Consider the following 51041-nt stretch of genomic DNA (forward strand, 5'->3'; position numbering starts at 1 on the left):
GCCCTACAGGCGACAACGTAATGTTATCTAAATATGGTGCGGAAGGAGAGACTTGAACTCTCACACCTTGCGGCGCCAGAACCTAAATCTGGTGCGTCTACCAATTCCGCCACTTCCGCATAAATTGTATGTAGATTGTATCAAGATGGTGCGGAAGGAGAGACTTGAACTCTCACACCTTGCGGCGCCAGAACCTAAATCTGGTGCGTCTACCAATTCCGCCACTTCCGCATCTTGAATCTACTAACCATTAGTCAATTGGTAAAAACTAACGGTTTAATTATGGTGGCTACGACGGGATTCGAACCTGTGACCCCATCATTATGAGTGATGTGCTCTAACCAGCTGAGCTACGTAGCCATCTTTTGGAGCGAGACAATATAAACCTTCACGCTCTTAGTGACAACCCTTTTATAAAGAAATGACACTATAAATAAATGGCAGGTCTACCTGGATTCGAACCAGGGAATGGCGGCATCAAAAGCCGCTGCCTTACCGCTTGGCGATAGACCTGCAGGCGATAACCCGAAAGTTACCTTAAACATGGTGCGGAAGGAGAGACTTGAACTCTCACACCTTGCGGCGCCAGAACCTAAATCTGGTGCGTCTACCAATTCCGCCACTTCCGCATCTATTCCTAACTACTCTCTTGAGAGTGTTTAGGAATGGTGGCTACGACGGGATTCGAACCTGTGACCCCATCATTATGAGTGATGTGCTCTAACCAGCTGAGCTACGTAGCCAAAACCATGTTTTATTGCTCTCAACTCTTTGTTGTCTTGTCGTTGGGAACGGCGCGCATTATGCGAAGTTGAGTGAGATCCGTCAACAGTTTTTTTTAATAAATCCCGGAAAAAACATCGTTCGCTTTCTTTTTAAGCAAAGAGGCGCGTTTATGATCTAAAACTGGAAATAAATTGGCTTGTGCTACCGAACTTAATTTCCTGTTTGTTATGCAAGGTATAAAAAAAGCCAGCACACAGGCTGGCTTTTTATGGAAATGAAGTGTCTAAAATTCATTCACTTAATTAGACATTGAAGCGGAAGTGTACCACGTCACCATCTTTTACGATGTACTCTTTACCTTCCAGACGCCATTTACCTGCTTCTTTGGCGCCACTTTCACCCTTGTATTGGATGAAGTCATCGTAACCCACGACTTCTGCACGGATGAAACCTTTTTCAAAATCAGTGTGGATCTTACCTGCAGCGTTTGGTGCGGTAGCACCGACAGGGATCGTCCAGGCACGCACTTCTTTAACGCCAGCGGTGAAGTAAGTGTGCAGGTTGAGCAGCTCGTAACCGGCACGGATCACACGGTTCAGGCCCGGTTCTTCAATCCCCAGGTCTGCCAGGAATTCTTCGCGCTCGTCATCTTCCAGTTCAGCCATTTCTGATTCGATAGCCGCACATACCGGCACCACGACGTTGTTTTCTTTCGCTGCGTACTCACGTACCGCGTCCAGATAAGCGTTGTCTTCAAAGCCATCTTCGTTGACGTTAGCGATGTACATGGTTGGTTTCAGCGTCAGGAAGTTGAGGTAACCGATGGCTGCCAGCTCTTCTTTAGACAGTTCAACACTGCGCGCCATGCCACCTTCGGTTAATACCGGCAGTAGTTTCTCCAGTACGACCAGCTCAAACTTGGCGTCTTTGTCGCCGCCCTTGGCTTTCTTGGCGTTACGCTGGATCGCGCGCTCACAAGAGTCCAGGTCAGCCATGGCCAGCTCAAGGTTGATCACTTCAATATCTTCGATCGGCGAAACTTTACCAGCAACGTGCACGATGTTGTCGTTTTCAAAACAACGTACCACGTGGCCGATCGCGTCGGTTTCGCGGATGTTAGCCAGGAACTTGTTGCCCAGGCCTTCACCACGAGAAGCACCTGCAACCAGACCTGCAATGTCAACGAATTCCATGGTGGTAGGTAGAACTCTCTGTGGGTTAACAATCTCCGCCAGTGCGTCCAGGCGTAGATCTGGCACAGGAACCACACCAGTGTTTGGTTCAATAGTACAGAACGGGAAGTTGGCTGCTTCGATACCCGCTTTAGTTAGTGCGTTGAACAGAGTTGATTTACCAACGTTAGGTAGACCAACGATGCCACATTTAAAACCCATGATAGTAACCTTATTCAGCTTTGAACGTGTGTAGACGATTTTGTGCTTTGGATAAACCATCCTTAATCAGGATGTCCAGACAACGGACCGATTCATCGGCGGCGGCGTCCAGGAGTTCCTGCTCCTTTGCCGGAGCTTTACCGAGTACAAAACCGGCTACTTTATCTTTGTGTCCCGGATGGCCGATGCCGATACGAAGACGATAAAAATCTTTGTTATTGCCCAATTTGCTAATCGTGTCACGCAGACCATTATGGCCACCGTGCCCACCACCTTTCTTAAACTTAGCGACACCTGGCGGTAAGTCTAGCTCGTCGTGAGCGACCATGATCTCTTCCGGTTTGATTTGATAAAACTTGGCTAACGCCGCGATAGATTTACCGGAAAGGTTCATAAAAGTAGTCGGGATTAGCAAACGGAGATCCTGCCCGTTAACCATAATGCGCCCGGTCAGGCCGAAGAACTTTTGTTCATTCTTTAACGTAACATTGTGAACGCGTGCTAGTTCTTCTACCACCCAAGCACCCGCATTGTGGCGAGTTTTGGCGTATTCCGGCCCAGGATTGGCAAGACCAACAAGAAGTTTGATTGGTTGACTCAAGGTAAGGATCTCTCTGGAATCTCAAAAAAGCGCAGTATGATAGCACAGAAAACTCGCACTGGGCGAGGTTGTCTCACTTTGCGCAGTGACTTTTGAAATAAAAAAACACCCCGGGCAGGGGTGTTTTTCTCTATTAATGGCGCAAAGGTTCTTATTGATTGAACATTGCTGAGATAGATTCTTCGTTGCTGATGCGACGAATGGCTTCTGCCAGCATACGAGACAGGCTGAGTGTAGTTACTTTGCCGGTAGCTGCCATCTCTTTTGAGAGGGAGATAGAGTCAGTAACAATCACTTGGTCAAGAACCGAGCTCTTAATGTTTTGTGCTGCGTTGCCAGAGAAGACAGCATGTGTTGCGTAAGCGAATACACGCTTAGCGCCACGCTCTTTCAGCGCTTCAGCCGCTTTACATAGTGTACCGCCGGTATCGATCATGTCGTCGACAATCACACAGTCACGGCCTTCTACGTCACCAATCAGGTTCATGACTTCAGAAACGTTGGCGCGCGGACGGCGCTTGTCTACGATGGCGATATCAATGTCACCCAGCGCTTTTGCCGTTGCACGAGCACGGACAACACCACCCAGATCAGGTGATACTACGACAGGGTTGTCCAGGCCACGAGCTTGCATGTCTTCAAGCAGTACCGGCGTACCGAAGATGTTGTCTACCGGCACATCGAAGAAACCTTGGATTTGCTCTGCGTGCAGGTCAATAGTCAGAACGCGGTCAACACCAACGTTAGAAAGGAAATCAGCGACAACTTTTGCCGTGATTGGCACACGGGCAGAACGTACACGACGGTCTTGGCGAGCATAACCGAAGTATGGGATAACAGCGGTGATACGGCCTGCTGAAGCACGGCGCATTGCATCAATCATAACAACCAGTTCCATCAGGTTGTCGTTAGTCGGTGCACAAGTAGATTGAATGATGAATACATCGCTACCACGAACATTTTCATTGATTTGTACTGCAACTTCGCCGTCGGAAAAGCGAGAAACAGATGCATCACCAAGAGAAATGTATAAACGATCAGCAATACGTTGGGCTAGTTCAGGTGTAGCGTTACCAGCAAATAGCTTCATATCAGGCACGGTGGAAACCTCAGGGTTGCGTCCAGTTTTAAATAGGTCGGTGTGGGGCTGATTGGTATTCAGCCAATGTCTCTTTCAGTGGCGAAATATTGCGCCCTTGAGCGACAAATGCCGAGACATTATCAGAGAGTTGTGCAAGGATAGATTCCGCTGCGGATTTGCTCGAAAATTCGGCAAAAATGCAAGATCCTGTCCCCGTCAATCTTGACGGCGCGTATTGTAGCAGCCAAGAAAGTTGCTTATCAACCTCTGGGTAGAGCATTCGAACAATTTTTTCGCAATCGTTTACGCTTGGCGTGTGCAAAAGCGTGGTCAAATCGCGTTTAGGTGTATTTCTGGTCAGATCCGGATGGCCAAAAATGTCAGCCGTGGCGATAGACACGTCCGGGCGCACCACTAAGTACCATTTCTCTGCGGGTTCTGCCGGGGTGAGCTTTTCTCCGACGCCTTCGGCAAAAGCGGCGAATCCGCGTACAAATACCGGCACATCGGCACCGAGTGCTAAGCCAATCTCGGCCAGTTCATCATCGCTCAGGTTCAGCGACCAAAGATAGTTCAGAGCAACTAAGGTGGTTGCCGCATTGGAAGAACCGCCGCCGATACCGCCCCCCATTGGCAGTACTTTGCGCAGGTTGATATCTGCGCCAAAGGAACAGTTGGCGTACTGCTGCAAGGCCGTCGCTGCTTTCCAAATCAGGTTATCACGCAATGGCACTCCGGCAATGTCTGGGGTAATTGTGATGTTACCGCTGCGATTGGCCCGGATGGTGAGTTCATCGCCATGATCAAGAAACTGGAATAAGGTTTGTAACTCATGGTAGCCGTTTGCCGTGCGGCCATTAATATAAAGAAAGAGGTTTAACTTCGCAGGTGATGGCCAGCGGGTTGACGTTTCAATCATTGTGTGAGGTTCCATTTGGTGATCACCAGGTTGATTTTGATCTCAGAGCTCGTCAGCTGCAGCTTGTTGGGTAAGGGCAGGTGTTGTTGTTGCCAGTCGATGTCACTGTAGCGTTGATAGGCAATTTTCCAGTCGTGATTGCCGATTTGTTTGTCCAGCTGCAGCAGTGTGTTGCTCGCAGAAAGCTGGAAGCCGTCGGCATCAGTGGGTAAACCCAGCAGCCAGTCTGGCATGTGATCGACTGGCATCATCAAGCCGCTGAGGCGGTAGATTAGCTGGTTGGTATCGGTCGCCGATAACACTTGATCATCGTAGGTTTCGACCGTCGACCCTTGTGGGGTAATGGTCAGTTTGAGTGCGGTCTGACCTAAAAAGGTGGTCAGGCGCAGCTGACTGAACGTCGGTGAGTGTTTCCAGAAAAAGTTCAGGTTCTGCCGCTGCTCAGGGCTGATATAGCCTAATTTTCCGGAAGCTTGAAAGGAGTCGATGGCTTCGAGTTTGTGCTGGTGTGCCTGCCACTCGACGCTGGTCATGCTCTCAGGCATGGAGCTACAGCCGACTAACACCATACTCGACAGTAAAAAGACAAAAAGGGATCGTAACGTCATGGTTGATGGTTTATTAATCACGTTTATCAGTAAACGCTCACAACTATAGCATTGAACCGGCCGGGTTAGGAAAACAAATCCGGCTTACCCTTTCAATAACCGCGTGGTTACAGTAAAATTCTGAACCTATTTTGTAACCGATCTCAGAGATACCACGTTAGATGTCCTTGCTAGCTATTGGAATCAATCACAATACAGCGTCTGTTGACTTGCGAGAGAAAGTGGCGTTCGGGCCGGATAAGCTCGATTTGGCACTGGCGCAATTGAGAGCACACGAAGCGGTCAACGGTAGTGTGATCATTTCGACCTGCAACCGTACCGAGCTGTACTGTAATGTTAAGCAAGGTTCGCGCAATGAACTGATCGATTGGTTATCTCAGTTTCACCAGGTTGGTAAAGATGAGTTGATGCCAAGCCTCTATGTTTATGAAGAGCAGGCGGCAATCAAGCATCTGATGCGTGTATCTTGTGGTTTGGACTCGCTGGTTCTGGGAGAGCCACAAATCTTAGGCCAGGTAAAGCAAGCCTATTCTGACTCACGAGACCATCATACTGTTGATGCCTCAATGGACAAGTTGTTCCAGAAGACGTTTTCCGTGGCTAAACGGGTACGCACCGAAACCGATATCGGTGGTAACGCGGTGTCTGTTGCTTATGCCGCGTGTACGCTGGCCAAACATATTTTCGAATCATTATCTGACTCGGTTGTTCTGCTGGTTGGTGCCGGCGAAACCATCGAACTGGTGGCCAAGCACCTGGCTTCAAATGGTTGCAATAAAATGATTGTCGCCAACCGGACTAAAGAGCGGGCGCTAGGCGTCGCGGAACAGTTTGGTGCCGAAGTGCTCAGCCTGAACGAAATTCCGCTGCAACTGCATCGTGCTGATATTGTGATCAGTTCCACTGCAAGCCCTTTGCCGATCATCGGTAAGGGGATGGTTGAAACGGCATTAAAGCAGCGCCGTCATCAGCCTATCCTGCTGGTTGATATTGCGGTTCCGCGAGATGTTGAAGCGCAAGTGGGGGATCTGAGTGATGCTTATTTATACACGGTTGATGATTTGCAATCTATCATTGACAGCAATATCGAACAGCGCAAGATAGAGGCCATCCAGGCTGAAGCGATTGTCAGTGAAGAAAGTGCTTCATTTATGATCTGGATGCGGTCTTTGCAGGCGGTGGACAGCATCCGTGATTACCGTAACTCGGCGAATGATATTCGCGAAGAATTACTCAGCAAAAGTCTTCAGTCTCTTGCCTCGGGCACTGAACCGGAAAAGGTGCTGCGCGAACTGAGCAATAAACTGACCAACAAACTGATTCACGCCCCCACTCGTGCGTTGCAAAGCGCTGCCGAGCAGGGCGAACCGGCAAAATTAACGGTCATCCGCCAAACACTTGGCCTGGATGATTTGTAACTCACGATTTTTTTATTAAGAAAACGACACTATGAAAGCCTCTATTCTGACTAAGCTAGAAACGCTAGTAGAACGCTACGAAGAAGTGCAACATCTTCTTGGTGATCCTGATGTAATTGGCGATCAGGACAAATTCCGTGCCCTGTCAAAAGAGTACTCTCAGCTAGAAGAAGTCACCAAGTGCTTCCAGGCTTACCAACAAGCACAAGAAGATCTTGTTGCCGCTGAAGAGATGGCAAAAGAAGACGATGCCGAGATGCGTGAAATGGCGCAGGAAGAGATCAAAGACGCCAAAGAAACTATTGAGCGCCTGACCGATGAGCTGCAGATCCTGCTATTGCCAAAAGATCCTAATGACGACCGTAACTGTTTCCTAGAGATCCGCGCAGGTGCTGGCGGTGATGAAGCGGGTATTTTTGCCGGCGATCTGTTCCGTATGTACAGCAAATACGCGGAGAAGAAAGGTTGGCGTATTGAAGTGATGTCGGCTAACGAATCCGAACATGGCGGTTATAAAGAAATGATCGCTAAAGTGAACGGCGATGGTGCGTACGGTGTCCTGAAGTTTGAATCGGGTGGCCACCGAGTGCAGCGTGTACCGGCGACGGAATCTCAGGGCCGTGTACATACTTCAGCCTGTACAGTAGCGGTAATGGCGGAAATCCCAGAAGCGGAAATCCCGGAAATCAAAGCGGCAGACCTGAAAATCGATACTTTCCGTGCATCAGGCGCGGGTGGTCAGCACGTTAACACCACGGATTCTGCAATCCGTATTACTCACTTACCGACCGGTACTGTGGTGGAGTGTCAGGACGAGCGTTCACAGCATAAGAACAAAGCCAAAGCGATGTCAGTACTGGCGGCGCGCATCATTCAGGCCGAAGAAGCCAAACGTGCAGCAGAAGTGTCTGATACGCGTCGTAACCTGTTAGGTTCTGGTGACCGCAGTGACCGTATTCGTACCTATAACTACCCACAAGGCCGTGTATCGGATCACCGTATTAACCTGACGGTTTACCGCCTGAATGAAGTGATGGAAGGTGATCTGCAGAGCCTGGTTGACCCAGTGCTCCAGGAACACCAGGCCGATCAGCTTGCGGCTCTGGCTGAGAATAACTAATTCAATGCGCCCGGTTCAATCGATTGAGCAAGTTCTCAAACGTGCGGCGATGACACTTGAGCAAGGCGGCAAAGAGTCGCCTTCTCTTGATGCCGCTGTGCTGCTTTGTTACGTGCTCGGTAAACCTCGTACCTACCTGTTAACCTGGCCAGAAAAAGAGTTGCTGCCCGAACAGCAGGCGCAATTTGACGCTTTGCTCCAGCGACGCCTGGCGGGTGAGCCGGTAGCTTATATTATTGGCGAGCGAGAATTTTGGTCTTTGCCGCTAAAAGTGGCGCCTTCGACGTTGATCCCAAGGCCGGACACTGAGCGTCTGGTCGAAGTTGCATTGGAAAAAACTTATCAGCAAAGCGGGCCGATACTTGATCTTGGTACCGGAACCGGGGCTATTGCGCTGGCACTGGCGTCTGAACTGCCAACCCGGCAGGTGATGGGGATTGACCTCAAACAAGAGGCGAAAGAGCTGGCGGAATACAACGCAGCACAGTTAAATATTAAAAATGTGACCTTTGCCCAGGGAAGCTGGTTTGAACCGGTTGTTCCGGGAACAAAGTTTGCTTTGATTGTTTCCAATCCACCGTATATCGATGAACGAGATCCACATTTGTCGCAAGGAGATGTCCGGTTTGAGCCCAAATCGGCGCTGGTTGCAGCAGACAAAGGCCTGGCAGACATCCGGCACATTGCTCAATCAGCTCGCCAGTATCTGGAAGACGGTGGCTGGTTAGCATTTGAACATGGCTATGATCAAGGTGATGCCGTTCGCGCTATTCTCACCCAGCTTGGTTACCAGCAGGTGGCAACGGAACAGGATTACGGCGGCAATGATCGCGTCACTTACGGTCGTTTTGAACCGCAACAGTAAAAAATAACAAGAGATAAGATATGTACGCAGCTCTGAAACATATTCACCTATTGACTATTGCCGTCAGCGCGGCGCTGCTTTCGATTCGTTTTGCGCTGCTGATGATGAACTCCCCCAAACGTAACCTGCGTTTTCTGAAAGTGGTGCCACATGTCGTGGATACGGCGTTGTTGTTGTCCGGAATTGGTTTGATTGTGGTTACCGGACAGATCCCGTTTACCGAGTCCGCCCCCTGGCTAACCAACAAAATCACCTGCGTGTTGGCTTATATCGCTTTGGGTTTCTTCGCCCTGAAACTGGCTAAAAATAAACTGCTGCAGTTCTTTGCTTTCTTTGGTGCATTGGGGTGGCTGGTTATGGCCGCAAACATCGCTTTCACTAAGAATCCATCCTTACTCGGGTAATTGAGCATGTTTGAGTTTTTTGATGAAGATTTTGACCACATGGAGCTGGTGGAAGGTGCACTGGAGCTGAATAAAGCGATCAATCCGGAAACCAACGTACATTGGGCCAAGCAGGAACTGCAACGCCTGTATCATGAAGCTGAGGCGGTTTTGGTACATGAAGTCGATGAAGAGCAACGTTTTGAGGTGTTCATTCGTTTGTTTTTCCATCAATGGGGATTCCAGGGTGATGAACAGGCTTACTTTTCCGCCGAGAACAGTTTCGTTGATAAAGTGTTGGAACGACGTAAGGGGATCCCGGTCAGTTTAGGGGCGATTCTGCTCTATCTTGGCCGAAAACTCGGCTTTCCCCTGATTGGCGTGACTTTTCCGACCCAGTTCTTAATTAAGGTCGATTGGCCGCACAAAACTTCTGAGTACTTAAACCCCTTCAACGGTGAGTTTGTCGGCGAAAAAATCTTGCAAGCCTGGTTGATTGGCCAGGAAGGGCCGCTGGCAACCTTGCAGGCTGAACACCTCAGCGAGGCAGATAATCCGACGGTGATCGGGCGTTGGCTGGCGCTGATCAAAAGTGCCATGTTACGTGAAGAGCGTTATACCCTGGCGTTACGCTGCACCACGCTGGCCCTGACTTTTGTGCCTGATGACCCGTATGAGATCCGTGACCGCGGTTTTATTTTTCAGCAGTTGGACTGCCATCAGGTTGCGGTTTCGGATTTTCAGTATTTTATTGACCAGTGTCCCGACGATCCGGCATCAGAGCTACTAAAATCACAAGTTAATGCGATGAGCGAAAAACACGTTACGCTTCATTAATTAGAACAATGCGCTGTAAAGCGTATTGAAGGCAGATAAAAGAGAATCAAAATGGAACAGAAAATCGTTAATGTCGGCGACATTCAGGTTGCTAACGACAAGCCATTCACCCTATTTGCAGGTATGAACGTTCTTGAGTCTCGTGATCTGGCAATGCAGATCTGTGAGCACTACGTAAAAGTGACTGATAAACTGGGTATTCCATACGTATTTAAGGCGTCGTTCGACAAAGCAAACCGCAGTTCTGTTCATTCCTACCGTGGCCCTGGCCTGGAAGAAGGGATGAAAATCTTCCAAGAGCTGAAAGATACGTTCGGCGTAAAGATCATCACTGACGTTCACACCGAGGCGCAGGCTCAACCAGTGGCAGATGTGGTTGATGTTATTCAGCTACCGGCATTTTTGGCACGTCAGACGGATCTGGTTGAAGCGATGGCGAAAACCGGCGCTGTGATTAACGTGAAAAAACCTCAGTTCATGAGCCCGGGACAAGTGGGCAACATCGTTGAGAAATTCGCTGAATGTGGTAACGAAAACATCATTTTGTGCGAGCGCGGTTCCTGCCATGGTTACGATAACCTGGTGGTAGATATGCTCGGCTTTGGAGTGATGAAGAAAGCATCGAAAGGCAGCCCGATCATCTTTGATGTGACGCACTCTCTGCAGATGCGTGACCCATCAGGTGCCGCTTCCGGTGGACGACGTGAACAGACGGTTGAACTGGCTAAAGCGGGTCTGGCAACCGGTATTGCCGGCCTGTTTATTGAAGCGCACCCGAACCCGGATAAAGCCATGTGTGATGGCCCGTCTGCACTGCCGCTGGACAAGCTAGAGCCGTTCCTGGCGCAAATGAAAGCATTGGATGATCTGATCAAGAGCTTCCAGGACATCGATATCAAATAGCCTGCCGCGAGTCGCGCTTATCCTGATATGCCTAATGGTCAACGTTTTCGTTGGCCATTTTTTATGCCTGTTGTGGTGTGATTTGTTTGCTGATGCTGTAGGTCAGTTGCGTGTGGATAAGTCAGGGCCCAGGTAAAAATAATTGATATGTCACAGGTTTTTGATTTTTGATTGGTGATCAATCTAACATAAATATGAAACCAATCTATAGGGTTGTAATTATTCATTTAAACTATGTCATGTTTTGCGCCAAAGTGGATGAAAAGCAGCATGCTGTTTACTTCCCCCGCGCAAGCAGTGGACCCTAAACAAGAAAAAGGTAAGACAATGAAGCAACGCCTGATTATCAAAACTGCGTTGAGTGCTGCGATTCTGGCCACGTTAGCTGGCTGTGCAACACAACCCGCACATCAATGGAATGAAGACACCACTTATAAACTGACCGTGTTGCATACCAACGATCACCATGGCCGTTTCTGGCAGAATAAATATGGTGAGTATGGCATGGCGGCGCGTAAGACCTTGATTGATGAACTGCGCGCAGAGATCAGGGCTGAAGGTGGTAGCGTGCTTTTATTGTCAGGCGGTGACATCAACACCGGCGTGCCTGAATCTGATCTGCAACAAGCTGAACCTGACTTCAAGGGGATGAGCAAAATCGGTTACGATGCGATGGCGTTAGGTAACCATGAATTTGATAATCCGCTCGATGTGCTGTTCCAGCAGCAAGAGTGGGCCAACTTCCCAATGCTGTCGGCGAATATCTATGATAAAAACAGCGGTGAGCGCCTGTTTCAGCCATACGCGATGTTCAACAAACAGGGCATCAAGATTGCGGTGATTGGCCTGACCACCGAAGATACCGCCAAGTTGGGTAACCCGGAGTATATTGGCCAGGTGGATTTCCGTGATCCAAAAGAGGAAGCGAAGAAACTGATTGCTGAGCTTAAGCAAACAGAAAATCCGGATCTTATTTTCGCGGTAACCCATATGGGACACTATGAAAACGGCAACCGTGGTGTTAACGCCCCCGGCGATGTGGCACTGGCCCGTTATCTGCCAGAGGGTGAGCTGGACATGATTGTCGGCGGGCATTCACAAGAGCCGGTGTGTATGGAAGGCCCGAATGTTATTAAGAAAAATTTCAAGCCAAGTGATGAATGTAAGCCGGATCAGCAAAACGGTACTTTCATTGTACAGGCATATGAGTGGGGTAAATATGTCGGCCGGGCGGACTACGAGTTCCGCAATGGCGAGCTCTCGATGGTGAGTTACGATCTGATCCCGGTCAACCTGAAGAAGAAAATTAAGGTTGATGGTAAGTCTCAGCGTGTCCTGATTGAAGAAGAGATCGCGCAAGACAACGAGATGCTCGAGTTCCTGCGTCCGTACCAAGAGAAAGGGCAGGGGCAATTAAACGTGAAAATCGCTGAGTCCAACGGCAAGCTGGAAGGGGACCGCAATGTGGTGCGCTTTAAGCAAACTAACCTGGGCCGCCTGATTGCTACCGCACACATGGAGCGCGCTAAAGCCGATTTTGCGGTAATGAACTCTGGTGGGGTACGTGACTCCATTGAAGCCGGTGAGATTACCTATAAAGATGTTTTGACGGTTCAGCCATTCGGTAACATGGTGTCTTACGTTGATATGTCAGGTCAGGAAGTGTTGGATTACCTGAACGTGGTAGCGACTAAGCCGATTGACTCTGGTGCGTATGCTCAGTTCGCGGGTATTTCAATGACAGTGGCTGGTGGCAAAGTGTCTAACGTATTCATTGGTGATAAGCAGTTGCGTTTGGATCAGACATACCGCTTTACCGTGCCAAGCTATAACGCTTCCGGCGGTGACGGCTACCCGAAAATCAGTACCCATCCAGGTTATGTCAATACCGGTTTTGTTGACGCCGAAGTGCTGAAAGAGTACCTCGAGTCGCACAGCCCGATTGACGTGAACACCTATGCCCCGGCCGGTGAGATGGTGTATAAGTAAAAAGCCTTTGACTCAAAAGCTTAATTGGCATTAACTACAAGCGCTGCACCCATGTGATGGGTCGCAGCGCTTTTTGTTTGATAAGGAGAAACTTGATGACTCCGGCCATTAATTTAGCGAAGAAGAAAAAAGTCCCGCACAGCATTCACCAGTATGAACACGACCCCCGTGCGGACAGTTATGGACTAGAAGCCGCCGAGGTACTCGGCCAAGATCCCAAAACCGTATTTAAAACGTTACTGTTTTGTCTTAACGGTGAGCCGAAAAACCTTGCAGTGGCGATCATTCCGGTCGATCAGAAGCTGAACCTTAAGCTGGCCGCCAAAGCGGCAAAAGGTAAGAAAGCGGACATGGCGGATCCTGATATTGCCCAAAAGACCACCGGTTATGTGGTTGGGGGGATCAGCCCGCTGGGACAAAAAAAAGCTTTACCCACTTTTCTGCATGAGAGCGCGGCCGAGCAAGGTACGATTTGTGTCAGCGCAGGTAAGCGTGGTTTGGAAATAGAACTGGCACCAAAAGATTTGCTTAGTTTAACTCGTGGTCAGTTTGCACCTTTGTGCTTATAAGTGACTCACCAATAAAGGAAAAGGACGCTGAGCGCGTCCTTTTTTGATTTTGCTATCAAACCTTTGAATTACTTTTTCAAACTCAAAGTGCCACCAGTACGTTTTACTGGCTTGCCTGGTTTTGCCGCGTTCGGATTCATGTAATGCTGCTTTGGCTTGCTCGGTGATTGTGGTTTGTTTTGCGGCCTGCCGTGTTCAGCTTGAGGTTTGGCTTTGTAATGCTCTTTATTAGCCGGGCGTGGGTTTTCATCGTCACGCTGACGACGTTTTTGCTGACCTTTCTTTGAGTTTGGCGCATGGCGGAACTCGTCGGCATTGTTACCGCGGAACGTGCGTGACTTTTGATTACGGCGTGCAGTTGAAGCCTGGTTTTCCTCACGGCTATCAAACAGCTTGGCATCGGTGGCTTTACGAATCTGGCGACCTTTTGCGTCAACTTTAGACGCGTCTTCTGTGCCGACCGACCCCTCACACATCGCCAGGATCTCTGCGACTTCGTCATCGCTCAAGTAACGCCATTTACCGTTAGGAATGCCATCGAGCGAGACGTTCATGATCCGTACACGGCGCAGTTTAAACACTTCATAGCCCAACGCTTCACACATACGACGGATCTGGCGGTTCAAGCCCTGGGTCAGGACGATACGGAACGAGAACTTGGTCTCTTTGGTCACTTTACACGGCAGCGTGATGGTATCGAGGATCTTGACCCCACTCGACATCTGCTTGAGAAATTCACCCGTGATCGGTTTATCAACGCGCACCACATACTCTTTTTCGTGGTTGTTGCCTGCGCGCAGGATTTTGTTGACGATGTCGCCATCGTTGGTCAGAAAGATCAGGCCATCCGACGGCTTATCCAGCCGGCCGATAGGAAAGATGCGTTTTCTGTGGCCAATAAAATCGACGATGTTGCCCGGTATGTCGCGCTCTGTGGTACAGGTAATCCCGGTCGGTTTGTTGAGCGCAATATAAATTGGCTTTTCTTTGGTGGCGACAGGCTTACCGTCGACACAGACATCATCGCCCGGCAGAACTTTGGTGCCCATTTCTGGCTGTTGGCCATTAATTGTGACCCGGCCGGCTTCAATGAGACGATCGGCTTCGCGACGCGAGCAAAAGCCCGTTTCGCTGATAAATTTGTTTAGGCGCTTGGCGTTATCTTGTGACATGTTGGTCTCCTAACGTTTCACAACGGCGGTTGATTGAGGTGTCCTTCCCAGTGTTAAATGGGAAGAACCGATAAGGGCAGGGATTCTAGCACCGCAAGGGAAGTTAGCCTAACCGTTTTTGATGGCGTTCGCGGGTTTCGAGTTTTTTCTCGGCACTTTTTCTCAGTAATACGTAAACCGCGCCATTGCCACCATGAAAGCGCTGGGCACTGTGGACACATTGCACTTCGCGGATCTGCTGCAGCCAACTGCTGACAAAACTCTTCATCAACGCGGGCGGATTGGAACGCTCCCCCCGGCCATGCACTATCATCACGGTACGGATATCCATCGCCATGCACTGTTTGAGGAATTTGACCACTTCATCCCGCGCTTCTTTGAGGGTTTTGCGGTGTAAGTCAAGGCGGGCCTGGATCGGGTATTTGCCCAAACGCAGTTTACGGTAAACACCGTCCTGTACACCGTCGCGCTTAAACTCAACAAAATCGTCTGGTTTGAGCATTTCAGCATGGTCGAGGGACAAGTACTCGGGATCGTGTTCACTGAGCCAGATCGCCGCTTCGCGCTTGGCGAGCTGTGCATCAGTAACCTGGTGTACTTTTTTGTGTTCAGCGGTATCGTGTTGGATTGGCTTTACGTCGCCCATCATCTGTTGGAACAGATCAAAATCGTCGTCGTGAGACATAACGGCATCTCATAAAGAACAGGGTTAGACTACCTATATTAGTGGGGTGCGAGGAAAACACAATAAAAAACCGGAGCAGGCAGGCAACCCACTCCGGTGCGAAGCTTTTCTAGAGCTAAGCGAGATCTAGTGAGGAGATTTGTCGTTCATGATCTTGTAAATGAAGAAACCGCCGTAAAACAACATCAGACCGATGGCTGCAAAAATAACTATCATCGACGATAGCCCCACCGCATTACCAAACAGGAGATCAAGCCAAAAGTCCATATGTTTCCTCCAAGATGTTCCCGACAAGCATAAGCTACGGTGTGGTGCTTTTTTGTACACTGATCTGGATCAATTGTGTTGCATAGGTTAATGGAATGTGTTTTATTGTGCGTTGTTAGTCACATTTTACGTACTGGTGATGGGTTTTTCATCAGTCGAACCTATCGGATGTGGTTTTTGTAAAAAAGCACTTGCGTCTCGGAAGAGAATCCGTAATATACGCATCCGTTGACGGGGATAAGTCCTCGGTTAAATATCTCGAAGAATCGCATTGTTAGTAACGCATCTCGGGGTTTTGGAATAGCGGACCAGAGGGTGACCTTCTCGGTACAGCAATATACCAAGTCAACATCTCGGTGAATAGCGCAGTTTGGTAGCGCATCTGGTTTGGGACCAGAGGGTCGGGGGTTCGAATCCCTCTTCACCGACCACATTAAAAAGAGCCGCAACAGTAATGTTGCGGCTTTTTGCATTTTTGAGCCGGAAAACTCCAACTTAAACTGAACTCGCCACAAATTAGAATACGGCTCTTTAACTGCCTGGCTTAAAGTTCGCAGTCCGCTTTGCGGCTATTACCCAGAAGCTCTACATCGAAGCCTCGTTTTTCAAGTAGTTCGATCAGGTTGTCTTTGCCGACCAGGTGTAAGCTGCCAACGACAACTGTATAGCGGCCTTTTGTCTTTGGCAGTAGGTTGCCAGAATCCAGCTTTTCCGCCCAGTCACGGTTGCGGGAATAGAGGAAAGTTTGATTGAACGCTTCACTGGATTGGTCACTGAGCGAGGCCTGCTCAAGTTTATGACTATCCCCGCTTTTCCAGCTGCTGATCAGGCATCGCACGAGAGTTTCACCGCCCTCATACTCCTTAATTGAAGAAAGCAGCAGCTCTTTTCCCCCTTCTGGCTGACCTGCAATTAAGTCAATTTGAAACTGTACTGATTCCAGGGCAATTACCGGAATGCCTTGTTTGTCTGCTAAACCGATCAAATGCATGTCGACACCATAACCGGCCACATAACCCAGCTTGTTGACCAGCTCGAGCTGAACAGTCAATGCCGCCGCCCATGGCGGTGCATTGAGCAGTTGGGCTTCCGGCAGGCCAAGGTCCTTTGCAATGTGCTGCAAATGCCGGCGCTCCTTGCGGCCCAATACGTCCTTTGTTTGCAGTGTGGTTGAAGGATAGGTGACGTTTTGTTGGTTTCTCACATCCGCTTCGATGATTAAGCCTTTGCTTTGGCTGAGGTACTGGGTTACCGCTTTGGGGAGGGGGTACATACTGTTATCCCCGACATGGACCGAACCAATGATCATGTATTCTTTATTGTCCTTTTTTGCCAGCCAGTGTTGTGGCTCGGCATGAGAGGAGTGCGAGATAAACAGAGTAACCAGGGACAGGATGACAGACAGCCGTTGAAACATATTTCATTCCTCGAAATCAGTACCCGGTTAGCCTACCGCATTTCACTGAAAAATCGTCAGTTTGGAAAATATTGACGAGCTTTAACGGTGAGTAAATGGGAGTTTTATCACGAAATTCGGCCATTATACGTTGCTGATGAGCATTTCGTTTATTCGCTATTGTGATCAGAATCAGGCTAATTGCCCTTTGTCTGTCAATTAAGGGTGACCGGGATCGCAACAAACTCGTTAAAAATAGTTCGCCGATTTTGACGTTTTTTTTAAATGTATGAAATTGCTAGGTTTATATTTTTTATTCAGGCGGTGAATTTGAACTGGATCACTTCTTACTTTGATTAATTTTACGCTTGGAAATAACTGCTTGTATGTTGAATAACGTTGTTAAGCGCCGTGCATTTGGGCGCTGCCATTTTTAATCATTGTCGTTTTGAACCACTGACTTTTTGGGGAAAGTAAGATGTTGAAACCTAGTCTGATCGCGGCTTCTGTTATTGCAACATTAGCAGGTTGCTCTGCACTACAGAGCCCGGGGCAACAAGTTGTAAACTCACTGGCGGATAACCTTGATATCCAATATCAGGTGCTCACTAACCATGGCGCGAATGATGGCCTTGCCTGTCAGGAGATGGGCGCTGAGTGGGCGTCGTGTAACCAAGTAAACATGACGTTAGTTAACCAAGGTGAAGCGGTTAACGCAAAAGATTGGGCTATCTACTTCCACAGCATTCGTTTGATCCTGGATGTTGACAACGAGCAATTCAAAATCTCACGTGTCACGGGGGACCTACACAAGCTGGAACCTACGGAGAAGTTTGATGGTTTTGCCGCAGGCGAAGAAGTGGTGCTTCCTCTGATTGGTGAATACTGGCAACTGTTCGAGACCGACTTTATGCCCGGTGCATTTGTAGCAGCGCCAAACGCAGAGCCTAAGATGATTGCGTCGCTAAATACAGAGGACGTGGCCTCGTTTGTTACGGGCCTTGAAGGTCGCAACTTAAAACGTACGCCTGGTGATAACAACGTCTTCGCAAGCGCGGTGTCGCGTTTTGAGAAGAACCAAGATCTCGCTCTACAAGACATATCAACCACGTTACTGCCAACCCCAATCTACGTAGAAGCGGGCCAAGGTAGCGTCAGTATCACCGATGGTATTGCGCTACCTGAAGACGCATTCGATGCAGCGCAGTTTGCGGCCGTTCAAGCACGTGGCCAAGTGGTCGGTGTGAATGTCAGCGGCTCATTGCCTGTCAGCATCTCGGTTGTTGCGGCTGATTTCAGCGGTGAACTGGCAAAACCGGGTGCTTACGAGATGAGCATCAAAGGCGACAGTATTGCGATTAAAGCGTTTGACCAGGCGGGGGCTTTCTACGCAGTACAATCGCTGTTTGGCCTGGTAGATAGCCAAAATGCTGACTCGCTACCACTACTGTCGATTCAAGATGCGCCTCGTTTTGACTACCGTGGTGTGATGGTGGATGTGGCGCGTAACTTCCACTCTAAAGAGGCAATCCTGGCAACGCTGGATCAGATGGCGGCGTACAAAATGAACAAACTGCACCTTCACTTAACGGATGATGAAGGCTGGCGTATAGAAATCCCGGGTCTGCCTGAGCTGACCGAAGTGGGGGCGAAGCGTTGTTTCGATGTGCAGGAGAAAAGCTGTCTACTGCCTCAGCTTGGCTCCGGTTCAACATCAGATAACTTTGGCTCCGGCTACTTCAGCAAAGCCGACTACGTGGACATCCTCAAGTACGCCAAAGCGCGTCATATCGAAGTGATTCCGGAAATCGACATGCCAGCCCACGCTCGTGCTGCCGTAGTATCTATGGAAGCGCGTTTTGAGCGTCTGATGGCGGAAGGAAAAGAAGCCCAGGCGAACGAATACCGCCTGATGGATCCCCAAGATACGTCGAATGTCACCACGGTTCAGTTCTACGATAAGCAAAGCTTTATCAACCCATGTATGGCATCTTCAGCCCGCTTTGTTGATAAAGTGATTTCAGAAGTAGCAGCCATGCACACCGAGGCAGGCGCACCGCTCACCACATGGCACTTCGGTGGCGATGAAGCGAAGAACATCAAGCTGGGCGCCGGATTCCAGGACGTTAACGCAGAGGACAAAGTCAGCTGGAAAGGCACGATTGACCTATCTAAGCAAGACAAGCCATTTGCCCGGTCTCCACAATGTCAGACGTTGATCGCAGACGGCACAGTCAGTGATTTCGGTCACCTGCCTAGCCACTTTGCCGAGCAAGTGTCGAAGATTGTGGCAGCGAAGGGCATTCCTGGCTTCCAGGCATGGCAGGACGGCTTGAAATACAGTGAAGGTCCACAGGCATTCGCGACAGAAAACAAACGAGTGAACTTTTGGGATGTACTGTACTGGGGCGGCACAACCTCGGTGTACGAGTGGGCTGCGAAAGGTTACGACGTGATTGTCTCTAACCCTGATTACGTGTATATGGACATGCCATACGAAGCAGACCCGAAAGAGCGTGGCTATTACTGGGCAACACGTGCCACCGATACGCGTAAGATGTTTGGTTTTGCGCCAGAAAACATGCCGCAAAACGCAGAGACATCTGTAGACCGCGATGGTAACGGCTTTACGGGTAAAGGTGAAATCGAAGCAAAACCTTTCTACGGTCTGTCCGCACAGCTTTGGTCAGAAACCGTACGTAACGATGAACAATACGAGTACATGGTATTCCCTCGTGTACTCGCCGCGGCAGAGCGTGCATGGCACCGCGCAGATTGGGAAAATGACTACCAAGTAGGTGTTGAGTACTCGCAGAACTCGAATCTGGTCGATACTGCAGCATTAAACCAAGACTACAACCGTTTCGCCAACCTAGTTGGCCAACGTGAACTGGCGAAACTGGAAAAGTCTGGCATTGACTACCGTCTGCCAGTACCGGGTGCGAGAATTGAAAACGGAATGCTGGCGATGAACGTTCAGTTTCCGGGGGTTGAGCTACAATACTCGCTCGACGGTGAAAACTGGCTGACTTACGCAGATAACGCTCGCCCAACGGTAAAAGGTGAAGTATATATCCGCTCGGTATCGGCAACAGGCGAGAAAGCCAGCCGCGTGACGAGTGTGAACTAACCGAGCAGATCACTTATTAATGTCAGTGTTCCTTACTCAAAGCCCTCAACTTCTGTTGAGGGCTTTATTTTTTATGAAAAATAAGTGTGATCCAGTTCTGATTGTTTTTTATTGATAGAAAAGATATTAGCCGCAAGAAATAAGCTCAGTGTGATACAGGTCAGTTTTGGCTGGTATTTTACTTCATATAACATGCGTTTGATCACATTTTGTTTTTTTGAGGAGTTTTGAGATAAAGAAGTATGTCTTTGTATTTTAAGTGTATTTTCTTAGTGTTGGTGTGGTGATTTGAACAAGATCACTATTTAAATCGATTTATTTTTCATTGCGAATTAAATCGAGCAGTATTGCCAACGCCACCAAGGCACACCAAATGATGCGTTGGCGGGGAGGTGATTATCCAACATCCCGGCGCATAACATGAATGAACAAAAGCAGTATTAAGGCAGTAATTATGAAAAACACTTTCGTCCTAAGTGCACTATCTCTTGTTTTCGCTTCGAGCGCGTTTGCTGGCTCTTCGTACGTGACCGGTAACCTGCAGTTTCACTCTGATGATCTGCATGGATCTGAAGTCACTTCTACGTTAGAGGCAGGTCATACTTTTGAAAACAGCCTAGGCGGTCTGACGGTCTACACAGAGTTTGACGGTATCCAGATTGGTGAGTTGACCACGGAACGTCAAACCTTGCCTGGTGGCGAGATCACCAACGGTTCTTCGTCTAATCCATATATTACCGTGGGTGGTGAGCAGTCATTTTCTATCAATGATAATTTGTGGGTTGCAGCCGGTTACCAGCATCTGTTGCATGAAGGGGAGTCAATCCAGTACCGTCCACTGGTTAAAATCGGTTACAACTTCGATAACGGCCTGTCTATCAGCAACCGCACCCGTGCCCACATCGACGCGACCGATGCGGATGCAAAAACCGACTACCGGATGGACAACCGTATTGCTTATACCGTGAATGATGAACTGAGCCTGAGCTACAACAACGTATACATGCTGGAGGCCGAAGTGATGGATCATGAGCTGCGTGCCACCTGGACGCGCAACGGTGTTCAGCCTTACTTCGAGATCCGTAACCAGGCTGACAATGAGAACACGGCATTGGTGTTTGGCGCGGCTTACGGCTTCTGATTCGTCAGTTAACCGTCCATGTACTGCAAAAGCCCAGTAATGCTGGGCTTTTTGATTTATTTATCGTTACCTTTATGATGGCGATACTCGTATACCTGGCCTTCCTCGTTGAAGGCATAGACGGTGTAGCTGTCTCTTTTTTCTCCATACTCCATACCGGGGGAGCCCATCGGCATTCCAGGCACGGCTAAGCCTTTGGCATTACGTGGTGGGTTGGCTAAAAACGCCTTGATATCTTGTGCCGGGATGTGGCCTTCAAACAGGTAACCGTCTATTTCGGCGGTGTGGCATGAGTAGAGCTGGGTATTGGTTAAACCCAGTTGGCGTTTTATCGCGTTCATGTCCTCATGGTGCTTTTCTTTGACGGTAAAACCGTTCTCTTCCATATGCTTGGTCCATTCGCCACAACAGCCACAATAGGGGGATTTGTGGTTAATCACATCGGCGGCCAGTACGTTGGCCGATGTGGTGGCCAGCATCGTCAGGATCACACACTTCAATTTCATAATATCCTCAATCATCAGGTTATTTTACTGAAAACAATCGCAGTCTATTTGCGTTACTCACCACCGTAATGGAAGACAGGGCCATGGCCGCGCCTGCGACAACCGGACTGAGCAGGAATCCAAAGGCCGGGTAGAGTACGCCGGCAGCAATCGGAATTCCCAGTGAGTTATAGACAAATGCGCCGAACAGGTTTTGCTTCATGTTCTTAAGTGTGGCACGAGATAGCTCAATTGCATGCATCACGGCCATAGGTGACGTGTTGAGAATCGTCATTTGTGCGCTTTCAATCGCCACATCGCTGCCACTGCCCATCGCAATCCCGAGATCTGCGAGGGCAAGGGCGGGGGCATCGTTAATGCCGTCACCCACCATAGCGACGGTGCGGCCTTGTGACTGAAAGTGTTGTATATGCTGGGCTTTTTCATCCGGCATTACCTGGGCTATCACCTGATGGATGCCGGTTGCTCGACCGATAGCATCCGCTACATGTTGGTTATCACCCGTTAGCATCACGGTGTGAATGCCTTGTGCGCTTAATGCTGAGATCGCTTGTCTGGCATCGGCTTTGATCGGATCGGCAATGGCAATCACGCCAATCAACTGCTGATCCAATGCCACCGCTACCGGTGTCCACGCGTTACTGACGCATTCGCCAAGCGCAACGTCTAACCCGCTGGTGTCGATTTGCTCTGCCTGCATCAACTGCAGCGATCCAATCAGCAGTGGCTGCTGCTGGTAACGGGCTGAAATGCCACGCCCGCGAATGTTCTCAAATTTTTCCAGAGTGACTTCTTCAGCGTTGTGCTGAAGGGCAAAATCGCATATCGCTTTAGCCAACGGGTGTTCGGACTGGCGCTCGGCTGCATAAGCCAACGCTACCAGTTCTGACTGGCTGGTGGCATGGGTGAAGATTTGCTGTACTACCGGTTTGCCCTGGGTCAGGGTGCCGGTTTTGTCAAACACCACGGTATCGATTTTGCTCGCCAATTGCAGTGCATCTGCATCTTTAATTAGTATCCCCAGCTCGGCAGCCTTGCCAATACCAACGGTAACCGATAACGGGGTAGCCAAACCCAGTGCACACGGGCAGGCAATGATAAGTACGGTGGTCGTGACCACCAGCATATAGCTGGCTTTGGGTTCCGGGCCTACCGCAAACCACACCAGGGCTGCGAGGATAGCAATGCCGACAACGACAGGTACAAATACCGCTGAAATCTGATCGGCCAGTTTGGCTATCGCGGGTTTACTACTTTGGGCTGAGCGGACCATACGGATGATGCGCGCCAGCATGGTATTTGCGCCGATGCCGGTTGCTTCGACGACCAAAGCGCCATCGGTGTTGAGAGTGCCGGCAGCGACCTGAGCGCCCTCAGATTTTAAGACCGGAACCGGTTCACCGGTTAGCATCGATTCATCGATATAAGATTCACCTTGTACTACCACGGCGTCAACCGGCACTTTTTCTCCCGGTTTTATCCGCAGCTGCATGCCCAGCGTGATCTGTTCTACCGCAATGTTGCTATCCCCTTGCGCGGTGATCACGGTTGCCTGTTGTGGCTGCAGGTTGATCAATGCTTGTAACGAGCGGGTGGTGTTCGTTTTGGCTTTCGCTTCGATATAGTGGCCAAGTGAAATCAAGCCAATGATCATGGCACTGGCTTCAAAATAGACATGGCGTGAAGCGGGAGGAAACCATTCGGGGAACACCACCACCAGCATTGAGTAGAGCCAGGCTGCACCGGTGCCCAACGCGACCAGGGTATCCATGGTCGCACGCTTATGCCGCGCAGCCTGCCAGGCATTGGTATAAAAAAGCCTGCCGGCCGTCGCCAGCAGTAACAGACAGATCATGCCAACCACGCCCCATACCAGTTGGTCATTGGCATGGCGGATCATCATGTTGCCACCCGCGATGCCCCAGAGCATCAGAGGTGCGCCGACGACCAAACCGGCAATCGCATCCAGCCGGAAGCGCTTTTGCTGCGCTTGTTGCTGCCGGGCCTGTTTTTCTTGCTGGGTTGATGCATCTTGCAGAACCTCTGCCTGGTATCCTGCTTGCTGTACAGCGTCAGCCAGAGCCTGGCGTACGGCGTCAGAATCTTTAACGGCAAACACCAACGCACTTTGCTCCGCCAGGTTTACCTGAGCTTTTTCAACGCCTTGTACTTGATTCAGTGCTTTTTCAACTGAGGCAACACAGCTAGCACAGGTCATTCCCTGGATCAGCAACTGTAATTGCACTGCCGCTGGCGGTACGGGTTGAACGGGTTCTGAGTCAGCACTAGTCCCCTGGGTTTGGCTGGCCGTTTGCTCGGGGGTATCTGTCTCCGTTTGAGGCGTGGCTGTTGCGCTAAAGCCCAGAGAGGCGACAAGCTTGGTAACCTGTTGTTCAGTAAGCAGGGTTTTCACCGTAAGCTGAGTCGTCGATGCCTCAAAAGTAATCACTTGATTGTTACTGGCCAGTAAAGCGGTCAGTTTTTTCACGCAGCCAGCGCAGTTAAGCCCGCTCAGCTGCAAATCATAGTGATAGCCAGCGGTATAACCCAACGACTCGATGGTTTGGATAACCGAAGGGAGTGAGGAGTCAGTGAGCAGCTCAACGCTAGTTGGTGACAGCGCCTGAATGTCCATTTTGTGGTTGGCGTGTAACGCGCGCGCTACTTTTTTTGCGCATCCCATGCAGTTGAGCCCTGACATGGGAACCAAGAATCGGTGCATAGTCTCTATCTCTCCTGATCATTCGTCATGTAGTGAGGATAAACCTTCCCGCAAGGGGAAGGTCAAGTTTAAGTGTGTGCGCTACAAATTCGTTAAAATGCTTACAGCAAAGGGAGGATTTGACGATTTTTCATGCGAGTCACTTCATGGTTTTTTTGTTAGTTTTATAAAGTTCCGTAAAAGCCTCTAAAGTGGCTGTGATTTAGTTCTAAATCTTAAGCCTGTTTGAATGTTTTTTTCCTATTACGAGCTGAAATTGACGTTTTTTTTGTTTTTTATTTAATTTATGTTGTTGATTTTAATTGCTTTATTTAAATTTTGATTTGTTTATTTTGAAGCGGCTCAATTTGCCTGCCGAGAAGTTTTTTTAATCGAAAAAAGTTTGGGATATTGGCCCTGTCCACACATTGTTTCAAGTTCCTGTAATGTCCTAGTTAGCGAATTTGAAAATGGAAAAAACAAAAAAATATAGGGGTTTAAAATGTCTTACCTAAAGAAAAGCCTACTTGCTACTGCAATCACAAGCATGATGTTCAGTGGTGCAGCTTTTGCTGATGGCTCAAATAGTGATGCAGCGAAAGAGTACCTAACTAAAGACTCTTTCTCTTATGAAGTTTACGGCATTATCGCGATGCAGGCCGCGTACCGCGATTACGATTCTGGTAGCAAAGCAACTGACGACGATTTGGGCGGCATGCAGCTAAACAACGAATCACGTATCGGCTTCCGTGGTAAAAAACAATTCGCTAACTTTGAACCAACGTTCATTTGGCAAATCGAAGGTGGCTACGTAGACCCAAGCTTCGGTGGTGAAGGGGCAGGTCTTGGTGAGCGTGACACATTCGTAGGTTTTGAAAGTGCTTCTTGGGGTCAAGTTCGTCTAGGTCGCGTACTAACTCCAATGTACGAGTTGGTTGACTGGCCGGCATCTAACCCAGGTCTAGGCGACGTTTACGACTGGGGTGGTGCTATCGGTGGTGCGAAATACCAAGACCGTCAATCAAACACTATCCGTTGGGACTCTCCAATGTACGCTGACAAGTTCTCTATCGACGCTGCAGTTGGCGCAGGTGATAAAGCTGGTCTAGGTGAAGGCGATGATTACTGGGGCGGTATCGCGGCTCACTACAAGTTAGGTCCACTACAACTGGATGCAGCTTACGAAGGTAACCGCAACATTGAAGCTGAAGGTCAAATTTGGGATAACAACACGTACCTAGTTGGTGTTCAAGGTTGGTTTGAGAACGGTATTTCTTTCTTCGCTCAATACAAATACATGGAAGCTGATGCAAGCAACGGTGTAAACGAGAAGCAAGATGCAATGTCTGCAGGTCTGATGTACACAACCGGTGATTGGCAGTACAAACTTGGTTACGCAGCTAACTTTGACCTAGAACGTGACGGTAAGACAATCGACAACACTGCTGATGATGTACTATCTGCACAGATCATGTACTTCGTAGACCCATCTGCAGTAATTTACGCTCGTGCACGTACACTAGACTTCGGTGACGGTGCGTCTCAATTAGACAAACCTGCTAATGCACGTTGGAAGTCAGCTGACTACAACGAGTTCTCTATAGGTGTTGAATACTACTTCTAATATCGAAGCAGAAAAAAGGGCGGAAACGCCCTTTTTGTCTTGATACTTATTCACATAAGTCATTGGAGTAACGATCCTGTTAGTTTCAGTGGCTTATCTAAACTGGTATATAACGAGAAAACCATGATTAATAAAACAACCACCCTATTAGGACTTTATGCAATCCTCTCTGCGCCGGCATTTGCTGCTCAACTGACTCTGCAAACTGAATTGGTTCCTCGCGTTCTCAACGGTGAGTTCGTCTATCCTGAGTGGGTCTCTGACAACAACGGCATCAAAGTAGAAGATGGTGCAAACCAACTGGCCGTGACAGTAGGTCAAATTGTGTTTGAAGACGGCAAACGCCGTAAGTTTGATTCACAGCCGCTTTTGCTAGAGTTCGACGCCCCGAAAGACGCGGAGCTAACGCTGACATACAATAAGTTCCGCACTATTGAAGAAGCCAAGGCTTTTGAAATGGCCCCTAAGTTGACGTTAAAAGATGCTAGCGGCAAAGACGTTAAGTTCTCGATGGTTCAACTTCGCAAAGGTGGTTTACAAGGTTTCCGCGACTACGAGCGTGAAGTGGCTGACTATAATCAAGCGATGAATAAGCAAACGACAAAAGCGAGCATTGCTGCCTCTCCTGCGGTTACGAAAACGCTGAAAGAGTCGTTCAATGATCTAAGCCGCGAAGAGCAGCAAGAGTTCATGCAATGGGCAATGCGTAACCTGAAGTAATCCGGTTTTCTTTTTTTATATAAGCTCTCTATAGCGATAACGGTTCTCTGGCAATCATCGTACTTAAGAGATAAATCAAAGGGCAGTATCGTGTTCGGTGGCTGCCTGTTTTTATTTCTGGAGTTAAACCACAAGGAAGGATTGTAGTATTGACTTACGGTGGTAAAATGTCGCCACTTTTATCCTTGACATTACAACGAGAGCCTTCTCGTTGCTCATTATCCCTAAGGAACTCAAATGACGGTTAAAACTCGTTTTGCTCCTAGCCCGACAGGCTACCTTCACGTTGGTGGTGCACGTACTGCACTTTACTCTTGGTTATATGCGAAAAATCAGGGCGGTGAATTCGTTCTGCGTATTGAAGATACTGACCTTGAGCGTAACTCTCAGGAAGCGGTTGATGCGATCCTAGAAGGTATGGAATGGCTGGGTCTTGAGTGGAACGAAGGGCCTTACTTCCAAACTCAACGTTTTGATCGTTACAACGAGATGGTTGATAAGCTACTGGCTGAAGACAAAGCATACAAGTGTTATGCATCTAGAGAGCTGCTGGACGAAGTGCGTGCAGAGCAAGAAGCAAACAAAGAAATGCCTCGTTACGACGCAAACCATCCAAAAATTAAAGCGGCCAATGAAGCGGCAAAAGATGGCGATCCATGCGTTATCCGTTTCCGTAACCCGAAAGAAGGCAGCGTAGTATTTGATGACCAAATCCGTGGTCGCATCGAAATCCGTAACGACCAAATGGATGATCTGATCATTCGTCGTACTGACGGTTCTCCAACCTACAACTTCTGCGTAGTGGTTGACGACTGGGACATGGGCATCACTCACGTTGTACGTGGTGAAGACCATATCAACAATACACCTCGTCAGATCAATATCTACGAAGCACTAGGTGCACCAGTACCAACATTCGCACACTGTGCAATGATCCTGGGTGATGACGGTGCGAAACTGTCTAAGCGCCACGGCGCAGTATCGGTAATGCAGTACCGCGATATGGGTTACCTACCAGCAGCACTAAACAACTACCTGGTACGTCTTGGTTGGTCTCACGGTGACCAAGAGATCTTCACTCAAGAAGAGATGATCAACCTATTTAGCCTAAACGCAGTATCTAAGTCAGCGTCTGCATTCAACACTGACAAACTGCAATGGTTGAACAACCACTACATCAAAAACTCAGATCCAGCGTACGTTGCCGAGCACCTACAATGGCACCTGGAACAGCAAAAACTGGACGTAACTAACGGTCCTGCTATCACTGAAGTGATCAAGCTGGTTGGTGAGCGTTGCAACACACTTGTTGAGCTAGCTGAGCAAATCCGTTACTTCTACGAAGATTTCGCTGAGTTTGAAGCGGGTGCGGCGAAGAAACACCTGCGTGGCGTGGCAAAAGGCCCTCTGGAGCTTGCTCTGGCGAAAGCAGAAGTGCTGACTGAGTGGACGACAGCGAACATTAAAGATGGCGTTATCGCCGCTGTGTGTGAAGAGCTGGAAATCGGCATGGGCAAAATCGGTATGCCTCTGCGCGTAGCTGTAACCGGCGGCGGTCAGTCTCCTTCTGTTGACGCAGTGATGGAACTGATTGGTAAAGAGCGCTGTGTTGCGCGCATCAAGATGGCACTTGAGTTCATTGCTGAGCGTGAAGCCAACGCTTAAACCGTGTTAATTTGTTATTAATTATGTGCCAAAGCCGCAGTGTCTACTGCGGCTTTTTTTGTGCTTACTGGTCGCTATTTGCGGCTCATTTCGCAGAATTTAGCCAGATTAATAAAAGTTAATCTAAGCCTAAGCCGATGTTAATCCTTCACTTTGTACTCTTGATGCCAGTCGTCAGTTGATGGCGTGTGTATTAACCGCCAACGATTGACCAATAAAACATCATCAATAAGGGGTGAAAAGTGAATATTCTTGGATATCTTCAAAAAGTCGGCAAGGCCTTGATGGTCCCGATCGCTGTCCTGCCGACCGGTGGCTTAATGTTGGGGCTGGGTTATGCTCTCGATCCAAGTGGCTGGGGGGCTAACAGTGCTCTTGCGACAATTTTGGTGTATGGCGGTAAAGGTATTATGGATAACCAGGCGTGGCTGTTTGCTGTGGGCGTCGCGTATGGTTTGGCCAAAGACAACAATGGTGCGGCGGCGCTGGCCGGGTTACTGGGGTTACTGATAGTTCAGATGGTGGTCGGCAATATTGCGGTTATATCGCAAATTACCGGCGTTCCCGTTGAGCAGATGAGCCAGTCTCAGGTGGTGGCCTCCGGTGCGGCGGTGAGCGCGTTTACCGGGATTTTAATGGGGATGGTTGCCGCCACTTTGTATAATCGTTTTCATAATATCCAGTTGCCGGCTGAAATGGCTTGCTGCTGATCATTAGTGAGTTGGCTATTTGTTAGTGTGTCTTCCAGGCGCAGCTTTAACCTTGCCATGGGAGTGCGCATATCATGTGCCAGGCCGGTGGTTAAAGATTTAAGCGCAGCTTCCTTTTTGGCCATCTGCTCAATCATAAAATTGAGGTGTATCGCCAGAATATCAAATTCATCATGTTGCTGAGAGACCGGCAATTTAACCTGTCGTTCGCCACACAACACGCGGTTCATCGCCTGATTGACTCGCTCCAGACGGCGTAGCACCAGTAAGGTGAGAAAAAACGCCGCGCCCAGCATTGCGGCAGTAGGCAGTAAGATGCCAGAAAAGATGCTCGGCACCAGTGCGCTGCGATAAGCATCCATGGCGGTTTGATCGACGGCAACTTCCAACAGGTAATCGGGGCCAAGATAAACGTGCGTGTTATTGGCAGGGAACTGCTGCAAGGGGTAGACACTCGCAGTAAACTGGTTGGCTTCGCTCAATCGATAGCTGAAATGCGGTAACGTCGACTGTTTGGTTGACAGGATCTGCTGGAAACTCTCGTGGCTGAGGCTGGCGGCAAACTTCAGCTCAGAGATGTCGTCGTTGATCCGTTGGACCAGTTGCTGGCGGTGAAATGCCTGAGTGTCAGAGTACACCAAGTGAAACACCAGCAGATTGATAATGGTGACGATGATAAACAGCGCAAGCAATGTGCGAAAGACCGAGGAGCGGGTGAGGGTATAGTCATCGACGAAGGACATAACCAGCTCCGCGTACGGTATGCAACAGGCCACAACAACCCACTTCTTCCAGTTTGCGTCTTAAGTTCGCGATGTGAACGTCAATCACATTGGTTTTCGGGTCAAAATGGTAACTCCAAATCGCTTTAAACAGCCGCATGCGAGAGACCACCTGTTCACTGTGCTCGATAAAAAACTGGATAAGCTGAAACTCTTTGGGTTGCAGGATGAGTTCATTCTCAGCACAAAACACTTTGTGGGCCTTCAGGTCGACCGTTAAGCAGTCGTAGCTCAGGGTGTTGGATTGGCTGACTTGGCGATAGGTCCGGTTGATGATGATATCGACCCGGGCGATTAACTCATCAAGGGCAAAAGGTTTGATCAGGTAGTCGTCACTGCCCGCTTTCAGTCCGTCAACTCTGTCGGCCACGCTATCCATGGCACTGAGGATCAAAATCGGCACGTCCGGCTCGGTGGCTTTGATCGCCGAGAGTACTTTCATGCCGTCAGATAGGGCAGCATGCGATCCAATACGATCAATTGATACTCACAGCTTAGTGCCATCATCAGGCCTTTTTTCCCGTCTTCGGCCTGATCAACGGCGTAGCCGTGCTGCTGTAAGCCTTTAGCGACAAACTCACGCGTAGTATGATCGTCTTCAATAATCAATAGCTTCATTATTACTCCTTGTTATTATTAGGATTTTACCTAAGGAGAAAAATTGGGAGTAACAAAAAAAACTGGCTCGCGTGACTAATGCGAGCCAACTATCGGTTTAAGGGGGAGGAACCGGATTTACACTTCAACGGGCAGTGGGCCCCGACGGCGTTCAACTGCTCAATCACAGCGGTAACCGGCAGCGAGCTACCGGGCGCTTTCAGTTTTTGCTAAGCATAGCGTACTTCAGGTTTAGGCTGGGTTGAGGAAAGATTAACGATAGTTAATCGGCCTTTGTGCTTTGAGCATTAATCCTGCCTTTATGTGTTGGCGTGCAGGGGCGGCTTTACTTCAGGTTAATACTGTTCAGCCGTCCCATAAAAGTCAGCAGTTCCAGGTTGTCTTTGTGAGCTTCCAACAGCGCTTTTTTGGTTTGTGCGTAGGCAGCGAGCTTGCCGTACTTACTGATTGAACGGACGATGGTTTTATACTTGTACTCGCCTTTGTCATTAAATACCCGCCACTTGGCGATGTAACAGGTATCACGGTGTTGTGGGTCGGATTGGGTGGGGTTGGGTTTGTGAACAATTTTGGGTTCAACGCTGTGTGGCAGGCGGGTCATCAGGTAAGGGTCTTTCAGCAGCCGGCGCCAGAACTTGCCCCACATTTCACGCCCGAGTTCATTGCGTAGTTTGATGGCTTTCTTCAGCCCTTTCTCTTCCCCGATACGAACAAACCCCACGGAGCGATGCAGCACCGTATCATCAGGTGTGTGAATATGGATCTTAAAGGCCGTTTTCCCTTTTGAGATAAAACGGTGTCCAGTGTTAGTGATCAGATTACTTTTAGGCATAGTACTAAATAATACATTTATTAATAGCTAGAGGGTAAGCAAGTCTTATCAATAATTAAAGTCACAAAATATAAAACTGTAAATAGCTGGGGGCGATGTGGATGCAGGTGAAGCAGGGAAAGGGGTTAATAACAAAAAAAAGCCCTAGCTAATAACCGAGCTAAGGCTTTGTTGTGTATGGCGCCCTCAGTAGGATTCGAACCTACGACCTGCCCCTTAGGAGGGGGCTGCGCTATCCAGCTGTGCCATGAGGGCGGAATGATTTATGGTGCGCGCTGCATATAATATCTCAGTACACGCTGAACTCAAGCTGTTCTCTGCCAGTTCAGAGCATTTTGTTCATTACATCGCCAATCTGGATGCTTGCGGCAAGATTGGGCTGGTCGATAGTCAGTTCGGCTTCATTCTCATACACACGGGATACTGTCAGGGTTATCTCACTTTGCGAGACTTTGTTGCGGGGCAGGCCGTGTTGGTCAATAAACGATGCGGTGTGCCACAGGCGCAGTTTGTCGCCTTGTTTAACCCCATGCAAGCGGCCCAGATCCATGGTGACCGTGTTGCCAAACACCGCCACTACTTCAGGTAGGGTTATTTTACAAGACAGCTCAGATTCCAGATTCAGCATAATATTGCGGCTGACGCGCAACATCATTTCACCATAGGTGGATGACCAAAAACGTGCGCTGCGGGTGTCAACCTGGCTGGTTTTTGCAAACGGCCAGCGGGCAACTTCACGATAGTTTTTGTGGTACACCTCATGTCCGGTTTTACCGTCAAACAGGGTCATCTCCAGGGCAAACTGGCGATTGATCACGTCACTGCCGAGCAGTTTACTTTCAATGGTGGCGGTCAGATCGGTAATTACACCGCCGATGATGTACTGAGCACCAGTATCCTGTGCGATCATCTTGATCCGCTCCGGATATTGCTTGCTGATCGTATAGTCTGTGGTGCCCACTGAGACAAAGCTGCGTGATGTCTGATCCAGCTGGCGGTTGACCACGTTACTGAAGTCGTCACCAACCTGATAAATTTGTCCCATTACCGCTTGCTGTGGCGAAGCAATGTCGACATTACCGACCAGTATGGTTTTTTTATATTGATCCACGTGGCAACCCGTTGCCGATGGATAGATGTCAACGCGGATCTTTACTTCCATTTTGCCGCCGCGTTTGCGCTGTGACTCAACCAGAACGTAACGCACTTCATGATTGGTAAACTGGTATTCATCCCGTTTTTCTTCCAGTAATGGCATCAGGTTGCTGATGCTGCCAATATCTGCACCTGAAAAGTTTACGGCCTTATAGAGTGCGTCTTCAAGAGCGTGGAGGCGGGCTGCTTCGTCGGACGACACGATGGTGGCAACACCGGTCACTTCATACCAAGAGGCAAATGCTCTAAAAGGCAGAGCCATTACTAACGTGGTTGTAATTAGACTTAAAATAAGTTTTTTCATTGATTATGACCATTCAGGTATAAATATTGCTTCATTGATGCCAGTAGAGTTTGGCGGCTTTCACTGGTTTGACAAACATGAGAAAGCAAAGACTGTTCCAATAATAGGATTCCTTATCAGGAAACGGTGGTGGAGCAGTGATACCCAAGAATAGCTGGAGAATAACACCATGAAAAGATGGCTCGTGGCCGTATCGATGATGACACTGCTGACATCGTGCGCGTACTCACCAATTTATAATGGTAAAGAACCGTATGCCGGGAGCCAGTTCATGCTAATGGACAGCCCGAGGCATACCATGGACTTTTTTGTGGAAAGCCTGACAGAAGATCTGATGGTATCGAATACCGGCGTCTCGGCCCGTACACCGATCGCCGTCACCTCGTTTGTCGACCTGCAGAACATGGATGCCACCAACTGGCTGGGTAATGCGGTATCAGAAGGGTTTATCCACCAGTTCCAACGGCGTGGTTTTAAAGTGGTGGACTTTAAAACTACCGGGTCGATTCAGGTTACGCACCAGGGGGATTTTGCTCTCAGCCGTGACTGGCAAGATCTGGCACAGGAGCAGCAGATCCAATACGTCCTGACCGGAACAATGTTACGCCAGGACGGAGGGGTGTTGGTGAACGCTCGTGTGGTGGGAATGCAAAGTCGTGTTGTGGTAGCAACCGCACAAGGCTTCCTGCCGGCTGACCGAATTGGCCGTGACCTGGATACGTTAAATAGTATGCGTACTCAAGATGGGGTACTGATCCGCTCTGACCCAACCATTCGCCAACCTTATACTGTTATTCTTCGCCCATAGGATTTTGTCATGAAAAAGTTGTTATTTATTGTTGCTGCGCTGGTCTTGGTGGGGTGTCAGCCATTACAGCCGCTGCGACAGGATGAAGTCCTGGTCGCTGTAGGCTATGCCAGTGTGAGTGAGCAAACCGGCCGAACCGTGGAAGAAAAACGGGTACGAGCAATGCGGGCATCCAAAATTGATGCGTATCGCGAACTGGCCGAGCAAGTTTATGGCCTGCGCGTAAGTGGCCGGGCTGAGCTTGAAGATCAGCGTTTGGGAGTAGAAACGACATCCGGTGCTGTAGATGGTGTGATCCGCGGTGCTGAAGTGGTTCGCAGCTATTTGGTTGAAGACAGCTACGTTACTGAGTTGCGTCTGGATATTCGTAAAATGGATAAACTGCGTGATTATGGTGAAGTGCAACAAGTGCCGGAGAAACGTCAGCAAACTCTGTTCTAACTGGCGTGAATTTGCGATCCAAATAGTGATGTTAAGCGGCTGGGGGGAAACTTCTGGTCGCTTTTTTTGTCCAGGTTAGCCATGATCAATAACTAGTTAAGCTTTGATATTGGTGCCTAAGGTCGAAATGGTGTGGGTTTTACCCCCGGCATTGTACGTCATGCCGACTTTTCCATGCGTTCGCTGCAGCATGTTATTGAGCTTATTAAAGCTCAGTTGGGCCCGGTTAAGGGATTCACCATTGACTTGGTTTACCTGCTGGCAGTCAAGAATGATCGACTGGATTTGATCCACGATCTGATGCAGCTGTGCATCTTCGGTCAGTTGAGCAACATGAGGATGAGAGGCAATACGCTGATCAGTGCTTCTTAGCTGAGCAATGAGCGTCATTTTCTCTTTGGCTATCTTTTCGATCTCGGTTGCTACACGCGAGGTGATAGCTTGGGTTTCTTTGTTCAGCAATTGAGAAAGTGCTTTTGCATTTTCCAATTGAAAATTAACCAGATCGACGAGTGCTGCCATAATTACTATTTACCTAAGCTTACAGCTCTGTTCGCTTTAGCCTTGTAATTCTTGTTCAAACTTAATCATGTTGTCAGCCAGTTTTTCTGGATCCACTTTGTAAGAACCATTACTAATGGCTTCTTTGATCGCTGCAACTTTTGCGCTGTCATACGCAGGAGAAGCGGCCATGTCCTGATGCATCTGGCTAACGGCTTTACCTTGTCGGCTCAACGACACAGCATCCTGTTTTGCTGTGGTTTTTTTTGATTCTGTACTGGTAGTGGTACTCGAATCATTACGAGCAGGAGCGCGACTGGTCGTCGTCATCATCTGTCCTGAACGTATGTTATCTATACCTGCCATATTTAACCTTTAAACTCGTATTGTAGGAATGGTATCCAAGCTATCGGCCAAATATCAGAGAACTTTAGCCATTTTTTGCATTTATATGCTTTGCTTTGTCATCAGGGCTAAACCGCTGAGCGAGAGCTAAAATGTGATAGTGATTTCAGCAATATCGGTGACAATTCCCTCTATTATACGCTGAGTCTTATCATTTTTCACCCTGACTTGCTCTCCGGCACTGCCATCTTGCAGCGCAGTACCCTGAGTGATGATCGTCATGCCGGCTTTAACGGCTTTAATTGTAACTTTCTCGTTCCGGCAAACCACGCATACATCGTTACGCTCGACGACATCACCCAGTCTGACGTTGCGTTTCAGCTTTGCTCCGACCACATGGCGGAAATCAGTAAAGCCCTGTTTGCGATAGCGCTGCAACTCGATCATTGAAGTGGTGACATCGTTTGCGCTGATGATCTCGCCACGGGTCAGCGGCCGGGTAGAAACAATCATGGGCACCGAAATCGACAGGCGGACAGGCACATAGACTCTCCAGTCATCGGCGGGGCACTCGACCAGCACGTTGATATTGCTGCGCGTATTATTGGTCGAGGATGCTGAGGTAACCAGGGGCTCCGGGCAGTCAGTGGCTTTGATACGTGGATCAATATTTGCCGCATTGACCGTTAAATTACTTCCCTCAGGCTGGGTGACCGTGGTTAGAATGTGTTGTTCTGCGGCGGATTGTATTTGCTCGATCTGAGATTCTGTTGCCGAATAGGTAAAAAAACTAAACATACTGAGCAAAATGCCGATAGAATTAGCGTACTTTGTAATTAACGCTCTACGTATAATCATGGTTGATGGTGTGGATACAAATTTTAAAAACGCCATACTGTTTCTCTGATATTTAGTTGCCATGGGTAGAGTAGCATTTATAACCAAAAAGTTTGAGATGGAGATGAGCATATGACGGGGATTCTTGACTCAGTGAATCAGCGTACGCAACTCGTCGGACAGAATCGACTGGAGCTTTTAACGTTCCGGTTGATGGGACGACAGCGTTACGGGATTAACGTATTCAAAGTCAAAGAAGTATTGCAGTGTCCTAAGCTGACTTCGATGCCAAACCTACACCCGCTGGTCAAAGGTGTCGCTCATATCCGTGGCCATACCGTGTCAGTGATTGATTTGAGCTTGGCAATTGGTGGTCGTCCTACGACGGATCTGGAAAAGTGTTTTGTGGTGATTGCGGAATTTAACCGTACCATCCAGGCATTTTTGGTCAGCTCGGTTGAACGTATCATCAATATGAACTGGGAAGCGATCCTGCCGCCACCAGATGGGGCGGGCAAGGCGCACTACCTGACCGCAGTGACCAATATTGATAATGAGTTGGTCGAGCTTATTGACGTAGAGAAAATTCTGGCTGAAATTGCGCCAGTTGATGAAAGTATCGATGCATCGATTGGTGAATCGATCTCTGAAGTTGAGCAGGCGAAACCGATTGTACGCCGCATCCTGATTGCGGATGATTCGACCGTTGCACGCCGCCAGGTGGAACGAGCCATCACTTCTATCGGCTTTGATGTGATTTCAGTCAAAGACGGCAAAGAGGCGTATAACACCCTGGTCGAGATGGCCAAAGAGGGCAGTATCCACGATCAAATCTCTTTGGTGATTTCTGACATTGAAATGCCGGAGATGGATGGCTATACACTGACCGCTGAAATTCGCAGAAATGCAGATCTTAAGGATCTTTATGTTATCCTTCACTCTTCCCTGAGTGGGGTCTTTAACCAGGCAATGGTTGAGCGCGTCGGCGCCAATAGCTTCATTGCCAAATTTAACCCAGATGAGTTGGGGAACGCGGTTAAATCTGCATTAACTGAATAAAAGAGACATTAATGACTGCTATTACAATCAGTGATCAAGAGTATCGTGACTTTAGCCGTTTTCTGGAAGCGCAATGTGGCATTGTGTTAGGTGATAGCAAGCAATATCTGGTACGTAGCCGTTTGAGCCCTTTGGTAACAAAGTTCAAATTGGCCTCACTGTCTGATTTGTTGCGTGATGTGGTTACTGGTCGCAACCGGGAGTTGCGCGTTGCCGCGGTTGATGCCATGACGACCAATGAAACGTTGTGGTTTCGGGATACTTATCCGTTCACGGTATTAGCTGATAAGTTGCTGCCAGAAATGGCGGCAAACAAGCGGCCGCTAAAAATTTGGTCGGCGGCCAGTTCGTCGGGCCAGGAGCCGTACTCGATTGCGATGACTGTTTTGGAAACGCAGCAGCGTAAACCGGGGTTATTGCCAAGTGTGTCAATCACCGCCACCGATATTTCTGCCAGCATGCTGGATATGTGTCGTACCGGTGTTTACGACAATCTTGCATTGGGGCGAGGCCTGTCACCCGAGCGTCGTCGCACCTTCTTTGAAGAGAACGGTGACGGGCGGATGAAGGTCAAGGACAACGTCAAGCGTATGGTGAACTTTCGCCCGCAGAACCTGATGGACAGCTATGCCTTGCTGGGTAAGTTCGATATTATTTTCTGTCGTAATGTGCTGATTTATTTCTCTCCGGAGATGAAATCGAAAGTGCTGAATCAGATGGCCAGCAGCCTCAATCCAGGCGGATACCTGCTGCTGGGGGCTTCGGAATCGTTAACCGGGCTAACTGACCGGTTTGAAATGGTACGCTGTAATCCGGGTATCATTTATAAACTTAAGTAAGTTTCTTTTTTTCTTCTGATGATCCAATTGAAAGAGCCAGCGGTCTGTTACTGCGGGCTCTTTTTTTTATCTGGCCGACGGCTTTTACCTGGCTGTTCAGTTATGCCCGCAGGGTTTTGCTAAGGTTTGATACACAGGGGGAGCTTGAATCCTGAGCGACGGGTCGTTCAGGTGGCATTCTATTATAAGTTTTGGCTTATTTATTGCTAATTATTTACTGCAGATATTATGGCGAGAGAAAGAATGTAAGTCTTCCATGTGTTGGCATACTTATTGCTTTGTAATTGTCTGTAACGGTCAGTTCTTAACGGTAGAGGCAAACATGGCTATCTCTTTTGACAAGGCACTAGGTATTCACCAACACACGGTGGGTGTACGTGAGCGTAATGCTGAGGTGATTTCCACCAACATCGCACAATCGAACACGCCTGGCTACAAAGCAAGAGGTTTAGATTTTGCCAAGGAGTTGCAGGCGGCAACATCGGGGGCAAGTATTGGACTTAGCCGCACCGATGGTCGGCACATTCCTGCCACTACAACGTTGATTGGGGATAAACTGTATCGCTTGCCGACTCAACCCGATACTGGAGATGGCAACACGGTGGATGTGGATTTGGAGCGTAACCTGTTTATGCAAAACCAAATCAGACACCAAGCATCACTGGATTTTTTAGGTAGTAAATTCAAAAACCTAACCAAGGCAATCAAAGGGGAGTAATTTAGATGAGCTTATTTAATGTTTTTAATGTGACTGGGTCTGCGATGAGCGCTGAGTCTGTTCGTCTGAATACGACCTCAAGTAATCTGGCAAACGCAGACAGTGTCAGCAGCTCAGCTAAAGACACGTATAAGGCTCGCCACGCCGTATTTGGTGCCGAGTTAGGTCATGCGATGCGAGGTGGTAACACCGTGCCGGTGAAAGTGCTGGGGATTGTGGAAAGTGATAAACCACTAAATGCGGAATATAACCCTGATCACCCGCTTGCAAATGACGAGGGTTACATTTACAAACCCAACGTTAATGTAATGGAAGAGATGGCCAACATGATTTCTGCTTCTCGTGCATACCAAACCAATGTGCAGGTAGCAGATTCCAGTAAACAAATGCTGCTGCGTACGCTGCAGATGGGTCAATAAGGATAAGGAGGTAGCGTATGGCCGGAATCAACAATGTTGGTCAAAGCGGCTTGTCCTACGTTGACCAGCTTAAAAGTTTGCAAGAGAACAAAAAAGCTGAAGGAACAACCGGTAAGCAGGACCTTAAACAGGAAGACTTCTTATCGTTGTTGACGAAGCAATTGTCTCAGCAAGATCCGTTTAAGCCGGTCAGTAATGACCAGATGATTGCACAAATGGCGTCATTTGCCACCGTAGATGGCATCGGCAAGATGAACTCTCAGTTTGAGAACCTCAACTCATCGATGACATCCAACCAGGCATTACAAGCGTCCTCTCTGGTCGGGCGTGATGTGTTGGTACCAGGCGCTGCAGGTGTGAAACAGGAAGACGGCTCCATGCCAGCCATGGTGAAGCTTTCCCAGGCGCTCGACAACTTGTTTGTCCGGGTGGAAGACGACGCTGGCCAGCTGGTGCGCACCTTTGAGGTCGGTGCGAAACCTGCTGGTGATACCCGTGTCGTGTGGGATGGGAATGATGAAAGCGGTAATCCGTTGCCTGCCGGCAAATACAAGGTCAAAGCGTCGGGCTTGGTAGAGGGGAAATCACAAGAATTCCCGGTATCGACCTACGCCAACGTGAACAGTGTGTTGCTGGGCAAAGGTGATGGAAACGTGTTACTCAATCTGGCGGGCTTTGAGTCACCAGTGCGACTTGCAGAAGTTCTGGAAGTCGGCAAAGCGTAATTTAGCCGGGTCAGATTAGGAGATTTTTGAATGTCATATGTATCTTTAAGCGGTTTGTCCGCCGCTCAACTGGATTTGAATACAACCAGTAACAATATTGCCAACGCCAACACGTACGGCTTTAAAGAGTCCCGTGCTGAGTTTAGCGATGTCTACTCTAACTCTTTGTTTACTAACTCGAAAACTACAGCGGGTGGTGGTGTTCAGGCCAACCAGGTGGCGCAGCAGTTCCACGAAGGTTCAAGTATTTACACCAATAACCCGATGGATTTGCGCGTATCCGGTACCGGTTTTTTTGCGGTGGCGAAAGATCGCTTGATCCCACAGCAGAATGAAATGACACGTAACGGTGCTTTTCACCTCAATAAAGACAACTATATGGTCACCGCCAATGATGAGTTTTTATTGGGTTATCAGGTAAATGAAGATACAGGTGAAGTTCTGTCTTATGAGCCGCAACCGATCAATATCCCGGCAGAGTTTGGTAAGCCTAAGCAAACCGCCAATATTGAAGTCGGCGTGAACTTACCGGCAAACGGTGATTTGAAAGATCCGAACCAGTTCGACTTTTCTGATCCGGAGACTTATAACCGTTCGACGTCTTCGACTATTTATGACTCGATGGGCCAGTCTTACAAGCTAACCACTTATTATGTCAAAGATAAGAACCAGGCAAATACCTGGAACACGTACTACACCGTGACCGATAAAGACGGCGAGAAGCCGCTCAATATCGCGCAGGGTGATGCGACGACTGCCGGTGGGCACGTCGGTCACACCATGAAGTTTAATAATGATGGTACGCTGGCCAGCCTGAATGGTGGCAATCCTATCAATTCGGTTGCATTAGGCGGAACCGTTGGTGAAGGCGGTGAGGTCGCCGCTGAAAACGCCGGACTTAACCTCAACGGTGCCGATCCGCTACAAACTCTGAATTTTGGCTTGGGTTCTGCCACCCAGTTTGCCGCTCCGTTTGAACTGACCAAGTTTGATGAAGATGGTGCAACTACCGGCTTCTTGACCAAAATTGACTTTGATGAAAACGGCAGCGTACTGGGTACTTATTCAAACGGTGAGAACGTGACCCTGGGTCGTGTGGCGCTGGTACGGGTACCGAACGAACAAGGTCTGGATAAAAAAGGCGGCACTCAATGGGATGCCACTCAGTTTTCCGGTGACAAGATCTGGGGTGAATCGAATAAAGGCTCTTTTGGTACGCTTAACAACGGTGTGCTCGAGCAGTCAAACATTGATATGACCCAGGAGCTGGTGGATCTTATTTCAGCTCAACGTAACTTCCAGGCCAACTCACGTTCACTGGAAGTGCATAACCAGTTACAACAAAACATCCTGCAGATCCGTTAATCTGCAGTTATCACAGTGAGCCTGCTGGTCATGCTCCTGTTGATTTCAGTATGACATTCATCTGATGCTTAGCCTGAAAATGCCTCATTTCAGGCTAAGCATGTTTCGCTAAGGTTGCCGCATTTGCCGTTGACCGGCGCCAAGTCTTGCCTCCTGGCCCCATTCTTCGCTTTTTCTCCCCACATCGAACATCCTCTTGTTGTTAAATATTTGATATGTAAAGCTATTTATATTTTGGCATAGTTTTTGCTTTGCTCTGATATACAGAGAATTTTGGAGTGACCTATGGATCGTGCACTGTTTCTGGCAATGAGTGGCGCCAAGCAAAATATGCAAGCGCTGCAGCTGCGGGCCAACAACCTCGCTAACGTGAGTACCACCGGTTTTCGCGCGGATTTAGCTCAGGCGCGTTCGATGCAGGCGTACGGGGAAGGCCACCCTTCGCGTGTATTCAGCATGACTGAGCGTCCGGGGCACAATTTTGCACAGGGTAGCGTGATCACCACCGGCCGTGACTTAGACATCACGGTAGAAGGCCGCGGCTGGATTGCGGTGATGGACAAAACCGGTAAAGAAGGCCTGACCCGCAACGGCAACCTGAAAGTTGACCAGAACGGCATGCTGAGCAATGGCAGTGGCCACCTGATCCTGGGTGAGAATGATGCACCGATCACCTTACCTCTGCCTGTATCCAAAATCGAAATTGGCCGTGATGGCACTATCTCTGTATTACCACAAGGTGCGCCGGCGGAAGCGTTAGAAGTGGTTGACCGTATTAAGCTGGTGGCCACCGAAGACGGTAACCTGTTTAAAGATATTAATGGTTTGTTTCGTCATAAAACGCCCAACCAACCTTACCAAGCGGATGCTGCCGTTACCGTACAAACTGGTGCGATCGAAGGCAGTAACGTCAATGCTGTAGGGGAAATGACGGCGCTTATCGACCTTCAGCGTCAGTTTGAAATGCAGGTCAAAATGATGAGCACCGCTGAAGAAATGGATAAATCTTCAGATTCATTGCTTCGAATGAGTTAACAGAATTAGAGGTTCACTATGCATCCAGCACTTTGGGTAAGTAAAACGGGTTTAGATGCCCAGCAAACCAATATTGCCACCATTTCCAACAACTTGGCGAACGCCTCAACCGTCGGTTATAAGAAAAGCCGCGCGGTGTTTGAAGACTTGTTTTACCAAAATATTAACCAGCCGGGCGGTCAGTCGTCGCAGAATACGGAATTGCCGAGTGGTCTGATGCTCGGAGCGGGTTCTAAGGTTGTCGCGACGCAGAAAGTCCACACCCATGGTAACGCCCAGACCACCACCAACGCGCTGGATATGATGGTTGAAGGTGATGGTTTTTTCCAGGTAACCCTACCGGACGGTAATATTGGCTATACCCGCAATGGTCAGTTCACGCTGAATGGTGAAGGTACCATCGTCACCTCGGGCTCTGGTTATCCGCTTGAGCCGGAGATCGCCATTCCTGAAGAAGCGATTTCAATTACTGTCGGTACTGATGGTGAGGTGTCGGTTCGCGTACGAGGCCAGCAGGATAATGTCGTGGTTGGCCAGCTGACCATCACCGATTTTGTTAACCCGGGAGGCCTCGAGCCGATCGGTCAGAATTTATATTTGCCAACCGGTGCCAGTGGTGATCCGCAAGAAGGCGTGCCAGGGCTGGATGGACTGGGTGAGATCCGCCAGTCGATGTTGGAAGCGTCGAACGTAAACGTAACCGAAGAGCTGGTTAATATGATTGAAGCACAGCGCGTTTACGAGATGAACTCAAAAGTGATTTCATCTGTTGATAAGATGATGAGTTTTGTTAACCAGCAGTTGTAATCTTGTTGGTGGCTGAATAAGGGGCTGAAAATGAAGCGTATTTCTCTGCTTGTTGCGTTGATTGCTACCATGTCGGGCTGTGCAATGTTGGATCCGATTGAAACCGCTGAAGTGACACAGGCTACAACTGTCGTCGATGCGGTCGAGGGTGATAGATCGAAAGAAGAGAGCACCGGCATTGTCGATACCCTGCGAGGCCGGACCGATCCGGTGGCCGGCGATCCGGCGTGGGCGCCGATCCATCCGAAACAAAAGCCGGAGCATTACGCGGCGGCGACGGGCTCATTATTCAGTGTCGAGCATGTGACCGATTTGTACGATGACTCCAAACCCCGTGGAGTGGGTGACATCATCACTGTTACCCTGGATGAAACCACCAGTGCCACGAAAAGCGCCAACGCGGATTTGTCGAAAAGTAACGACTCATCGATGGATCCGCTGTCGGTCGGGGGGCAGGAACTGCAGATCGGCGGCAAATACAACTTTTCTTATGAGTTGAGTAATAGCAATAACTTTACCGGAGATGCATCCGCCAAACAAAGCAACAGCATCAGCGGCTATATCACGGTGGAAGTGATCGAAGTGCTGGCGAACGGTAATCTGGTCATACGTGGTGAAAAGTGGCTGACGCTTAACACTGGGGATGAATATATCCGGCTTAGCGGCACGATCCGTCCGGACGATATTAACTTTGATAATACGATTGCCTCTAACCGTGTCTCTAACGCCAGAATTCAGTACTCGGGCACAGGGGTGCAGCAGGATATGCAAGAGCCGGGCTTTTTGGCACGATTCTTTAATGTAGCTCTGTAAACAGCCATGCTGACGGCATATTGACGGCAAGAGAAAGGTAGAGATGAAAAGAATCGCGTTATTACTGATGAGTGTTATTTTGCTATCACCGGCAGCGCAAGCGGCACGTATAAAGGACGTGGCCCAGGTTGCAGGCGTGCGCAGTAACCAACTGGTCGGTTACGGTTTGGTTTCTGGTTTGCCGGGAACGGGGGAAGCGAACCCGTTTACCGAACAGAGCTTTAACGCCATGCTACAAAACTTTGGCATCCAGTTGCCGCCGGGTACCAAGCCAAAAATCAAAAATGTTGCCGCGGTTATGGTCACGGCAGAACTGCCCGCTTTTTCAAAACCCGGCCAGCAGGTTGACGTAACGGTATCCTCGATTGGCAGCGCTAAAAGCTTACGCGGCGGAACGCTGCTGCAAACCTTCCTAAAAGGTCTGGATGGGCAAGTTTATGCCGTTGCCCAGGGTAACCTTGTTGTCAGCGGTTTTAGCGCCGAAGGGGCCGATGGCTCCAAAATTGTCGGTAATAACCCGACGGTTGGGTTAATTTCCAGTGGCGCCACCGTTGAACGTGAGATCCCCAACCCATTTGGTCGCGGTGACTACATCACGTTTAACCTGATAGAGTCGGATTTTACCACGGCGCAGCGCATGGCTGACGCGGTTAATAACTTCCTTGGGCCACAAATGGCCAGTGCGGTCGATGCCACATCGGTACGTGTTCGCGCGCCGCGCGATATCAGCCAGCGTGTGGCCTTTTTATCTGCGATTGAAAACTTAGAGTTCGAACCTGCCGATGGCGCTGCCAAGATCATTGTCAACTCACGTACCGGAACGATTGTTGTCGGCAAACATGTCCGCCTCAAACCGGCTGCGGTGACCCATGGCGGGATGACGGTATCGATAAAAGAGAACCTCAGTGTCAGTCAGCCGAATGGTTTTTCTGGTGGTCAGACAGTCGTGGTGCCGGATTCGGATATCGAAGTGAATGAAGAGCAGGGCAAGATGTTTAAGTTTGAGCCCGGGCTGACATTAGACGATTTAGTCCGTGCGGTTAATGAGGTCGGTGCGGCCCCTTCCGATCTGATGGCGATTTTGCAGGCTTTAAAACAAGCAGGTGCGATCGAAGGCCAGTTGATCATCATTTAAGGCTCTGGGTGACGAGATGGTAAAGAATCCTAACGATATCGGCTTCATCCATGACATCAGCTCGCTGGATAAGCTAAGGCAAAAAGCCGTTCAGGAAGGTGAGAGCGGTGACCAGGAAGCACTGCGTGCAGCGGCGCGTCAGTTTGAGTCGATTTTTACTTCGATGATGCTCAAGTCAATGCGCGAAGCGAACGAAGGCTTTGAGTCTAATCTGATGAACAGTCAGAATGAAAAATTTTATCGCCAGATGCTTGATGAGCAGATGACCAGTGAATTGAGCGCGTCCGGTTCGTTGGGGCTGGCTGACATGATTGTTGCACAGTTAACGGCAGGCCAGTCGGACGACAGCAGTGAAACTGCGGTGCGCGAGGCGGCAAATAACGCCGCGCAGTACCGACCGGTGGATATCGACAAAGCGCGGGCGACCGAGCAGCGGTTAATCGAGTCAGGTCGGTTGTCACGCGCTAATCCGGCTACTCAGGAGCCGGCGCGTTTTGATTCCCCTCAGTCGTTTGTGCACTCACTGCGTCCTTATGCTGAGCGGGCGGCGAAAGCGCTTGGCGTTGAACCGTCACTGTTAATTGCCCAGGCCGCACTGGAAACCGGCTGGGGACAAAAGGTGGTGAAAAATGCCCATGGCAGCAGTAATAACCTGTTTAATATTAAAGCCGACCGAAGCTGGCAGGGAGAAAAAGTGACCACCCAGACGCTGGAGTTTCATGACGATACCCCGGTTAAAGAAACGGCGGCGTTTCGTGCCTATCCAAGCTTCCAGGACAGCTTCAATGATTACGTACGTTTTCTGAATGATAACCCGCGTTATCATACGGCGCTGAACCAGCAGGGTGACTCTGAATCCTTCATTCGCCAGATCCACCAAGCCGGGTATGCCACCGACCCGGACTATGCAGACAAAGTGCTGCAGGTCAAGAGCAGAATCGAAAACATGTGATTGCCCCATGTCTAAAAGCTTACCAGCCGGTAAGCTTTTTTTTTAGCATTTTTTCTGGCTTATGAGTAACTGGCACAGCTTTTGCTAAATACAGAATAGGTCGATCAGTGATCACTGATTTTTTTCTGTTTTGGGGGCATGTATGGCGTCGGATCTTCTGAATGTAGGTACTCAAAGTGTGCTTACGGCTCAGAGACAACTTAACACCACTGGTCATAACATTTCTAATGTTAATACAGAAGGTTATAGCCGCCAGTCGGTCATACAAGGTACCAACGATCCGCGCCAGTTTGGTGGTTCGACCTACGGCATGGGCGTGCATGTGGAAAATGTTCGCCGCTCTTGGGATCAGTTTGCCGTTAATGAACTCAACTTGTCCGCAACCAACCATGCCAACAAAACCGATAACCAAGATAATCTCGATATGCTGTCAGGCATGCTGAGCTCAGTTGCATCCAAAAAAATCCCGGAAAACCTTAACGAGTGGTTTGATGCGTTGAAAACCATGGCCGATACCCCGAATGACCTCGGTGCACGTAAGGTCGTGCTGGAGAAGGCGAAAATCTTCTCTGATACGTTAAATGACTTCCATGAAACCGTGCGGCTGCAGTCGGATGTAACCAACAAAAAACTGGATATGGGGATCGAGCGGGTTAACCAGCTGGCGCTGGAGATTCGAGATATCCACCGCTTGATGATGCGCACGCCAGGCCCACACAACGACTTGATGGATCAGCATGAAAAACTGGTGACTGAGCTGTCAGAGTACACCAAAGTGACCGTGACCCCGCGTAAAAACGCCGAGGGATTCAACGTACATATCGGTAATGGCCATACCTTGGTTTCTGGTACCGAAGCCAGCCAGTTAAAAATGATCGATGGGTATCCGGATGTGCACCAGCGTCGGTTAGCACTGGTTGAAGGAGATGGCATCAAAGCGATTAAGTCTGATGATATGGATGGAAAAATCGGTGCGATGCTGGAAATGCGCGACAAGCATATCCCCCAACTTCTGGATGAAATGGGCCGGGTTGCAACGGGGTTTTCATATAAAATCAATCAGTTGCAAAAGCAAGGTTTAGATTACAATGGTGAGATTGGGGAAGACATTTTCACCGATGTAAATTCCGAGCATGTGGCAAAATCGCGGGTATTTGCCGCACCGAATTCACAGGCGGATATTGCGGTCAAAATTAATGATATTTCCGCACTGAAGGGCGGTGAGTATTCGCTGCGTTATGATGGCGAGCGTTACATCGTGACGACCCCCAAAGGTGAACAGTTAGAATACAATGTTGACCAGTCGGACTCTGTCATTGAAATTGAACAGGATGGCATGAGAGTCGAGATTGGGACGGGGCTTGAGCCGGGGGAGCGGGTATTGCTGCGTCCGACTCGCAGCGGGGCCGCGATCATCAAGATGGAAACCAACGATGCCAAGGCGATTGCCGCCCAGAGCTACGAGGCATCCACCACCTTTGCCCAGGGGAAAGCTAAGTTCATTATTCATGACGCCGGGGATGTGAAAGAGTTTGAAGCCACGCTGCAGCCCAAAGACGAAGAGCATGAGAAACCGTGGCTGAAGATTACCGACCCCAAAGGTAACGAATTGCCGTTCAAGTACACCTTTCCTAACGGTAAAGACAAACCACCGCACATTGAAATCTCGGTGCCGGAAGGGCATGAGTTGTACATAGAGGGTGAGCCGACGGTGTTTGAGCTGACGGAAGGCGCATTTGTAAACGATAAATTTACCGCCAACCTGCGGCCATCGGAGGGCGGAAACGGTAATTTGCGCAAAATGCAGCAACTGCAGACCAACAAAATGATGGATGGCAAGGCGAGTACTCTAATCGATGTTTACCACAACCTGAATACCGAAGTCGGGCTGAAGTCCTCGACTGCTAATCGACTGGCATCTGTTGCCCGGCTGGAGCATGAAGCGGCACAAGAGCGTGTTGCGTCTATTTCAGGGGTGAACCTGGACGAAGAAGCGGCCAACATGATGAAGTTTCAGCAAGCGTACATGGCCTCCTCGCGCATTATGCAAGCGGCAAATGAGACGTTTAATTCCATTTTACAACTGCGATAAGGAGGCGAAGTAAGTGTTAACTCGGATATCTAGTTTCCATAATTATCAGTCAGTACAAAATGACTTGCGCCGTCAGGAGAACAAGGTTCATCACAACCACGCCCAGCTTGCCTCTGGTAAGAAGTTGCTTAAACCAAGTGATGATCCTCTCGCGTCACATTACATCCAGAATATTAGCCAGCAGCAGGAACAGCTCAAGCAGTATCTGAGCTCGATCGTGTTGGTGCGTAACCGCTTGGAAAATCATGAAGTTAACATCGCCAGTGCGGAGAGCTTTGCCGATGAGTCAAAACGCCTGACGATGGAAATGATCAACGGTTCTTTTTCCGCAGAAGACAGGCAAGCGAAAAAGCGTGAGCTGGAAGAGATCGCCAATAACTTCCTCAACTTGGCTAATACTCAAGATGAGTCCGGCAACTACGTCTTTGCCGGCACCAAACCGAAGAACCAGCCGTTTTATCGTGATCATGACGGCAGCGTCCAGTATGCGGGCGATGATTATCAACGCAAGATGAAGGTCTCAAGTATGCTTGAGATGGCGATGAACGATCCGGGCAGTAAATTGTTTATGGCGATCCCGAATCCATACGGTGATTATCAACCCAACTATACGTTACAAAACGGCTCTGAGTTGCTACTGAGTAAAGCGACCAACGCCAATAGCCAGGACGAGTCGGCATACCGCGTGACCTTTGTCGATATGAGTAATGGCAAATTTGCTTACCAGCTGGAAAAAAACGGCAAGGTTGTCGATGCCGATGAGTTTTCCCCGGAAAAAGGCATTGAGTATCAAGGCTTGAAAATTCACGTTAAAGGGCAAATTACCCCCGGAGACAGCATTGAACTGGATAAGCGCGGTTCATTTAGTATTTTTGACACCTTCAAGCAAGCCATGTCCTTGTCGGACCGATCAGTATCTGATACATCGGCCACGGCCAAATTGCATCAGATGACGGAAGAATTCCACGCGGCTTTTATTCACCTCAACAAAGCGCGCACCGACGTTGGTGCCCGGTTGAGCACGCTGGATATCCAGGAGCAAAATCATCAAGACTTTGATTTGTCGCTGGCTAAGGCAAAAAGCAATTTTGAGGATTTAGATTATTCTAAGGCGGTGATTGAGTTTTCAGAGAACACCCGAGCCTTGCAAGCGTCACAGCAAGCATTTGGCAAAACCAAAGATTTGACATTGTTTAATTATCTTTAATCTGTTTACCGCTGGCTTTGTGCTGATACACCTTGTGCCTTATGTGCTACGCCTTAAGTGCCGCGTGTATCACTCGACAAAGATGGCTAGTGCGGCAGGTTTTTACCGAAAGCGGCAAACTTTAATGTGGCAAAACAGCGGCAGTGAATGACACTGCCATTGCCGGAGTACTGCGTAGGAAGTGTACAATTTCAACCCGGCTTTAGGTATTACGTAACTATATGTTTAAAAGGACATTTTGTTATAGGCTGAATGAATTATTAAAGTTGGCACGCATATTGTATTAAAGTGATTATAAAGGGCTTACAAGATTCTAAACCCTGCCTCAGGGCGGCTTTAGCAAGTAATTTTACGGTCAGTGCTTATCCAAATGAGAGTAAAGCTGGCCGCTTCGCAAAAGCTTGCGAACTCAATAGGAGAGCATAATGGCTGTAACAGTAAGTACGAACGTATCTGCGATGACCGCGCAGCGTTACTTAAACAAAGCGACCAGCGAGCTGAATACCTCGATGGAGCGTTTATCATCCGGTCATAAAATTAACAGTGCCAAAGATGATGCGGCGGGCCTGCAGATTTCTAACCGACTGACTGCGCAGTCTCGTGGCCTGGACGTCGCGATGCGTAATGCCAATGATGGTATCTCGATTGCGCAAACCGCAGAAGGTGCGATGAACGAAGCAACATCGATCATGCAGCGTATGCGTGATCTGGCGCTTCAATCTGCCAATGGTACCAACTCACCAGCGGAGCGTGAGGCAATCAATGAAGAGTCGACAGCACTGACGGATGAGCTCAACCGTATTGCTGAAACGACCTCATTTGGTGGTCGCCGACTGTTGAACGGCTCATTTGGTGATGCGGCATTCCAAATTGGTGCCAGCTCAGGTGAAGCCATGGTAATGGCATTAACCAGTATCCGTGCCGATGATGAACGTATGGGCGGGGTGACCTTCTTTTCGGAAAATGCTAAAGATAAAGATTGGGGGGTTGATCCGAACTACTCCAAGTTGCATATCACCTTACCGGGCATGGGAGAAGATGAAGAGGGTAATGTTGATGACCTCGTCATCGATATCCAGGCTAAAGCAGGTGACGACATTGAAGAGTTGGCCACTTACATTAATGGCCAGTCTGACATGATTAATGCATCGGTCAGTGAAGACGGCAAGTTACAAATCTTCGTTGCCCATCCTAATGTTCAAGGTGATATTTCGATTTCTGGCGGTCTGGCATCGGATCTGGGCCTGAGTGATGAAGCGGTAAGAACATCGGTTCAGGATATTGATATGACAACGGTTCAGGGCTCACAGAATGCGGTTGGCGTCCTGGATGCGGCACTGAAGTACGTTGATTCACAACGTGCGGATTTAGGTGCGAAACAGAACCGTCTGAGCCACAGTATTAATAACCTGGCCAATATCCAGGAAAACGTTGATGCGTCGAACAGCCGCATTAAAGATACCGATTTTGCGAAAGAAACCACGCAAATGACGAAAGCACAAATTTTGCAGCAGGCAGGGACTTCAATTCTTGCTCAAGCGAAACAGTTGCCAAACTCTGCAATGTCGCTATTGCAGTAGTAAAGCTAACCTGCCGAACGCTTCTCCAGACGTGGAGAGTGTGGCAGGTTTATGGCAAGCAACTTAACAATAGAATGAGCGGCTCTCTCATCTCTCACCTGCCAATCATTTTCAATGTAAAGTTGCACCCGGTGTGCCGGAAATGTGTTCATTTCTCTTGATCTCCACATTGGCTCTGGCTACCACTCTAGCCCCGGTTCTCTCAAAGGAAAAGGGGCTTTTCCTTTCTCTGCACTAAGAATTTTTTCCCTTATTCCTGGCCTTGCAGTTATGTCTGTCATGCGCACTTTTAGTAAAAGTAACCATCTCGGCTGGCTTTCTCCAAACTTGAGCGTTTTTTGCAATTTTAGGCCAAAAAACCAAACCAGCTCTCGCTCGATCATTTTTTCCATTTTTTTCCTAAAGGTTCTGACATTGGTGTCGTTAATAAAAGTAACTTTGAGAGAACTACTTGGTTTTCCGAGACGTCGGAAACCGCACCATCGGAAAATCAATTGGAGAAATCACCATGGCAGTAAATGTAAACACCAACGTATCAGCGA

The 51041-nt window shown here is 49.0% G+C and carries 47 protein-coding genes, 8 tRNA genes and 2 pseudogenes; 31 read left to right on the forward strand and 26 right to left on the reverse strand.

Annotated elements, in window-relative coordinates:
• Positions 1–34: 34 nt before the first annotated feature.
• The 11 genes from P2G85_RS14645 to lolB form a co-directional block, all read right to left on the reverse strand.
• A tRNA-Leu gene (locus P2G85_RS14645) sits at positions 35–119 on the reverse strand.
• Between the two features lie 27 nt (positions 120–146).
• A tRNA-Leu gene (locus P2G85_RS14650) sits at positions 147–231 on the reverse strand.
• 52 nt (positions 232–283) lie between these two features.
• Positions 284–360, reverse strand: a tRNA-Met gene (locus P2G85_RS14655).
• A 78-nt stretch (positions 361–438) separates the two neighbouring features.
• A tRNA-Gln gene (locus P2G85_RS14660) sits at positions 439–513 on the reverse strand.
• A gap of 31 nt (positions 514–544) precedes the next feature.
• Positions 545–629 (reverse strand) — tRNA-Leu (locus P2G85_RS14665).
• A gap of 37 nt (positions 630–666) precedes the next feature.
• Positions 667–743: transfer RNA gene (locus tag P2G85_RS14670), tRNA-Met, on the reverse strand.
• Positions 744–1028: 285 nt separating this feature from the next.
• Positions 1029–2120 carry a redox-regulated ATPase YchF gene (ychF, locus tag P2G85_RS14675; RefSeq protein WP_275864813.1) on the reverse strand — a complete coding sequence of 364 codons (1092 nt, stop codon included), beginning with the start codon at positions 2118–2120 and terminating at the stop codon, positions 1029–1031.
• Between the two features lie 10 nt (positions 2121–2130).
• Positions 2131–2721 (reverse strand): aminoacyl-tRNA hydrolase, encoded by a 591-nt coding sequence (pth, locus tag P2G85_RS14680; RefSeq protein WP_275864814.1) that lies wholly within the window; start codon positions 2719–2721, stop codon positions 2131–2133.
• A 151-nt stretch (positions 2722–2872) separates the two neighbouring features.
• On the reverse strand, positions 2873–3820 hold the full coding sequence (locus P2G85_RS14685; RefSeq protein WP_275864815.1) for a ribose-phosphate pyrophosphokinase: 948 nt from the start codon (positions 3818–3820) through the stop codon (positions 2873–2875).
• A 28-nt stretch (positions 3821–3848) separates the two neighbouring features.
• Positions 3849–4736 (reverse strand): 4-(cytidine 5'-diphospho)-2-C-methyl-D-erythritol kinase, encoded by an 888-nt coding sequence (gene ispE, locus P2G85_RS14690; protein WP_275864816.1) that lies wholly within the window; start codon positions 4734–4736, stop codon positions 3849–3851.
• Positions 4718–5329 carry a lipoprotein insertase outer membrane protein LolB gene (gene lolB, locus P2G85_RS14695; RefSeq protein WP_275864817.1) on the reverse strand — a complete coding sequence of 204 codons (612 nt, stop codon included), beginning with the start codon at positions 5327–5329 and terminating at the stop codon, positions 4718–4720. Before lolB ends, ispE begins: the two co-directional genes overlap by 19 nt.
• A gap of 161 nt (positions 5330–5490) precedes the next feature.
• Here lolB and hemA point away from each other — a divergent pair, with 161 nt between their 5' ends.
• From hemA to ybaK, 8 genes are all read left to right on the forward strand, one after another.
• A complete protein-coding gene (hemA, locus tag P2G85_RS14700) occupies positions 5491–6747 on the forward strand; it encodes a glutamyl-tRNA reductase (RefSeq protein WP_275864818.1) in 1257 nt (418 codons plus the stop codon).
• A gap of 31 nt (positions 6748–6778) precedes the next feature.
• Positions 6779–7867, forward strand: coding sequence for a peptide chain release factor 1 (gene prfA / locus P2G85_RS14705; RefSeq protein WP_275864819.1), 1089 nt, complete (start codon positions 6779–6781; stop codon positions 7865–7867).
• 4 nt (positions 7868–7871) lie between these two features.
• Positions 7872–8732 carry a peptide chain release factor N(5)-glutamine methyltransferase gene (gene prmC, locus P2G85_RS14710; protein WP_275864820.1) on the forward strand — a complete coding sequence of 287 codons (861 nt, stop codon included), beginning with the start codon at positions 7872–7874 and terminating at the stop codon, positions 8730–8732.
• A gap of 20 nt (positions 8733–8752) precedes the next feature.
• Positions 8753–9136 (forward strand): SirB2 family protein, encoded by a 384-nt coding sequence (locus P2G85_RS14715; protein WP_275864821.1) that lies wholly within the window; start codon positions 8753–8755, stop codon positions 9134–9136.
• 6 nt (positions 9137–9142) lie between these two features.
• The gene (locus P2G85_RS14720) at positions 9143–9952 is read left to right on the forward strand and encodes a SirB1 family protein (protein WP_275864822.1); all 810 of its coding nucleotides are present in this window, start codon (positions 9143–9145) and stop codon (positions 9950–9952) included.
• 51 nt (positions 9953–10003) lie between these two features.
• A complete protein-coding gene (kdsA, locus tag P2G85_RS14725) occupies positions 10004–10855 on the forward strand; it encodes a 3-deoxy-8-phosphooctulonate synthase (RefSeq protein ID WP_275864823.1) in 852 nt (283 codons plus the stop codon).
• Between the two features lie 327 nt (positions 10856–11182).
• Positions 11183–12844 carry a bifunctional UDP-sugar hydrolase/5'-nucleotidase UshA gene (gene ushA, locus P2G85_RS14730; protein ID WP_275864860.1) on the forward strand — a complete coding sequence of 554 codons (1662 nt, stop codon included), beginning with the start codon at positions 11183–11185 and terminating at the stop codon, positions 12842–12844.
• Positions 12845–12939: 95 nt separating this feature from the next.
• On the forward strand, positions 12940–13413 hold the full coding sequence (ybaK, locus tag P2G85_RS14735; RefSeq protein WP_275864824.1) for a Cys-tRNA(Pro) deacylase: 474 nt from the start codon (positions 12940–12942) through the stop codon (positions 13411–13413).
• Between the two features lie 68 nt (positions 13414–13481).
• On the opposite strand, the gene rluF is transcribed toward ybaK, so the two are convergent.
• The 3 genes from rluF to P2G85_RS14750 all read right to left on the reverse strand — a co-directional run bounded on the left by rluF (position 13482) and on the right by P2G85_RS14750 (position 15537).
• Positions 13482–14585: a 23S rRNA pseudouridine(2604) synthase RluF gene (gene rluF, locus P2G85_RS14740; RefSeq protein ID WP_275864825.1), complete on the reverse strand. Its 1104-nt coding sequence runs from the start codon at positions 14583–14585 to the stop codon at positions 13482–13484.
• Positions 14586–14688: 103 nt separating this feature from the next.
• The gene (smrA, locus tag P2G85_RS14745; protein WP_275864826.1) at positions 14689–15270 is read right to left on the reverse strand and encodes a DNA endonuclease SmrA; all 582 of its coding nucleotides are present in this window, start codon (positions 15268–15270) and stop codon (positions 14689–14691) included.
• A gap of 126 nt (positions 15271–15396) precedes the next feature.
• On the reverse strand, positions 15397–15537 hold the full coding sequence (locus tag P2G85_RS14750) for a DUF3149 domain-containing protein (RefSeq protein ID WP_275864827.1): 141 nt from the start codon (positions 15535–15537) through the stop codon (positions 15397–15399).
• Between the two features lie 354 nt (positions 15538–15891).
• On the opposite strand from P2G85_RS14750, the gene P2G85_RS14755 reads away from it, so the two are divergent.
• Positions 15892–15968 (forward strand) — tRNA-Pro (locus P2G85_RS14755).
• Between the two features lie 113 nt (positions 15969–16081).
• Here the strand turns inward: P2G85_RS14755 and P2G85_RS14760 are convergent.
• The gene (locus P2G85_RS14760) at positions 16082–16954 is read right to left on the reverse strand and encodes a TraB/GumN family protein (protein WP_275864828.1); all 873 of its coding nucleotides are present in this window, start codon (positions 16952–16954) and stop codon (positions 16082–16084) included.
• A gap of 457 nt (positions 16955–17411) precedes the next feature.
• Here P2G85_RS14760 and P2G85_RS14765 point away from each other — a divergent pair, with 457 nt between their 5' ends.
• Both P2G85_RS14765 and P2G85_RS14770 read left to right on the forward strand, forming a co-directional pair.
• Complete coding sequence (locus P2G85_RS14765) at positions 17412–20063, forward strand: beta-N-acetylhexosaminidase (protein ID WP_275864829.1); 2652 nt, start codon at positions 17412–17414, stop codon at positions 20061–20063.
• Positions 20064–20517: 454 nt separating this feature from the next.
• Positions 20518–21204, forward strand: a complete 687-nt coding sequence (locus P2G85_RS14770; protein WP_275864830.1) for an oligogalacturonate-specific porin KdgM family protein — start codon at positions 20518–20520, stop codon at positions 21202–21204.
• A 56-nt stretch (positions 21205–21260) separates the two neighbouring features.
• On the opposite strand, the gene P2G85_RS14775 is transcribed toward P2G85_RS14770, so the two are convergent.
• Positions 21261–21710 (reverse strand): DUF411 domain-containing protein, encoded by a 450-nt coding sequence (locus P2G85_RS14775; RefSeq protein WP_275864831.1) that lies wholly within the window; start codon positions 21708–21710, stop codon positions 21261–21263.
• Between the two features lie 19 nt (positions 21711–21729).
• Positions 21730–24432 (reverse strand): heavy metal translocating P-type ATPase, encoded by a 2703-nt coding sequence (locus P2G85_RS14780; protein WP_275864832.1) that lies wholly within the window; start codon positions 24430–24432, stop codon positions 21730–21732.
• A gap of 481 nt (positions 24433–24913) precedes the next feature.
• On the opposite strand from P2G85_RS14780, the gene chiP reads away from it, so the two are divergent.
• The 4 genes and pseudogenes from chiP to P2G85_RS14800 all read left to right on the forward strand — a co-directional run.
• Positions 24914–26035: a chitoporin gene (gene chiP, locus P2G85_RS14785; RefSeq protein ID WP_275864833.1), complete on the forward strand. Its 1122-nt coding sequence runs from the start codon at positions 24914–24916 to the stop codon at positions 26033–26035.
• A gap of 123 nt (positions 26036–26158) precedes the next feature.
• On the forward strand, positions 26159–26755 hold the full coding sequence (locus P2G85_RS14790; RefSeq protein WP_275864834.1) for a DUF2057 domain-containing protein: 597 nt from the start codon (positions 26159–26161) through the stop codon (positions 26753–26755).
• Positions 26756–26992: 237 nt separating this feature from the next.
• A complete protein-coding gene (gene gltX, locus P2G85_RS14795) occupies positions 26993–28420 on the forward strand; it encodes a glutamate--tRNA ligase (RefSeq protein ID WP_275864835.1) in 1428 nt (475 codons plus the stop codon).
• 242 nt (positions 28421–28662) lie between these two features.
• A pseudogene (locus tag P2G85_RS14800) lies at positions 28663–29112 on the forward strand (PTS transporter subunit EIIC); the annotation flags it as partial.
• Here the strand turns inward: P2G85_RS14800 and P2G85_RS14805 are convergent.
• The 5 genes and pseudogenes from P2G85_RS14805 to P2G85_RS14825 form a co-directional block, all read right to left on the reverse strand.
• Positions 29091–29873, reverse strand: a complete 783-nt coding sequence (locus tag P2G85_RS14805; protein WP_275864837.1) for a hypothetical protein — start codon at positions 29871–29873, stop codon at positions 29091–29093. The pseudogene P2G85_RS14800 and the gene P2G85_RS14805 sit on opposite strands and share 22 nt — an antisense overlap.
• Positions 29857–30530, reverse strand: a pseudogene (locus P2G85_RS14810) (response regulator transcription factor). The gene P2G85_RS14805 and the pseudogene P2G85_RS14810 overlap by 17 nt, the downstream one beginning before the upstream one ends.
• Positions 30531–30855: 325 nt before the next feature.
• Positions 30856–31362, reverse strand: a complete 507-nt coding sequence (locus P2G85_RS14815; protein WP_275864838.1) for a Fe3+-citrate ABC transporter substrate-binding protein — start codon at positions 31360–31362, stop codon at positions 30856–30858.
• A gap of 178 nt (positions 31363–31540) precedes the next feature.
• Positions 31541–31617: transfer RNA gene (locus P2G85_RS14820), tRNA-Arg, on the reverse strand.
• 70 nt (positions 31618–31687) lie between these two features.
• A complete protein-coding gene (locus tag P2G85_RS14825; RefSeq protein WP_275864839.1) occupies positions 31688–32821 on the reverse strand; it encodes a flagellar assembly protein FlgT in 1134 nt (377 codons plus the stop codon).
• 169 nt (positions 32822–32990) lie between these two features.
• On the opposite strand from P2G85_RS14825, the gene P2G85_RS14830 reads away from it, so the two are divergent.
• Entirely contained in the window at positions 32991–33629 is a 639-nt protein-coding gene (locus P2G85_RS14830; RefSeq protein ID WP_275864840.1) for a FlgO family outer membrane protein, read from the forward strand.
• Positions 33630–33638: 9 nt separating this feature from the next.
• Positions 33639–34070 (forward strand): flagellar assembly lipoprotein FlgP, encoded by a 432-nt coding sequence (flgP, locus tag P2G85_RS14835; RefSeq protein ID WP_275864841.1) that lies wholly within the window; start codon positions 33639–33641, stop codon positions 34068–34070.
• 96 nt (positions 34071–34166) lie between these two features.
• Here the strand turns inward: flgP and flgN are convergent, their stop codons facing one another.
• The 3 genes from flgN to flgA all read right to left on the reverse strand — a co-directional run bounded on the left by flgN (position 34167) and on the right by flgA (position 35810).
• Complete coding sequence (flgN, locus tag P2G85_RS14840) at positions 34167–34592, reverse strand: flagellar export chaperone FlgN (RefSeq protein ID WP_275864842.1); 426 nt, start codon at positions 34590–34592, stop codon at positions 34167–34169.
• Positions 34593–34628: 36 nt separating this feature from the next.
• Positions 34629–34937: a flagellar biosynthesis anti-sigma factor FlgM gene (gene flgM, locus P2G85_RS14845; protein WP_275864843.1), complete on the reverse strand. Its 309-nt coding sequence runs from the start codon at positions 34935–34937 to the stop codon at positions 34629–34631.
• Between the two features lie 126 nt (positions 34938–35063).
• The gene (gene flgA / locus P2G85_RS14850) at positions 35064–35810 is read right to left on the reverse strand and encodes a flagellar basal body P-ring formation chaperone FlgA (protein ID WP_275864844.1); all 747 of its coding nucleotides are present in this window, start codon (positions 35808–35810) and stop codon (positions 35064–35066) included.
• Between the two features lie 75 nt (positions 35811–35885).
• Here flgA and P2G85_RS14855 point away from each other — a divergent pair, with 75 nt between their 5' ends.
• The 14 genes from P2G85_RS14855 to P2G85_RS14920 all read left to right on the forward strand — a co-directional run bounded on the left by P2G85_RS14855 (position 35886) and on the right by P2G85_RS14920 (position 50499).
• A complete protein-coding gene (locus P2G85_RS14855) occupies positions 35886–36812 on the forward strand; it encodes a chemotaxis protein CheV (RefSeq protein ID WP_275864845.1) in 927 nt (308 codons plus the stop codon).
• An 11-nt stretch (positions 36813–36823) separates the two neighbouring features.
• Positions 36824–37651, forward strand: a complete 828-nt coding sequence (locus P2G85_RS14860; protein WP_275864846.1) for a protein-glutamate O-methyltransferase — start codon at positions 36824–36826, stop codon at positions 37649–37651.
• Between the two features lie 322 nt (positions 37652–37973).
• Positions 37974–38369: a flagellar basal body rod protein FlgB gene (flgB, locus tag P2G85_RS14865; RefSeq protein WP_275864847.1), complete on the forward strand. Its 396-nt coding sequence runs from the start codon at positions 37974–37976 to the stop codon at positions 38367–38369.
• A 5-nt stretch (positions 38370–38374) separates the two neighbouring features.
• A complete protein-coding gene (gene flgC, locus P2G85_RS14870; protein WP_275864848.1) occupies positions 38375–38788 on the forward strand; it encodes a flagellar basal body rod protein FlgC in 414 nt (137 codons plus the stop codon).
• A 17-nt stretch (positions 38789–38805) separates the two neighbouring features.
• Positions 38806–39513 (forward strand): flagellar hook assembly protein FlgD, encoded by a 708-nt coding sequence (flgD, locus tag P2G85_RS14875; protein ID WP_275864849.1) that lies wholly within the window; start codon positions 38806–38808, stop codon positions 39511–39513.
• 30 nt (positions 39514–39543) lie between these two features.
• Positions 39544–40878, forward strand: a complete 1335-nt coding sequence (gene flgE, locus P2G85_RS14880) for a flagellar hook protein FlgE (protein ID WP_275864850.1) — start codon at positions 39544–39546, stop codon at positions 40876–40878.
• A 285-nt stretch (positions 40879–41163) separates the two neighbouring features.
• Positions 41164–41913, forward strand: coding sequence for a flagellar basal body rod protein FlgF (locus P2G85_RS14885; protein ID WP_275864851.1), 750 nt, complete (start codon positions 41164–41166; stop codon positions 41911–41913).
• 18 nt (positions 41914–41931) lie between these two features.
• Positions 41932–42720, forward strand: a complete 789-nt coding sequence (gene flgG, locus P2G85_RS14890) for a flagellar basal-body rod protein FlgG (protein ID WP_275864852.1) — start codon at positions 41932–41934, stop codon at positions 42718–42720.
• Positions 42721–42750: 30 nt separating this feature from the next.
• Positions 42751–43533 (forward strand): flagellar basal body L-ring protein FlgH, encoded by a 783-nt coding sequence (flgH, locus tag P2G85_RS14895; protein ID WP_275864853.1) that lies wholly within the window; start codon positions 42751–42753, stop codon positions 43531–43533.
• A 43-nt stretch (positions 43534–43576) separates the two neighbouring features.
• Complete coding sequence (locus tag P2G85_RS14900) at positions 43577–44668, forward strand: flagellar basal body P-ring protein FlgI (RefSeq protein ID WP_275864854.1); 1092 nt, start codon at positions 43577–43579, stop codon at positions 44666–44668.
• Positions 44669–44684: 16 nt separating this feature from the next.
• Positions 44685–45620 (forward strand): flagellar assembly peptidoglycan hydrolase FlgJ, encoded by a 936-nt coding sequence (flgJ, locus tag P2G85_RS14905; protein ID WP_275864855.1) that lies wholly within the window; start codon positions 44685–44687, stop codon positions 45618–45620.
• 142 nt (positions 45621–45762) lie between these two features.
• Entirely contained in the window at positions 45763–47712 is a 1950-nt protein-coding gene (gene flgK, locus P2G85_RS14910) for a flagellar hook-associated protein FlgK (protein ID WP_275864856.1), read from the forward strand.
• A 13-nt stretch (positions 47713–47725) separates the two neighbouring features.
• Complete coding sequence (gene flgL, locus P2G85_RS14915) at positions 47726–48919, forward strand: flagellar hook-associated protein FlgL (RefSeq protein WP_275864857.1); 1194 nt, start codon at positions 47726–47728, stop codon at positions 48917–48919.
• Positions 48920–49344: 425 nt separating this feature from the next.
• Positions 49345–50499, forward strand: coding sequence for a flagellin (locus P2G85_RS14920; protein WP_275864858.1), 1155 nt, complete (start codon positions 49345–49347; stop codon positions 50497–50499).
• Positions 50500–50678: 179 nt separating this feature from the next.
• Here the strand turns inward: P2G85_RS14920 and P2G85_RS14925 are convergent, their stop codons facing one another.
• Positions 50679–50891 carry a hypothetical protein gene (locus P2G85_RS14925; RefSeq protein WP_275864859.1) on the reverse strand — a complete coding sequence of 71 codons (213 nt, stop codon included), beginning with the start codon at positions 50889–50891 and terminating at the stop codon, positions 50679–50681.
• Between the last annotated feature and the right edge of the window lie 150 nt (positions 50892–51041).

The sequence above is a fragment of the Vibrio sp. CAU 1672 genome (assembly GCF_029223195.1).
Lineage (GTDB): Bacteria > Pseudomonadota > Gammaproteobacteria > Enterobacterales > Vibrionaceae > Vibrio.

What these genes read in the sequence shown, in the direction of transcription:
- P2G85_RS14900 (WP_275864854.1), top strand. Translation starts at nt 43,577, where the DNA reads ATGAAAAGAATCGCGTTATTACTGATGAGTGTTATTTTGCTATCACCG.
- P2G85_RS14760 (WP_275864828.1), bottom strand. Translation starts at nt 16,954, where the DNA reads ATGTTTCAACGGCTGTCTGTCATCCTGTCCCTGGTTACTCTGTTTATC.
- ychF (WP_275864813.1), bottom strand. Translation starts at nt 2,120, where the DNA reads ATGGGTTTTAAATGTGGCATCGTTGGTCTACCTAACGTTGGTAAATCA.
- flgJ (WP_275864855.1), top strand. Translation starts at nt 44,685, where the DNA reads ATGGTAAAGAATCCTAACGATATCGGCTTCATCCATGACATCAGCTCG.
- flgE (WP_275864850.1), top strand. Translation starts at nt 39,544, where the DNA reads ATGTCATATGTATCTTTAAGCGGTTTGTCCGCCGCTCAACTGGATTTG.
- hemA (WP_275864818.1), top strand. Translation starts at nt 5,491, where the DNA reads ATGTCCTTGCTAGCTATTGGAATCAATCACAATACAGCGTCTGTTGAC.
- flgN (WP_275864842.1), bottom strand. Translation starts at nt 34,592, where the DNA reads ATGGCAGCACTCGTCGATCTGGTTAATTTTCAATTGGAAAATGCAAAA.
- flgK (WP_275864856.1), top strand. Translation starts at nt 45,763, where the DNA reads ATGGCGTCGGATCTTCTGAATGTAGGTACTCAAAGTGTGCTTACGGCT.
- kdsA (WP_275864823.1), top strand. Translation starts at nt 10,004, where the DNA reads ATGGAACAGAAAATCGTTAATGTCGGCGACATTCAGGTTGCTAACGAC.
- flgG (WP_275864852.1), top strand. Translation starts at nt 41,932, where the DNA reads ATGCATCCAGCACTTTGGGTAAGTAAAACGGGTTTAGATGCCCAGCAA.
- P2G85_RS14715 (WP_275864821.1), top strand. Translation starts at nt 8,753, where the DNA reads ATGTACGCAGCTCTGAAACATATTCACCTATTGACTATTGCCGTCAGC.
- flgC (WP_275864848.1), top strand. Translation starts at nt 38,375, where the DNA reads ATGAGCTTATTTAATGTTTTTAATGTGACTGGGTCTGCGATGAGCGCT.
- flgP (WP_275864841.1), top strand. Translation starts at nt 33,639, where the DNA reads ATGAAAAAGTTGTTATTTATTGTTGCTGCGCTGGTCTTGGTGGGGTGT.
- P2G85_RS14885 (WP_275864851.1), top strand. Translation starts at nt 41,164, where the DNA reads ATGGATCGTGCACTGTTTCTGGCAATGAGTGGCGCCAAGCAAAATATG.
- P2G85_RS14775 (WP_275864831.1), bottom strand. Translation starts at nt 21,710, where the DNA reads ATGAAATTGAAGTGTGTGATCCTGACGATGCTGGCCACCACATCGGCC.
- P2G85_RS14860 (WP_275864846.1), top strand. Translation starts at nt 36,824, where the DNA reads ATGACTGCTATTACAATCAGTGATCAAGAGTATCGTGACTTTAGCCGT.
- P2G85_RS14830 (WP_275864840.1), top strand. Translation starts at nt 32,991, where the DNA reads ATGAAAAGATGGCTCGTGGCCGTATCGATGATGACACTGCTGACATCG.
- P2G85_RS14855 (WP_275864845.1), top strand. Translation starts at nt 35,886, where the DNA reads ATGACGGGGATTCTTGACTCAGTGAATCAGCGTACGCAACTCGTCGGA.
- gltX (WP_275864835.1), top strand. Translation starts at nt 26,993, where the DNA reads ATGACGGTTAAAACTCGTTTTGCTCCTAGCCCGACAGGCTACCTTCAC.
- prmC (WP_275864820.1), top strand. Translation starts at nt 7,872, where the DNA reads ATGCGCCCGGTTCAATCGATTGAGCAAGTTCTCAAACGTGCGGCGATG.
- smrA (WP_275864826.1), bottom strand. Translation starts at nt 15,270, where the DNA reads ATGTCTCACGACGACGATTTTGATCTGTTCCAACAGATGATGGGCGAC.
- P2G85_RS14825 (WP_275864839.1), bottom strand. Translation starts at nt 32,821, where the DNA reads ATGAAAAAACTTATTTTAAGTCTAATTACAACCACGTTAGTAATGGCT.
- ushA (WP_275864860.1), top strand. Translation starts at nt 11,183, where the DNA reads ATGAAGCAACGCCTGATTATCAAAACTGCGTTGAGTGCTGCGATTCTG.
- P2G85_RS14790 (WP_275864834.1), top strand. Translation starts at nt 26,159, where the DNA reads ATGATTAATAAAACAACCACCCTATTAGGACTTTATGCAATCCTCTCT.
- P2G85_RS14780 (WP_275864832.1), bottom strand. Translation starts at nt 24,432, where the DNA reads ATGCACCGATTCTTGGTTCCCATGTCAGGGCTCAACTGCATGGGATGC.
- P2G85_RS14770 (WP_275864830.1), top strand. Translation starts at nt 20,518, where the DNA reads ATGAAAAACACTTTCGTCCTAAGTGCACTATCTCTTGTTTTCGCTTCG.
- P2G85_RS14920 (WP_275864858.1), top strand. Translation starts at nt 49,345, where the DNA reads ATGGCTGTAACAGTAAGTACGAACGTATCTGCGATGACCGCGCAGCGT.
- rluF (WP_275864825.1), bottom strand. Translation starts at nt 14,585, where the DNA reads ATGTCACAAGATAACGCCAAGCGCCTAAACAAATTTATCAGCGAAACG.
- P2G85_RS14815 (WP_275864838.1), bottom strand. Translation starts at nt 31,362, where the DNA reads ATGCCTAAAAGTAATCTGATCACTAACACTGGACACCGTTTTATCTCA.
- flgA (WP_275864844.1), bottom strand. Translation starts at nt 35,810, where the DNA reads ATGGCGTTTTTAAAATTTGTATCCACACCATCAACCATGATTATACGT.
- P2G85_RS14720 (WP_275864822.1), top strand. Translation starts at nt 9,143, where the DNA reads ATGTTTGAGTTTTTTGATGAAGATTTTGACCACATGGAGCTGGTGGAA.
- ispE (WP_275864816.1), bottom strand. Translation starts at nt 4,736, where the DNA reads ATGGAACCTCACACAATGATTGAAACGTCAACCCGCTGGCCATCACCT.
- flgM (WP_275864843.1), bottom strand. Translation starts at nt 34,937, where the DNA reads ATGGCAGGTATAGATAACATACGTTCAGGACAGATGATGACGACGACC.
- P2G85_RS14750 (WP_275864827.1), bottom strand. Translation starts at nt 15,537, where the DNA reads ATGGACTTTTGGCTTGATCTCCTGTTTGGTAATGCGGTGGGGCTATCG.
- flgH (WP_275864853.1), top strand. Translation starts at nt 42,751, where the DNA reads ATGAAGCGTATTTCTCTGCTTGTTGCGTTGATTGCTACCATGTCGGGC.
- P2G85_RS14765 (WP_275864829.1), top strand. Translation starts at nt 17,412, where the DNA reads ATGTTGAAACCTAGTCTGATCGCGGCTTCTGTTATTGCAACATTAGCA.
- P2G85_RS14925 (WP_275864859.1), bottom strand. Translation starts at nt 50,891, where the DNA reads ATGGAAAAAATGATCGAGCGAGAGCTGGTTTGGTTTTTTGGCCTAAAA.
- flgD (WP_275864849.1), top strand. Translation starts at nt 38,806, where the DNA reads ATGGCCGGAATCAACAATGTTGGTCAAAGCGGCTTGTCCTACGTTGAC.
- chiP (WP_275864833.1), top strand. Translation starts at nt 24,914, where the DNA reads ATGTCTTACCTAAAGAAAAGCCTACTTGCTACTGCAATCACAAGCATG.
- lolB (WP_275864817.1), bottom strand. Translation starts at nt 5,329, where the DNA reads ATGACGTTACGATCCCTTTTTGTCTTTTTACTGTCGAGTATGGTGTTA.
- P2G85_RS14805 (WP_275864837.1), bottom strand. Translation starts at nt 29,873, where the DNA reads ATGTCCTTCGTCGATGACTATACCCTCACCCGCTCCTCGGTCTTTCGC.
- flgB (WP_275864847.1), top strand. Translation starts at nt 37,974, where the DNA reads ATGGCTATCTCTTTTGACAAGGCACTAGGTATTCACCAACACACGGTG.
- prfA (WP_275864819.1), top strand. Translation starts at nt 6,779, where the DNA reads ATGAAAGCCTCTATTCTGACTAAGCTAGAAACGCTAGTAGAACGCTAC.
- ybaK (WP_275864824.1), top strand. Translation starts at nt 12,940, where the DNA reads ATGACTCCGGCCATTAATTTAGCGAAGAAGAAAAAAGTCCCGCACAGC.